Consider the following 56,350-nt stretch of genomic DNA (forward strand, 5'->3'; position numbering starts at 1 on the left):
CCTCGGCCACCATCGCGGCCACGGGCGCCGCGACGGCCGGCGCGCCACTCTTGCGGGTCTTGCGAACGGGCTTGGCGGCCTCGGCCGCCGACGCCACAGGCAACTCCGGCTGCACCGGCGCATCGCTTTCGGCGGCCTTGCGGCTGCGCGCCGTCCGGGGGCTCCTGGCTTCGACAGGTGCGGCGGCCTCCGTCGCCTTCTTGCGGCTGCTCTTGGCGGCGGGGGCGGCCACGGCCTTGTCAACGGCGGGCTCGGCCTTCTTGACGGATTTCTTGGTGGCCTTGGTGGCGGCCTTGGTGGCGGTCGTCGCGACAGTCTTCGCGGCGACCTTCTCCGGCACGTTCTCCAGCGCCTTCTCCGCCGGCCTCCTCGCAGGCTTCGCAGCGGTCTTCTTCACGGCAGCCGTCTTGCCGGCTGCGGCAGGGGTCTTGTCGGCCGTCGCTTTGAGTGCGGGCTTGGTCGTCGGCTTTGCGGCGGCCTTTGCCGTGGTTTTGGCAGCCGATGTTTTGGCCGCCGTCTTCCCGGCCGCCGCCTTCTTCACCGCAGGCGCCTTGGCCGCGGCCGCCGCCTTGGCTGCGGGGCGCTTGACGGCCACGGGCTTCGTGGCCTTCTCCGTCTTCACGGTCTTCACGGTCTTGGCCGCCGGCTTCTTCTTGTCCACCGCCGGTTCAGCGGAGGTTTCGGTGGCGGCCTTGCGCCGCGGGGTCTTGCTAGTTGCCATGGGATGGGGACGGGACAGGCTTTAGGGCCGCCCCGATGGATTCAGGGTTCGGAAATCAGCACGGCGGGGCACCAACCCCGCAGGCTGTTGAAAAAGGCCAGGCCCTGGGCACGCGCCAGGTCCGACTTGAGCAGCCTTGCTTCCTGCAGCTGCCCGCGAGCCAGCATGGCTTCGCGCAGCACGCCGGGCAGCAGCCCGGCGGCCAGGCGCGGCGTCAGCCAGCGGCCCTCGATCTGGAGTGCGATATTGCCGAAGCTGCACTCCGTCAGTTCCTCATCTTCGTTCCACAGCAGCACATCGAAGGCTGCTGCCGTCTTGTCTTGTGCGAAGGCCTCGTAGTGGGCGCGTCGCGTGGTCTTGTGCTGCAGGTACTCGGCCAGCGCGCCCTGCGTGGGCAGGGCGCGGTGGGCCAGCTCCAGTGGCACCGGGGTTGGAGTATCGCCCAAGGGCTGCAGGGCCAGTTGCAAGCGTCCGTCACGGGGCAGCGTCAGCCGCACACGCCAGCGTCCTTGGGGATGCTGCTGCGCCAGCGCGGCCAGGGCCTGGCGAACCTCGACCGCACGGTGGCGCAGGCCGAAGTGATGCGCCGTGCGCTGCAGTCGCGCGAGGTGCAGCTCCAGGTGTGTGAAGGCGCCCGCTTCCAGGCGCAGGGTCTCCAGGGCCTCGATGGGCGCCTCGGCGCGCAGCAAGAAGCGGGTCTTGGCCCGCCATTCGGCCAGCTCGGCAGCGGGCTCGGAGTCCAGAGTGATGCCGCTGCCGATGCCGCACTGAAGGCCCGCCGGCCCTTGCTCGACGGTGCGGATGGGCACGTTGAAGGTCGCCACGCCGCCCGGCTGGATCAGGCCCAGGGCACCGCAGTACCAGCCGCGCGCCTCGGGCTCCAGCGAGCGAATGATCTGCATGGCACGGATCTTGGGGGCGCCGGTGACCGAGCCGCAGGGGAACAGGGCCCGGAAGACGTCCAGCAGGCGCACGCTGGCCCGGGTGACGGCACTGACGCTGGACACCATCTGCCACACCGTGGGCAAGGCGATCAGCTCGAAGAGCCGCGGCACGCGCACGCTGCCGACCTGAGCCACGCGGCTGATGTCGTTGCGCAGCAGGTCCACGATCATCAGGTTCTCGGCCCGTTCCTTGGGGCTGGTGCGCAGGTGAGCCTGGGCCGCCTCGTCGTCCACCACGTCGCGGCCGCGCGGCGCCGTGCCCTTCATAGGCTGGGCCGCGAGCAGCCAACTGCGCGTGCCGTCCGGCGCCTCGGGCACGGGGCGCCAGTCGAAGAAGAGCTCGGGCGAGACGCTGGCCACGCCCGCCTCGCGAAGGAAAAGCGCGAAGCCGCCCGGCTGGGCGGCGTGCAGGGCCAGGAAGAGCTGGGCCAGGTCCGGCGCGGTGGCCTGCGGGCGCAGGCGGGTGGTGAGATTGACCTGGTAGCAGTCCCCCGCGCGTATCCATTCGCGGATGCGCTCGATCTGCATCGCCTCGTCCGCGGCGGGCTGGCTGTCAGACCAGTCCAGCGCGCCGCTGAAGCAGCGCAGCGCAGGCCAGGGCTCGGGGGCCTGCTCGTAGACGGCGAACTCGGCCAACGCCCCCTCGGCGGCATGGTGGGCCAGCCGGGGCTCCAGCGCCGACGCAGCCTCGTAGCGCAGCCCGCCCAGCACCCAGGCGCCCTCGCGCGCGGCCTGCTCGGCGGCATCGATCACGCCGGGCAGCTCCTGTGCCGTGCGGGCCCGCAGCCAGCGTGCGGGCGCCGTGGTCCAGACCCCGCGCAGCCGCTCCCCGTCTTCCCGGGCCAGCGGGTGGCGTGGGAAGTCAAAGGCGGCCTGGATCTGCTCCGGGCGCGGCGGGACCGTCATGGAGGACAAGGCGTTCGGGCCTGCAAAGCGCCTGGACTCAGATGTTCAGCAGGTGCGTGCGGTAGTAGGCCAGCTCGTCGATGGACTCGTGGATGTCGGCCAGGGCGGTGTGGGCCTGGGCCTTCTTGAAGCCCTCGATGATGCCGGGCTTCCAGCGGCGGGCCAGCTCCTTGAGCGTGGACACGTCCAGGTTGCGGTAGTGGAAGAAGTCTTCCAGCGTAGGCATGTAGTTGGCAAGGAAGCGGCGGTCCTGGCAGATGCTGTTGCCGCACATGGGCGATTTGCCGGCGGGGACGTACTGCTTCAGGAAGGCGATGGTTTGGGCAGCGGCCTCGTCCTCCGAGATGGTGGAGGCCTTGACGCGATCAATCAGTCCGCTCTTGCCGTGCGTGCCCTTGTTCCAGGCGTCCATCTTGTCGAGCGTCTCGTCGCTCTGATGAATGGCGAAGACGGGGCCCTCGACGCGCACGGTCAGGTGCGGGTCCGTGACCACCACGGCGACCTCGATGATGCGGTCGCGGTCCGGGTAGAGGCCGGTCATCTCGAGGTCGATCCAGATCAGGTTCTGGTCGCTGATGGCAAGTTGGGGGGCGGTGGTGTCGCCGGTGGTGTCGCTCATGATGATTCGGGAGTTGAGGCAGCGCCGAAAAGGGCAAGCAGGCATTGTCGCAGGCCTACACTTGGCGCCATGCAAACTGCCTCCCTGACCTCGCCGCTGCAGGCTTGGCTGCCGCCTCTGCCGGCGCCACTGATGAGCACCCTGCTGGCCGCCGCCCTGGCCCTGAGTCTGCTGCTCAAGCTCTGGCTGGCCAACCGCCAGGTGCGCCATGTGCGCCAGCACCGCGGCGCCGTCCCCCCCGCCTTTGCTGACAGCGTGCCCCTGGCCGCCCACCAGAAGGCCGCCGACTACACCGCAGCCAACACGGCCTTCGGCATGCTGGGCCTGGCCACCTCCAGCGCGCTGCTGATCGGCTGGACGCTCATGGGCGGGCTCAATGCCCTCAATGAATGGGTGCAGGACCACACCCTGCAGCGCTTCGGCCCCATGGCCTACCAGTTGACGCTGCTCGTGGCCTTCAGCCTCATCGGCGGCCTGCTGGACCTGCCGCTGTCGCTGTACCACACCTTCCGGCTGGAGCAGCGTTTCGGTTTCAACCGTACGACCCTGCCCCTGTTCTTCGCCGACATGGCCAAGGGCCTGCTGGTGGGCGCGCTGATCGGCCTGCCCATCGCGGCGCTGATCCTGTGGCTCATGGGCACGGCCGGCCCGATGTGGTGGCTGTGGGCCTGGAGCGCCTGGGTGGGTTTCAACCTGCTGGTCATGGTGCTCTACCCCACGGTGATCGCACCAATGTTCAACAAGTTCGAGCCCCTGCAGGACGAGCTGCTCAAGGGCCGTGTCGAGGCCCTGATGAAGCGCTGCGGCTTTGCGGCCAAGGGCCTCTTCGTGATGGACGGCAGCCGGCGCTCGGCGCATGGCAATGCCTACTTCACCGGCATCGGCGCGGCCAAACGGGTGGTCTTCTTCGACACCCTGCTGCAGCGCCTGCACCCCGGCGAGGTGGAGGCAGTGCTGGCGCACGAGCTGGGCCACTTCAAGCACCGCCATGTGCTCAAGCGCATGATCAGCCTCTTCGGCCTGAGCCTCGTGGGCTTCGCGCTGCTGGGCTGGCTGGGCACGCAGGTGGGCTTCTACCTGGGCCTGGGCGTGCAACCGAACATGGCCGCCCCCAACGACGCCCTGGCCCTGCTGCTCTTTCTGCTGGTGCTGCCGGTGTTCAGCTTCTTCTTCACGCCGCTGGCGGCCCAGCTCTCGCGCCGCGACGAATTCCAGGCCGATGCCTACGCCTGCGCCCAGTCCAATGGCCAGGACCTCGGCAATGCGCTGCTCAAGCTGCACGAGGACAATGCCGGCACCCTGACCCCGGATCCGGTCTACGCCCGCTTCTACTATTCACACCCCCCGGCCAGCGAACGCTTGGCCGCCATCGAACGCCTCAGCCCCCGCCACGCATGAACCTGCTGCTCGCCCAATGTGCCCCCCAGTCCACTGCCCTGCCCGAGGCTGAACTCGGCGACTGGCTGGCCCAGATCCCCGGCTGGCTGCCTGACGCGACCCACAAGGCCATCGCCCGTCGTTTCGTCTTCGACAACTACTACCAGGTCATGGCCTTCGCCAACGCGGTAGCCGAGATCGCCCATGCCCAGGACCACCACCCCGACATGGTGCTCAGCTACAACGTGGCCACGGTCAGCTACAGCACGCACTCGGTGCAGGGGCTCAGCGTGAACGACTTCATCTGCGCCGCGCAGGTCAACGCCCTGCCCGAGGCACAGCCGTGAGCGGTGGGCGATTCAAGGGCGGAGCCGCGCCGGACAAGCGAGGGGCCGGGCTGGACCTGGGCCTGGTGGTGCGCGGCCATGGCCGGCACTACATCGTCGAAGACGGCGAAGGCCGCCGCCGCGTCTGCCATCCACGTGGCAAGAAGAGCGACTGCGTGGTGGGCGACCAGGTCCGCTGGGCCGAGGCCAGCAGCGACGAGGGTGTGATCGAGGCCGTGGAGCCGCGCCGCAACCTGCTGTTCCGCCAGGACGAGTGGAAGACCAAAAGCTTCGCCGCCAACCTGGACCAGCTGCTGGTGCTGGTGGCCGTGGAGCCGGTGTTCTCGGAATCGCAGCTGGCGCGCGCCCTCATCGCGGCCGAGAGCGCGGGAATCAGCGCGCGCGTGGCCCTCAACAAGACCGACCTGCCTGGCGTGGCCGCCCAGCGAGAACGCCTGCAGCCCTACCGGGACATGGGCCTGACCGTGATGGAGCTGGCCCTGCGCGAATCCCCCGAGGCATCAGCCGAGGCGCTCAGCCCATGGCTGCAGGGCAAGCGCACCTTTGTGCTGGGCCCCAGCGGCACGGGCAAGAGCACCTTGATCAACCTGCTGATCCCCGATGCCCAGGCGCAGGTGGGTGACATCTCCCAAGCCCTCAACTCGGGCCGGCACACCACCACCACGACGCAGTGGTACTGGATGGACGCTGCCCGCCAGACCGCGCTGATCGACTCCCCGGGCTTCCAGGAATTCGGCCTGCGCCAGATCGAGCCCGCGCAGCTGCCGCAGCTGATGCCGGACTTGCGAACGCATGCCGGCAGCTGCCGCTTCTACAACTGCACCCATCTGCACGAGCCCGGCTGCGGCGTGCGGGCGGCGCTGGAGGCCGGACAGATCAGCGCCTCACGCTACCGCATCTATGGCGAGATCTTTGAGGAGCTCAGCAGCAAACGCTGGTGAGCTCTGCAGCGCCGCGCCTCAGTGGCCCTGGGGCGGCAGCGCCGGCCGGCCGGCGGCCGGCGGCTCGGCGCCCTCGCCCACCATGCGGGCCTCGATATCGACCACATCAGCGGGCGGCGGGCGGCGGGTCGGCCGCGGACCGAAGCCTTGGCCGGCGCGGAAGGTCCGTGCGCGCGCAAAGCCCGAGAGATCGACCACAGGCTTGCGCCCGCGGATCAGGCTCCACAGGCCCACACCCAGCAGGGTGGCCAGGGCCAGGGCCATGAGGCCCAGCACCAGGACGACCGTTGCCACGGCGAGCACCAGGCGAAGCACCAGGGAAATCAAGGCAGAGAACAAACCACTTCCTTTCGAGGACAAGATCCAGTCAGCCGCGCCCAATGTAAGGCATGCGATTGGCCATGAGGGTCATGAAGGGCACGTTGACGGACAGCGGCATCTGCGCGAGGTGCACCAGGGTGTCGGCCACCAGCTGCACGTCCATGGTGGCCTCCACTGCGATGCTGCCATTGGCCTGACGCACGCCCTGCTGCATGGGTCTTGCCATCTCAGTGGCGGCATTGCCGATATCGATCTGGCCCACGGCGATGTCGAAGTCCCGGCCGTCCAGGCTCAGGGCCTTGGTCAGGCCGGTGATGGCGTGCTTGGTGGCCGTGTAGGGCGCCGAGTTCGGGCGCGGCACATGGGCCGCGATCGAGCCGTTGTTGATGATGCGCCCGCCGCGCGGCTGCTGGCGCTTCATCAGGCCAAAGGCGGCCTGGGCGCAGAGGAAGCTGCCGGTAAGGTTGACGTCCACCACGGACTGCCATTGCTCGACGGAGAGCTCGTCCACCGGCAGGGCCGGCGCGCTGAGCCCGGCGTTGTTGAAGAGCAGGTCCAGGCGCCCGAAGCGCTGCTCGACCTCGGCGAAGAGCGCCTTCACCGCCGAGGCGTCAGCCACATTGCAGGCGCGCACCAGGCACAGCGAGGGATCGGGAGCGGCGGCCTGCGTGTCGCGAAGGGCCTCCTCGCGGCGCCCCACCAGCACCAGGCGCCAGCCCGCCCGAAGCAGGCCCAGCGCGGCGGCGCGGCCGATGCCGGTGCCGGCACCGGTGACCAGGGCGATCCGCGGCAGGGCGGCGGGGGAGTCTGCGGGCGTACCGTTCGGGTCAAGCTGAGGCATGGTCATGAAGGGCTGGATGCGGCCGGTCCGCTTGACCGACGCGGCATCATAGTCAGCCCGCGCTCATTGCGTCAGCACAGCGGATTCGGGCTCCGAACGGGCCAGCTGCACGTCGGCGCTGTCGGCACGACGCCCGCTGACCACCACCGTGGGCAACTGCTCGACCTGCACGCGCTTGCCACTCACCTCGACGCGCGGCAGCACCTGCACCGCCGCCTTGGCCGGCAGGGCCGCCTGGCTGGGCAGGGCCATCAAAGCGCCGATCGTGAGTCCCATCAGCAGGCCGCTGCCCAGGGCCAGGCGGCGGATGGGGGCATAGCGGTCATAGCAGCGGATGGTCACGGGCTTCATGGGAACCTCCTGGGTCAAGTGCGTTCTGGTCTGCGATGGACGCACTGTGCCCAGCCGGAGCTGACCTTCCAAGCCGCGCGGGACGGGTTGCCGATCAGCCGCGATGAACTGCAGCGAGGGCCGACAAACGGGTTTACCCTAGGAACACACCCAGCTCATGCGCCACATGCAGGCGCTCGTGATCCAGGGGCACGCAGCGGTTCTGACCCGCGACCTCGCCCAGGCCCACGTCCACGCAGCGATCGCCCTGCAGGGCCACCATGCGGCCGAACTGCCCGCGCATCACCAGGCCGGCCGCCGCCACGCCGAAGCGCGTGGCCAGCACCCGATCGAAAGCCGTGGGCGAGCCCCCTCGCTGCAGATGGCCCAGCAGGGTGCAGCGAATCTCCACCTCGCTGCCCAGCTGGGCTTCGAGGTCACCCATCAGGCGCTGGCCGACGCCACCCAGGCGCAGGGGGTCCGGGCTGTCGTCAAGCTGGCGCTGGATCACCCATTCGCCCCCCAGAGCCTTGGCCCCCTCGGCCACACACAGCAGGGCGAAACCCTGCTCATGCGCACGCTGGCGGGCAAAGGCAGCCAGATGGTCCAACTGGTAGCTCTGCTCCGGGATCAGGATGGCATCGGCGCCACCGGCCAGGCCACCCTCCAGGGCGATCCAGCCAGCATAGCGGCCCATGGTCTCGACGATCATCAGACGGCCATGGCTGCGTGCCGTGGTCTGCAGGCGGCCCAGGGCTTCGCTGACCACGGTGACGGCGGAGTCGAAGCCAAAGCTGCGCTCGTTGAGCATGAGGTCGTTGTCAATGGTCTTGGGCACGCCCACCACCGGCACGCCCAAGCGTGCGAAGCGCTCGGCGATGGTCATGGTGCCGTCGCCGCCGATGACCACGAGCGCGTCGATGTTCTGCCGCCCCAGGAAATCAAGGGCATGGCCCGAGCAGTCGGTGCCGCCGGCGCCGAAGTAGTGGAAGGGATCAGCCCGGTTGTGCGTGCCCAGGATGGTGCCGCCCTCGGCGATCAAGCCGCGCACCGTGGGTGCATCCAGCGGGCGGCAGCGCCCGTCCAGCAGGCCCAGGAAGCCGCGCTCGATGCCGGTGACCGAGGCACCGCAGCGCTCGATGAGGGCCAGCGTGACCGCACGGATCACGGCATTGAGACCGGGGCAGTCCCCGCCACCTGTCAGAATCCCGATATGCATTGCTGAGACCTCGCTGCTGTGATGCTGCCGTGGCCGGCCCAGGCGACCCGCCCTGGACGGTGTCCCCGATTCCCGGGGGCCAGGTCTTGCCCTGGGTCAAGATAGTGCCATGCCAGGGCCACAATGCGAAGAAATTAATCCATGACCGCCCCAATGATGCCCGTCCCCGGCCCCGCTCCCGACGCTGCAGCGAGCGAGCAGCCCCGCCTGCTCTATGTCGAGGACAACCCCATCAACATGCTGATCGTCGAGGAACTGGTCAACAAGCGCGGGGGCATCGCCCTGTTCGGCGCCGAGACCGTGGCCGAAGGCCTGCAGCAAGCGGGACGCCTGCTGCCTCGTCTCATCCTGGTGGACATGCAGCTGCCGGATGGCAACGGCCACCAGCTGCTGCAGGCCCTGCATGCCGACCCCTCGACGGCAGGCATCCCCTGCGTGGCGCTGTCGGCAAATGCCATGCCGGAGGACGTGCGGCGGGCCAGCGCGGCAGGCTTCGTCGATTACTGGACCAAGCCCATCGACTTCAAGGTCTTCCTCGCGGGGCTGGACCGCTTCTACGGTCCGCGCTGAGCACCTCCGCCGGGCATGAAAAAGGCGCCGCACCCGCGAGGGTCGGCGCCTTATTCGTGGCAGGCTGCCCTTGCTGAGCAGCCCAAGCCGGGCAGGCTTACTTGCCGGCAGCTGCGGCCGCGGCCTGTTCCTTCTTGATGGCGATTTCATCGGCCTCGTCATAGGCCTTATTGCCGCAGGCCTTCTTCCAGCCATCGACGGCATCGAGGTGGTCCAGGCTGCGGGTCTCCAGATCCTTGCCGGTCTTGTTGAAGGCTTCGATGGCCGCATCGAAGGCCTTGGCCTTGGCCACGTATTCGTCCTTGTGCTTGTTGTGGGCCTCGATCTTGGCGTCGTTGCCCTTGGCGCGCACGTTGTAGTCCTCGATGGCCGCCTTCTGTTCGCTGCGGGTCATTTCAGGCAGCTTGACCTTGAGGGCCTCGTTGGACTTGATCAGCTCGGCCTGCTCGGCCTTGATGGCGTTGGCATTGGCGTCGATGGCCTCGCCTTCCTTGGTGAGCTGTTCCTTTTCGGCCATCAGGCGCTCGCGCTCTTTCTTGTAGTCGGCTTCGGCCGCCAGCACGGCTTTGGCCTCGGCGTCATTGCCGGCCTGCTTGTTGAGGCAGGCGCGCAGCTCGTCGCGCGTCATCAGCTTCTGCTTGGGCTTCTCCACCACCGGACGGCTGACCTTGTTGTTCTTGGGATCGACCTTGGCATTCGGGTTGACAGTCTGGGCAGAGGCCAGGGCCGGCAGGAGGGCGGCCAGGCAGACGGAGAGGAGGAATCGGTTCATGGCGGTACGGGGCTGATGCTGCAGTACAGCAGATGGCGCGCCGGCTGGCGCAAAGCCGGAATCATGCCACGAGCCGCCGCCCTGCCTGGCCGGGGATAATCCGCCCCTTTCGCCCGCGAAACCCCCAAACATGAGGCACGCGCCCGCGCCGCGGCCTCTCCCGAGACTTCCCCATGGCACTCAAGGCAACCATCTACAAGGCCCTGCTCAACATCGCCGACATGGACCGCCATGTCTACGGTGAGCACCACCTCACCATCGCCAAGCATCCCAGCGAAACCGACGAGCGCATGATGCTTCGCGTGCTGGCCTATGCCCTGAACGTGCCGGCAGACGACATGCGCGGGCGACTGGAGTTCACCCGGGGCCTGTCCGAGGTCGATGACCCCGACCTGTGGCAGTTGGACCTGACCGGCGAGGTGGTGCACTGGATCGACCTGGGCCAGCCCGACGAGCGCCGCCTCATGAAGGCCCACGGCCGAGCCGAGCGCGTCACGCTGTACTGCTATGCGGCCAGCACACCGATCTGGTGGGCCGGCATCGAGAGCAAGCTCACGCGGGCGCCCAAGCTGGCGGTCTGGCAGATCAGCGCCGAGGAGACGCAGGCCCTGGCCGCCTTCGCCGAGCGCAGCATGCAGCTGCAGGTCAGCATCCAGGACGGGCAGGTGTACATCTCTACGCCCTCGCGTCAATTGGAGATTCACCCCCATGCCCTTAAGCACCCAACGGCCTGAGGGCTAGACTCCGGCGCGACTGCCAGGAGGGCGGCCCGAACAACAATACCGGAGAAACGATGAAGACCTTGGACCTGCTGCGCCTGAAGCGCCGCCAATTGACCGCCCTGGGCGCCGCCGTAAGCCTTGCCGCCGCCCTGCTGCCGGGTGCGTTGCACGCCGCCGAGGCGGCCAGCGCTCCCGAACCCGCCGACCCCCACCAATGGCTGGAAGAGGTGTTGGGAGAGAAGCCGCTCGGCTGGGTCAAGGAGCGCAACGAGGCCAGCTTCAAGGTGCTCAAGGCCCGGCCGGAGTTCGAGCCCATCCGCCAGGACTTGCTGGGCGTGCTCAATGCGCGCGACCGCATCCCCGGCGTCAGCCGCATGGGCGGCTTCCTCTACAACCTCTGGCAGGACGAGCAGCACAAGCGCGGCCTGTGGCGCCGCACCACCCTGGCTGAGTACCAGAAGGCGGAGCCAGCCTGGGAAACCGTGCTGGACCTCGATGCCCTGGGCGCCGCCGAAGGCGAGAGCTGGGTCTTCCATGGCGCGCAGTGCCTGGGCCCCAGCTACCGCCGCTGCATGGTGAACCTCTCGCGCGGGGGCTCGGACGCCCAGGTCAGCCGCGAGTTCGACGCCGTCAGCAAGCAGTTCATCAAGGGCGGCTTCGAGCTGCCCGAGGCCAAGAGCCAACTGACCTGGCTGGACGAGAACACCCTCTTCGTGGGCTCCGACTTCGGTCCTGGCAGCCTGACGGACTCCGGCTATCCCCGCGTCATCAAGCAATGGAAGCGCGACACGCCGCTGAGCGCCGCCAAGACCGTCTTTGAAGGCGAGGCCAAGGACGTGGCCGCCAGCGTCTGGGTGGACCGCACGCCGGGCCACCAGCGCGTGCTCTTCCAGCGCGCCCTGGACTTCTACACCAGCAGCAGCTTCCTCCTGCAGGGCGGCAAGCTGGTGAAGCTGGAGATCCCGGACGACGTCGAGTCCGGCTTCTGGGGTCCCTGGATGCTGCTCAAGCCGCGCAATGACTGGACCGTCGCCGGCAGCACCTTCAAGAGCGGCTCCCTGCTGATCACGGATCTCAAGGCCTACCGGCGCGGCGAGCGCAAGTTCAAGGTGCTGTTCCAGCCCACGGCCACGCGCTCGCTGTCGGGCTACAGCCTGACCCGCAGCCGCGTGCTGCTTTCGGTCATCGACCAGGTCGCCAGCAAGCTGGAGGAGTGGGACTTCAGCAAGGCCCAGGCTCCGCAGCACCGCGAGGTCAAGGCGCCCTTCCCCGGCGCCCTGCACACCGGCGCGCTGTATGACAGCGAGCTGCCCAAGGACGAGCTGGCCGAGCGCTACTTCCTCTACTACACCGACTTCCTCACGCCTGACACCCTCTTCCTGGCCCGCACCGGCAGCGACGAGCGCCAGGTGCTGAAGTCCCGCCAGGCCCAGTTCGACGCCGCCGGCATGCGCGCCGAGCAGCGCTTCGCCACCAGCAAGGACGGCACCCGCGTGCCCTACTTCGTGATCTGGCCCAAGGGCGCCACGGCGGACGGCAGCAACCCCACCCTGCTGTACGGCTACGGCGGCTTCGAGGTCTCGCTGCAGCCGGGCTACTCCGGCGGCCGCGGCCGCGCCTGGCTGAGCCGTGGCGGCGTCTACGTGCTGGCCAATATCCGCGGCGGCGGCGAATTCGGTCCGGCCTGGCACCAGGCGGCCATCAAGGCCAACAAGCAGCGCAGCTACGAGGACTTCATCGCCGTGGCCGAGGACCTGGTCCAGGCGAGAATCACCACGCCCCGCCACCTGGGCATCATGGGCGGCAGCAATGGCGGCCTGCTGATGGGCGCCACCTTCACGCAGCGTCCGGACCTCTTCAATGCCGTGGTCTGCCAGGTGCCGCTGCTGGACATGCGCCGCTTCCACAAGCTGCTGGCCGGCGCCTCCTGGATGGCCGAGTACGGCAACCCGGACGACGCCAAGGACTGGGACGTCATCCGCCAGTACAGCCCCTATCACAACGTCAGCAAGGACAAGGCCTATCCCAAGGTCTTCTTCACGACCTCCACGCGCGATGACCGGGTCCATCCCGGCCATGCCCGCAAGATGGTCGCCCGCATGACCGAGCTGGGTCACGAGGTCTACTATTACGAGAACACCGAGGGTGGTCACGGCGGAGCCGCCGACAACGAGCAGCGCGCCACCCTGCAGGCCCTCGAGTACAGCTACCTCTGGCAGCAACTGGGCCGCTGAGGGCCCTCGCGAAAGGCCATGGACGTCCGGCATGACTGCGCAGCTCATCAGTTCTGGCTCGAACCCGAGCCCGGCCAGCGCTGCGTGCTGGACTACCAGCGCCAGGGCGACGCCGTGGTCTTCACCCACACCGGCGTGCCTGCGGTCCTGCAGGGCCGGGGGTACGCGGCAAGGCTCGTCGCGGCCGGCCTGCAATGGGCCGGCGAACAGCGCTTGCGCGTGATTCCCGCCTGCAGCTATGTGGCCAGCTATCTGCGCCGGCAGGAGCGCCGCGCCTGAGGCCGCCCCCGCCCCCTCCCCCCCCAGGAAGCCGCTGCCCGTCAGTGGCTTTCGTTTTCCCGGGCCTGCAGCACCCGCCACATCACCTTGCCCGCCCCGGACCTGGGCAGGGCCTCCACGAACTCCACGCTTCGCGGCACCTTGTAGGCCGCCATGTGCTCGCGCGCCCAGGCGATGAGGGCCTCCTCCGTCAGCGTCCCCCGGGCCTCGGCGCGGGGAACCACGACGGCCTTGACGGACTCGCCGCGGTAGGCGTCGCGGGCGGCGATCACGCAGGCCTCCTGCACGCCGGGATGCTGGAACAGCAGCAGTTCCACCTCCGAGGGCCAGACCTTGAAACCGCTGGCATTGATCATGCGCTTCAGGCGGTCGGTGAGAAAGAAGTAGCCCTCCTCGTCCATGCGGCCGAGGTCCCCGGTGCGGAAAAAACGGCGGCCGTCGATCTCGACGAAGGCCGCCGCCGTGGCCTCAGGCTGCCTCCAATAGCCCTTGAAGAGCATGGGGCCGGTGCTGACGATCTCGCCCACCTCGCCGGGTGGCAGCTCCTGCAGGGTATCCGGGTCCACCACGCGCGAGTCCACGCCGAAAATGGGGATGCCCAGGCACTGCAGCTTGGCGCGCTCCGGTGGGTTGGCATGCGTGGGCGCGGCGGTCTCGGTGAGGCCGTAGCCCTCGGCGAACTGCAGGCCGAATTCATCCAGCAGGCGCTGCGCCACGGCCTGCGGCATGGCCGTGCCGCCGCCGCTGAGGTAGCGCAGGCTGCCGAGCTGGAAGCTGCGGCAATTGGGACTGGCGAAAAGATCGATGATCATGGTGGGCACGCAGGTCCAGTGCGTGACGCCGTGGCGCGAAATCGCCCGGCCGGCGAGTTCGCGGTCCCAGCGCGGCAGCAGCACCAGGGTCGAGCCGCAGTAGACCGGCGAGAGCACGCCGTAGAGCAGGCCGGTGATGTGAAACATGGGCACCACGGCCAGGCTGACGGCCTCGGGCGAGGCCGATCCCCACAATGCGCCGCCGCAACAGTTGGCCATGAGGCTGCGATGAGTGTGCATGCAGCCCTTGGGCATGCCCGTCGTACCCGAGGTGTAGGGCAGCAGGGCCAGGTCGCCCGGGCCGTTCACGGCGGCCTGCGCGGGCGGCGAGGCGCGCAGGGCTTGCGTCCAGTGCGTCACGCCCGGAAACAGGGGTGGCCGGGCCATGAGCCACTCGCACAAGGCAGGGGTGAGCCCATCATCCTCTGGCGGACCGCCCTCCGGCAGCGCGTCGGCATAATGAAAACCCAGCAGTACCGGCGCCTGCGCCAGGTGTGCCAGCCCCTGTTGGACGACCGGTGAGAGATCCGCGGCGAACACCAGGCCGCGCGCACCGGAGTCGCTCAGCAGGTGAGCCAGCTCCTCGGCCCTGTTCATCGGATTGATGGGGACGATCACAGCGTCGGCCCGCATTGCGGCATAGAAGGCCACCAGGAACTGCGGGCAGTTTTGCATGAAGAGTCCGATGCGGTCCCCTCGCTGGAGTCCCTGCGCCTGCCACCAGCCTGCCAGCGCTTCGGCCTGCGCATGCAGCTGCGCATAAGTCAGCGAGGCACCGCCGTACAGCGTGGCTGCTTTGCCCGGGAAGCGCCGGGCGGCGACCTCCAGGTTGAACCACAGGGAGGTTTCCGGCAGCACCAGTTGCCGGGGCAGGCGCGGCGGCCAGTAGCGCTTGACCTGCTGTGTCGAGACCTCATCCGCCACGCTCATGCCTGCTCCATCGGGCATCGGCCCGCGTTCTTCATCTTGCCGGGGCCGCCCCTCAAACCTTGTCGCGGCGGCGACAAAGGCTGGCCCGCGCGCGAATGCTGCATCTGCCAAGCGTCAAGCAATTGGCCGGCGGGGTGACTGATTTCACCCTCGATTTCGCAGAGAATAAACGCTGCAGACAAGTCCAGAGGCTCCCTACCGTGCGCCGGGAGCGCAGCATCCGCGCACCTCCCATCCAGAAGCTCCCATGTCCACGATTCTTCAGCAGATCCCCGCCGGCCAAAAGGTCGGCATCGCGTTCTCCGGCGGCCTCGACACCAGCGCCGCGCTGCACTGGATGCGCCAGAAGGGTGCGATTCCCTACGCCTACACCGCCAACCTCGGCCAGCCCGACGAGCCCGATTACGACGAGATCCCGCGCAAGGCCATGGCCTACGGCGCCGAGCTGGCCCGCCTGATCGACTGCCGCGCCCAACTGGTCCATGAAGGCATCGCCGCGCTGCAGAGCGGCGCCTTCCACATCCACACTGGCGGCCTGATCTACTTCAACACCACGCCCATCGGCCGCGCCGTGACCGGCACCATGCTGGTGGCCGCCATGAAGGAAGACGAGGTCAACATCTGGGGCGACGGCTCCACCTTCAAGGGCAATGACATCGAGCGCTTCTACCGCTACGGTCTGCTCACCAACCCCTCGCTGAAGATCTACAAGCCCTGGCTGGACCAGACCTTCATCGACGAGCTGGGTGGGCGCGCCGAGATGTCGGCCTTCATGCAGAAGTCGGGCTTCGCCTACAAGATGTCGGCCGAGAAGGCCTACTCCACCGACTCCAACCTGCTGGGCGCCACCCACGAGGCCAAGGACCTGGAGCACCTGGATTCCGGCATCAAGATCGTCAACCCCATCATGGGCGTCGCCTTCTGGCGCGAGGACGTTCAGATCAAGCCCGAGACCGTCACCGTGCGCTTTGAGGAAGGCATGCCGGTGGCCCTCAATGGCCAGGAATTCTCCGACCCCGTCGCCCTGCTGCTGGAAGCCAACCGCATCGGCGGCCGGCACGGCCTGGGCATGAGCGACCAGATCGAGAACCGCATCATCGAGGCCAAGAGCCGCGGCATCTACGAGGCCCCGGGCATGGCCCTGCTGCACATCGCCTACGAGCGTCTGGTGACCGGCATCCACAACGAGGACACCATCGAGCAGTACCGCATCAACGGCATGAAGCTGGGCCGCCTCCTCTACCAGGGCCGCTGGTTCGACCCGCAGGCCATCATGCTTCGCGAATCGGCCCAGCGCTGGGTCGCCCGCGCCGTGACCGGCGAGGTGGCCCTGGAGCTGCGCCGCGGCAACGACTACTCGCTGCTGGACACCAAGAGCGCCAACCTGACCTACAAGCCCGAGCGCCTGTCCATGGAAAAGGTCGAGGACGCGCCCTTCTCGCCGGCCGACCGCATCGGTCAGCTGACCATGCGCAACCTCGACATCATCGACACCCGCGACAAGCTCATGACCTACAGCCAGGTCGGCCTGCTGACGCCGGGTTCGGGCGTCGCCCTGCCCCAGTTGAAGAACGAGGGCTGAGCATGCCGGGGCCGCGCCGCCAGCCTGAGCAGCCCGGCCTGCGCAGAGGCCTCCTGGCGCTGGCCGCCGGCAGCCTGCTGCTGCCCGGGCTGGGCCTGGGCGGGCCTGCTCTGGCACTGGACAGCCCCAAGGGCCGGGTGATCCTTACCATCAGCGGATCGGGCCTCAAGACCAACCAGGACGGCCGGGTGGCCCTGGACATGGACATGCTGGCCGCCCTGCCCCAGCGCAGCATCAAGGTCAACACGCCCTGGTATCCGGAGGCCCGCAAGTTCACGGGCCCGCTGCTGCGCGATGTGCTGGCGCTCGCCGGCGCCCGCGGGAGCAGCATCGAGGCCTATGCGCTGAACGACTACCGGGTCAGCATCCCCATGGAAGACGTGCTGCAGCACTCGGTGATCCTCGCCCGGCTGATGGACGACCAGCCCATGCCCGTGCGGGACAAGGGCCCGCTGTTCATCATTTACCCCTTCGACGAGGACCGTCGCCTGCGCACCAGCATCTACTACAGCCGCTGCGCCTGGCAGCTGAAGGCCCTGGAGATCCGCTGAGCGCATGGAGCCCGCACAACGCACGTACCGCCGCTGGCTCAACCTGCCGATGGCCATGGTGTTGGTGCTGCTTATGGCACTGGGCGGCATGGGCTGGCTTCAGATCCGGCAGTACCAGCTGCTGGACGCCACCGAGCGCTACCAGGACGACTACCTCGTCTGGAGCCTATTCCAGTTCGAGGCCGAGGCCCTGCGCCTGCGCCTGGTCGTCGAGCAGATGCTGGGCTCCAGCCCCGCTGTCGATGCCGACCAGGTCGTGCAGCGCTACGAGATCTTCGTCAGCCGATTGAGCCTGATCGAAAGCGAGCACGCCACCCTGATCCTGCGCAAGCACCCGGACTACAAGCTCACCCTTGAGCGCACGCGCGCCTTCATCCGCTGGGCCGACGGCCTGCCGCTCAATGCCCACCTGGTGTCCGAGCAGCCCGAGCGCCTGCGCGAGGTCCTGGATCGCCTGGAGTCTCTGGCGGACCCGATCCGCGAGCTCTCGCTGACCGCCTCGCATTTCGTGGCAGCCCAGGTTTCGGAGCGCAATGCCGTGGTGCGGGACCACAACCGCACCGGCCTGCTGCTCAATGCCTTCCAGGTGGGCCTGGTGCTGCTGCTCTCTGCGCTGGTGCTGCGCCAGTTCGGCCGGCTGCGCACCTATGCGCGCGCCCAGGGCGCCCAGGCCCGGCATCTGGCCCAGGCTCAGGAACAGGCCGAGGCGGGCAGCAGGGCCAAGAGTGTCTTCCTGGCCAATATGAGCCACGAGCTGCGCACGCCCATGCATGGCCTGCTGGGCATGCTGGCCCTGCTGCAGGACAGCAAGCTGGACACCCGCCAGCGCCAGCAGCTGCAAGCGGCTGGCGACTCCGCCCGCCACCTGCTGGCTGTACTCAACGACATCCTCGACGTCTCCCGCATGGAGGCTGGCGGCGTGGACATCCGCCCCGAGCCCACCGAGCTGCCCGCCATGCTGCGGGAGCTGGAGGACGTCTGCTGGCCCCAGGCCCACGCCAAGGACCTGGCCCTGGACCTGCAGCTGCTGCCCGATGCCCCCCGCTGGGTGATGGCCGACCCGACGCGCCTGCGCCAGATCCTGCTAAACCTGCTGGGCAATGCCATCAAGTTCACCGAGCATGGCCGCGTCAGCTTGCTGGTGAGCCGTCAGAGCGACGCGCTGGGCAACACCCTGCTGCGCTTCGAGGTGCGGGACACCGGCATCGGCATGGACTCGGCCACGCAGGCCCTGCTCTTCCAGCGCTTCAGCCGCGGCGACGCCAGCAGCTCGCGGCGATTCGGCGGCACGGGCCTGGGCCTGGAGATCTCCCGCACTCTGGCCCGCGCCATGGGCGGCGACATCCAGGTGCAGTCGGCACTGGGCCAGGGCTCGATCTTCACGGTGGAGCTCAAGCTCAATGAGTGCGAACCCGACCGTGCGGCAATGCCGCAGCCCAGGCCTGATGCCGTGCCCCTCGCTGCCCTGCGCCAGCTGCGCATCCTGGTCTCCGAGGACAACGCCACCAACCGCCAGTTCCTCGAGGCGGTGCTGGAGCGCCTGGGCCACAAGGCCGTGTTCTGCGACAACGGCCAGCAGGCCGTCGAGCGCCTTCGCCTGGAAGAGTTCGACATCGTCCTCATGGACCTTCACACCCCGGTGATGGACGGCCTGGAGGCCTGTCGGCAGATCCGCGCCATGGCGCCGCCCAAGGGACAGACCCGCATCATCGCGTTGTCGGCCGACGCCTTCGACAGCACACGGCACCAGGCCCGCGAGGCCGGCATGGACGAGTTCCTGGCCAAACCCCTGGGTATCCACGAGCTCACCGTGGCGCTGAACCGCCAGCCCTGGGAGCAGGTCGATGCACCGGCCGCCAGCAGCGCCACCTCGTCCAAGGCAGGCTCGCACCCCCCTGTGGACGCGGGCGAGGACGAGCTGGATGCGCTGGTCATCGCCGAGCTGGGCCGCCACCTCAGCGGCCGGGCGGTGGCTCAGCTCTACGATCGTTTCATCGCCGGCCTGCCCGAAATCGAGCAGCGCCTGGATGACGGCCTGGCCGGCCCGCACCACACCCAGCTGCGCGAGCTGGCCCACGAGCTCAAGGGCGCAGCGGCCAATCTGGGCCTGCGCCTGCTCAGCCAGCCCGCCGCCGAGCTTGAGGCTGCGGCCGGTGCCGAGCGGCATGTCGATGTGCTGCAGGCCATCGCACGGCGCATCCGCCAGGCCATCGCGCGCTGCCGCGAGCTGTGCTCTCAACCCCTGATCAAGTCCTGATCAGACGATGACAGGCTCGGGCTCCAGGCGGATGCCGAAGCGGCCATAGACGCTCTCCTGGATCGCTCGCGCCAGGGTCACGACCTCAGCCCCGCGGGCCTCGCCGCGGTTGACCAGCACCAGGGCCTGACGTTCATAGACCGCCGCGCCGCCCACGCTCTTGCCCTTCCAGCCGCAGGCGTCGATCAGCCAGCCGGCGGCCAGCTTCACGGTGCCGTCAGGCATGGGGTAATGCACGATGCCGGGGTCCCGGCCGATGATGTCCCGGCACTGCTCCTCGCTGACGACCGGATTCTTGAAGAAGCTGCCGGCATTGCCGATCTGACGCGGGTCGGGCAGCTTGGCCTGGCGGATCTGGCAGACCCAGTCGAAGATCTGGCGTGCCGAGGGCACGGTGATGCCGGTCTCTAGCATCTTGCGCTCCAGATCCAGGTAGCCCAGCTGAGGGATCCAGGGCTTGGGGCAGCGCAGCAGCACGCGGGTGATCACGCTCTTGCCGGCCAGGCCGCCGAAGCCGGTCTGCTTGAAGACGCTGTCCCGGTAGCCGAAGGCCAGCACGCTGGCCGGCAGTCGCACGAGCCGGCCGGTGATGAGGTCGATGACCTCCACCGCCTCGATGCGGTCCTTGGCCTCCACCCCGTAGGCCCCGATGTTCTGCACCGGCGCTGCGCCGGCCGTGCCCGGGATCAGGGCCAGGTTCTCGAGGCCTGGGCAGCCCTGTTCCAGGCTCCAGCGCACCACCTCGTGCCAGGTCTCGCCGGCACCGACCTCGAGGATCCATGCGTCCTCGCGCTCCTCGACCACGCGCTTGCCCATGATCTCCATCTTCAGGACCAGGGCCTCGACGTCGCGCGTGAGCACGATATTGCTGCCTCCGCCCAGCACGAACTTGGGCGCGCGGCCCAGCTCGGGGTGGTCGATCACACGGCGCAGGTCCGACTCCTGGCGGATGCGCACCAGGCGCTGGGCGGTGGCGGGCAGGCCGAAGCTGTTGTAGGGCCGCAGGTTGACGCCCTCCTCGACCACGAGGGTCGAGTTCGTCTGAATGGGGCGCTGACCCTCGTCCTGGGTGTTCGGCATCTCTTGTTGCATGGCAGAATTTTCCCAGATTCCCCCGCCGCTTCCGGCGAGGGCCCTTCCCTCAAGGATTCAAGAGATGCCTAGCTTCGACACCAAGCTGGAGCCCGACATGGTCAAGATCGGCCATGGCGTGGACAACAGCAAGAAGGAAATCGACACCCGCTTCGACTTCAAGGGCACCAGTGCCCAGGTCGAACTCAAGACCAAGGAAAAAGAGATCCACGCCACCGGCGACAGCGATTTCCAGCTGGAGCAGATCGAGGCCGTGCTCTACAGCAAGCTGACCAAGCAGGGCGTTGTCATCAGCTTCCTGGACAAGAACGACAAGATCGAGAAGCTGGGCGGTGACAAGGTCCGCCAGGTCTACAAAATCCGCTCCGGCATCGACGCCGAGAACGCCAAGAAGATCAGCAACGCCATCAAGGCCAGCAAGCTCAAGGTCCAGAGCTCCATCCAGGGCGATGTCGTGCGCATCACCGGCAAGAACCGTGACGACCTCCAGCTTGCCATCGCGCAGCTGAAAAAGGACATGGCCGAGCTGCCCCTGAGCTACGACAACTTCCGGGACTGATCCCCACTCCCGTCTGCCGGGACCGCTGCGGCGGTCCCTTTGCTTCGCTGGCCGCGCGCCGCCCCCCCGCATTGGATCGCCCATGAATCGCCTGCCCTCCCGCCTGCTTCTCGCCCTGCTGCTCGGCGCCTGTCTCCAGGCCCAGGGGGCCGGCGATGCGGCCAGCAAGTTCTATGACGACGCCCAGCAGCGCCTGGAGAAGAAGGACATCGACGGCGCACTGATCCAGCTGCGCAACTCCCTGCAGGCGGACCCGCACATGCTGTCCGCCCACCTTCTGCTGGCCCGCACCCTGCTGAAGAAGGGCGACCTCCCCTCTGCCGAGGCCGCCTTCGAGGAGGCGCTGAAGCAGGGCGTGGCCCGCAGCGAGGTGATGGTGGACCTGGGTCAGCTCTACATCGCCCTGGGCGAGTACAAGAAGCTGCTGGACCGCATCAACACCAACGGCGTGCCCGCGGGCAGCCATGCCGAAATCCTCACCCAGCGCGGCACCGCCTTCGCGACCCTGGGTCAGAAGGACGCCGCCACCAAGGCCTTTGCCGAGGCCCGCGCGCTGGCGCCGCGCTCGCCCCTGCCCCTGTTGGCCGAGGCCACCATGCTGGCGCGCCAGGGCGAGCTGGAGAAGGCCCGCAGCCAGATCAGCAAGGCGCTGGAGTTCGAGCCTGCCAACAGCGCTGCCTGGTACGCGCTGGGCACCATCCAGCAGAAGCTCAAGGACAGCGCGGGCGCCCAGGCCTCTTTCGGCAAGGCCCTGCAGCAGAACCCGCTCAACGTGGACGCGCGAGTGGCGCGCGCCGGCCTGCTGGTCACGGCCGGCCAGCTCAAGGAAGCCGAACAGGACCTCGACGCCCTGGAGACGGCCAGCCTGGCTGATCCGCGAGCCGCCTATTTGCGCGGCGTCATCGAGTCCCGCAAGGGCAATGCCGCCAAGGCGCGCGACGCCTATGTCCAGACCACAGAGCTGCTGGGCCTGCAGCCCGCCGGCGTGATCAACAGCGACGAGAGCCTGAACTTCGCCGCCGCCATGGCCTACAAGGCCCTGGGCGACAACGAGAAGGCCCGCGAGCACCTGAAGAACCTGCTGGCCCTCAATGCCAACCACTACGCCGGCCAGCTGATGGCCGCCAGCATCGCGCTGGAGCAGCGCGACACGACCCAGGCCCAGCAGATCGTCAGCAATCTCCAGCGCCTACGCCCCAACGATCCCCAGGTGCTCTACCTGCAGGGCAGCATCCACCTCGCCCGCAAGCGCTACGACCAGGCCGCCGAAGCCTTCGACAAGGCCGCCGCCCAGCAGCCCACGCCCGACACCATCCGCGAGCTGGCGTTGAGCCAGCTGTCCCTGGGCCAGGGGGAGGCCGGCATCAGCAATCTGGAGAAGGTGCTGGCCGTCAACCCCGGCGACGCCCGCGCCGCCATCCAGCTGATCACCGCCTACGCCAGCATGGGCAAGGGCCAGCGGGCACTTCAGCTGGCCGAAAACCTGCTCAAGAGCGACCCGCAGAACCCCATGCTCACGAACTACCTGGGCAATATCAAGGGGCGACTGGGCGACAAGGGCGGCGCGCGAGCCGCCTTCCAGCAGGCCCTGGCCAAGAACCCGGGCTTCAAGCCGGCGCTGATCAACCTGGGCTGGCTGGACATCGAGGAAAAGCAGTTCGACACCGCTCGTCAGCGCCTGAACGGTCTGCTCAAGAAGGAGGCCGAGGACCCGCAGCTGCTCTACCAACTGGGCATCCTGGAGTTCCGCGCGCGCCGCTTCAACGAAGCCGTCGAGGCCCTGGAGAAGGCCGCCAACCTCTCGCGCAACGATCCGCGTCCCGGACTGACCCTGATGGAGCTGTACACCAGCCAGCGCAAACTGGACCAGGCCGTGCAGCTCGGCAAGGCGCTCAACGGCAAGTACCAGGGCAACCTCGAAGTGGCGCTGACCCTGGGCCGAACCTATGCCATGCAGGGTGACCTCGCCAACGCCAAGGTCCTGTTCCAGGAAGGCACCCGCATCGCCGGCTACGATGCCGAGGCGCAGGTGGTGGTGGGCCGCCAGCAGCTGGCCATCGGCAATCTGGACGGGGCCAGCTACAACCTGCAGAAGGCCCAGCAGAACGGCGCCGAGGCCCTCAACGTGCTGGTGCTGGGCATCGAGGTGGCCAACCGCAAGAAGGACAACGCCCGCGCCGACGCCCTGCTCAAGACCCTGCTGGCCAAGTACCCCACGGCCCTCCCCGCCCTGCTGACTGCCGGCCACCTGGCCTATGCGCGCGGGCAGTACGCCGAGGCGGGCAAGCGCTACCAGCAGGTGCTGGACCAGGAACCCAGCGCCGCCAACGCCCTGCTGCTGGCGCGCGCCCAGACCAGCGGTGGCGATCCGCAGAAGGGCCTGGCCACGCTGGAGGCCTGGGCCCAGAAGGCGCCGCAGGACCTGGGGCTGCTGCGCATCCTGGCCGAGGCCCAGGCCGAGTTGGGAAAGAACGAGGCAGCCAAGCGCAGCTTCTCGACCCTGATCGCCCGCGATCCGCAGGACGTCTCGGCCATGGCCACCTACGCCCTGCTGCTGCAGCGCCTGGGCGATGCCGGCGCCCTGGCCATGGCCGAGCGTGCGCGCAAGCTGGCGCCGGAAAGCCCGGAGACCCTGGATGCACAGGGCTGGATCCACGTACTGCGCGGCGAGGTCGAGGCCGGCCTGCGCATGCTGCGCGATGCCCGCCTGCGAGATCCCAACCAGGGCCAGCTGCGCTTCCACCTCGCCTACGCACTGGCCAAGTCCGGCCGCAAGCAGGACGCCCGCGAAGAATTGCGGGCGGCCCTGGGCATGCCCGGCCGCTTCCGTGACAGCGCCGAGTTCAAGGCATTGAAGGCCGAGTTGGGCCTCTGAGCCCGCGAGCCCAGCGGGCCAATGCCCCTTCTGTCGGCCCACCTTACATTTACGTTTAGCAACAGCATGAAGCGCTTGACTCAATGTTTCAAATCAATCACTTAGCAGTGCTGGCCCTGAATTTGCTATCCACCCTGTCAGACGTGACAGTTCCCTTGCCCCGTGCATCGGCCCCTCGTTCACGGGATGAACAAGTTCTGATTCGCTGGTAGCCTTCCGTCCATCGCCGGGCGGACTCTGCCGGCAAGCAACCAAGCGACAAGACTATGAGCACTGCAGCATTGACCAAGACCTTTGCCACTTTGGGCGCCAGCCTCGGGTTTGCGGTGCTGAGCATGGGTTCGGCTCTGGCCTACAACACCAGCCTGTCGAACACCGGTACCAACCGCTACAGCCAGGCGGACCTGCAGATCGGCGCTTACACCAAGGGCAACCAGACCATGGGTGCCTCGCTGATCAACGATTCCACGGCCGGCAAGCAGTTCTGGGTCTACTGCGTCGATCCGCTGACCACCAGCAAGCTCACCAGCACCTACGCCACCGCCACGCTGGACTCCTTCATGGGCGTCACGCTCAACAGCGGCGGCGTGGCCACCGGCGGCAATGGCGCAGCCTCCGCCTACAAGACGCTCTTCACCAGCGCCCCCTACTCCACGGTCGATAACTACGAGTACCAGTCCGGCACCGTCAGCCTGTACAACAACCTGGTCGAGCTCTACAGCTATGCCTACAAGGACAGCATGACGAGCAACACCAAGTCGGCTGCATTCCAGTACGTGCTGTGGGAGCTGCTGGGCGACGCAGGCAGCGGCGTGGCTGACCCGACCAAGAGCGGCGGCGCCTACTTCAGCAACACCAATTTCGAGTCGGTGCGCACCCAGGCTGAGAAGTACCTGGACGCCCTGAACAACGCCAATGAGTCCTTCTGGACCAGCTCGCTGGGCCTGACCAAGTCGGCCTACAACTACACGGTGTACAAGAGCACCTCCAGCCCCAGCTCGCAAGCCTTCCTGGCTGTCTCTGACAAGCCCAGCAAGGTGCCCGAACCCGGCTCCATCGCCCTCGCATTCGCGGCCTTCGGCGCCGTGGCCTACACCCGCCGCCGCAAGCAGTAAGTGTTCCAAGCCTCATGCAAAAGCAGCCCGCGGGCTGCTTTTTTCATGGCTGTGGGCCGCTTCGGGTTCCCCGCCCCTGGCATCAGCGGAAGATCCGTGCCTGAGCCGCTTCTCCCAAGCGGACCCAGCCGCGGTACATGCCCTCGGTGTTGAAGGGCAGGCACAGCTCGCCCTTGTGCGAGACCGCGATCAGCCCGCCCTGCCCGCCCACCGCAGGCAAGCGCTCGCCCACCACGTCCTCACAGGCAGCTTCCAGGCTGCGACCCAGGTAGCGCATCTGGGCCGAGACCTCATGGGCCGCCACGCTGCGCATGAAGGCCTCACCGGTGCCGGTGCAGGAGATGGCCACGGTGTCGTCGGCATAGCAACCCGCGCCCAGGATGGGCGAATCGCCGACCCTCCCCGGCTTCTTGTTGGTCATGCCGCCAGTGGAGGTGGCCGCGGCGAGCCGGCCGTGTGCGTCCAGGGCCACGGCACCCACGGTGCCAAATTTCTGGCGTTCGTCCAGAGGCGCCGGGCACTGGGCGCCGTCATGATCCAGGATGGCCGCCCCGCCTTCACCCTGCACCCGCCGCAGCTGCGCCAGCCGCTGGGGCGTGCCGAACCAGTCTGGCGCCACCTGCTCCAGGCCCTGCGCCATGGCAAAGGCATCGGCCGCCGGGCCGATCAGCATCACGTGGCCACTGAACTCCATCACCGCGCGGGCCGCCCGCACGGGGTTTCGCGTTGTACGCAGCCCTGCCACCGCACCCGCGCGCCGGGTATGGCCTTCCATGATGCTGGCGTCAAGCTCGTGGGTGGCTGCTGCGGTGTAGACAGCACCACGACCGGCGTTGAAGCGCTCGTTCTCCTCGAGCAGGCAGACGCAGGCCTGCACCACGTCCAGCGCCGTGGCACCCTGGGCCAACAAGACCTCGCCGGCCCGCAGGATGTCCCGCAAGGCCTGCAGATAGGCCTGCTCAGTCTCCAGCGAGGTGGTCTGGCGAAGAATGGTGCCGGCACCCCCGTGGATGGCCAGCATGGCAGGCTTGGTGTTCATGCCCTGCATTGTGATGGCCCCGCCTGGCCCGGACCATCACGCCCGGGCATTCCCTAGGCCGCAGCTGTCCCCCATTCGACAAAGGGAAAAAGAACGGCCGTGCTAAAAGTCGGGGCGAAACAAACTGGACGAAGCGTCGCCCGCCGGACGGCGCAAGGAGACATCAATGCAACTGGCCTTCACCGCCGAGCAGGAAGCCTTCCGCGCGGAGGTCCGCGCCTGGGTGGCCCAGAACCTGCCCCAGGACATCAGCGACAAGGTGCACCGCGCCCAGCGCCTGCACAAGGATGACCTGCAGCGCTGGGCTCGCATCCTGGGCAGGAAGGGCTGGCATGGCTGGGCCTGGCCGCGGCGCTTCGGCGGCCCGGGCTGGAACGCCATCCAGCGCCATCTCTTCGAAGAAGAATGCGCGCTGGCCGGCGCGCCGCGCGTCGTGCCCTTCGGCCCAGTGATGGTGGCGCCGGTGATCATGGCCTTTGGCAGCCCGGAGCAGCAGCAGCGCTTCCTGCCCGGCATCATGAGCGGGGATGTCTGGTGGAGCCAGGGCTACAGCGAACCCGGCTCCGGCTCAGACCTGGCCTCGGTCAAGACACGAGCCGAGCGCCAGGGCGACCATTACCTGGTCAACGGCCAGAAGACGTGGACCACCCTGGGCCAGTACGGCGACTGGATCTTCTGCCTTGTGCGCACCGACACCCAGGTCAAGCCGCAGGCCGGCATCTCCTTTCTGCTGATCGACATGAAGTCTCCCGGCGTCACCGTGCGCCCCATCCTCATGCTGGACGGCGAGCACGAGGTGAACGAGGTCTTCTTCGACAATGTCCGCGTGCCCGTGGAAAACCTGATCGGCGAGGAGAACAAGGGCTGGACCTATGCCAAGTACCTGCTGGCCCACGAGCGCACCAATATCGCCGACGTGAACCGCGCCAAACGGGAGCTGGAGCGGCTCAAGCGCATCGCCCGGCAGGAAGGCGTCTACGAGGACAGCCGCTTCCGCGACCAGATCGCCCTGCTGGAGGTGGACATCGTCGCGCTGGAGATGATGGTGCTGCGCGTGCTCTCGGCCGAGAGCTCGGGCAAGCAGTCGCTGGACGTGGCCGGGCTGCTCAAGATCCGCGGCAGTGAGATCCAGCAGCGCTACACCGAGTTGATGATGCTGGCCGGCGGCCCCTTCTCGACGCCCTACATCCACGAGGCCATGGAGGCCGGCTGGCAGGGCGACCAGACCCTGGGCGGCCTCTGGCCCGGCGGCGCCGCGCACTGCGCCTCGCTGAGCAGCCACTACCTCAACCACCGCAAGACCACCATCTACGGCGGCTCCAACGAGGTGCAACGCAATATCGTCGCCCAGACCCTGCTGGGCTGAGACGCGCAGGAGACATCCATGGATTTTGATTTCAGCGAAGACCAGCAGGCCCTGCGCGACGCCGTGCAGCGCTTTGTCGAGAAGGACTACGGCTTCGAGCAGCGCCGCCGCATCGTCCGCGAGGGCGGCTTCTCCCGCGGCGCCTGGGACGGCCTGACCGGCCTGGGCCTCATGGGCCTGCAGGTGCCAGAGTCCCAGGGCGGCCTGGGCCTCGGGCCTGTGGATGCCATGGTGGTGATGGAAGAGTTGGGCCGCGGGCTGGTGCTGGAGCCCTATGCGCAGGGTGCCCTGCTGGCGCCGCTGCTGCTGTCGCAGGCGCCGCAGGCCCTTCAGGATGAATGGCTGCCGCGCATCGTCAGCGGCGAGACCCTGCTGGTGCTGGCCCACCAGGAGCGCAGCCTGCGCTACCGCCTGGGGCTGGGGCAGATGCAGGCTCGTGAGGGTCGGCTCAGCGGCGTCAAGAGCCTGGTCAGCGCGGGCGCGCAGGCGCAAGGCTTCATCGTGCCGGCCACGGACGAGCAAGGTCCGGCCTTGTTCCTGGTCGAGGCCGGGGCCCAGGGCCTGCTCACCCGCGGCTATGTCTTGCATGACGGCTCGGCCGCCGCTGAGCTGACGCTGCAGGCCACGCCCGGCCAGCGCATCGCTCAGGGCGAAGCGGCCCAGGCCTTGCTGGAGCTGGCGGCAGACACCGCACTCGCGGCGCAGGCCGCCGAGGCCGTGGGTGCCATGGACGCCCTCGTGCGCCTCACCGCCGACTACCTCAACACCCGCAAGCAGTTCGGCGTGGCCATCGCCAGCTTCCAGGCCCTGCGCCACCGCATGGCCGACATCAAGATGCAGCTGGAGCTGGCTCGCTCCATGAGCTACTACGCCACACTGAAACTGGGCGAGCCGCCCGCCCAGCGCCGCCGCGCGCTGGCGCAGGTGAAGCTGCAGCTGAGCCAGTCCATGCGCTTCGTCGGCCAGCAGTGCACGCAGCTGCACGGCGGCATCGGCGTGACGGACGAATACATCTCCAGTCATTTCTTCAAGCGCCTCACCGTGATGGAGATGCAGTGGGGCGACGGCCTGCACCACCTGGCCGAGGTCAGCGCACGCATGACGGAGCAGGCCGGGGTCTTCGCCTGAGGCAGGCGGCGGACTACACTGCCCCGCAACCCCTTCGAGGAGTCGCGATGAAGCCGATCCGCCGCCCCCGTGCCCCCAGTGCAAGGATTGCTGCCCTGGTGGGCGCCCTGCTGACCCTGCCCTTGTGCGCCGCCGCGCAGTCGGCCATGAAGCCCGGCCTTTGGGAGATGACCCAAAAGCCGCAGCTGGATCCCGCCCAGCAGGCCAAGATGGACCAGGCCCGCCAGGCCATGGCAAACATGCCGCCCGAGAAGCGCCAGATGATGGAGCAGATGATGGCCCAGCATGGCGTCCAGGTGAACATGGGCGCTGGCGGGACTGTCACGATCAAGACCTGCGTCAGCAAGGAACAGGCCGAGCGGCACGAGCCGCCGGTCGATGACAAGGGTCGCTGCAAGCAGCAGGTCACGCGCAGCGGCAACACCGTGCGCAGCCATTTCACTTGCACCGATCCGGCCTCCGAAGGCGATGGCGAATTCACCTTCGACAGCGCCGAGCACTACAGCAGCAAGCTGAGCATCCAGCGCCAGGGCCGCAGCATGACCATCACCGGCGAAGGCCGCTGGCTGGGCGCCGACTGCGGCACCATCCAGCCGCACAAGCCTCGCCCCTGAACCCATGGCAGCACCGCTGGGCGGGCATCTCTGCGACGTCGCCGGGCTGCGCCTGGGCCACTGGACGGATGGCCGGCGGCCCACCGGCTGCAGCGTGATCCTGTGCCCGCAAGGCGTGACCGCCGGCGTGGACGTGCGCGGAGCCGCCCCGGGCAGCCGCGAGACCGACCTGCTGCGCCCCGAGAACACCGTGCAGCAGGTCCATGCCCTGCTGCTCAGCGGCGGCAGCGCCTTCGGCCTGGATGCCGCCAGCGGCGTGATGCGCTGGCTGCGCGAACGCGGCCATGGCCTGGCCGTGGGCCCGGCCCGTGTGCCCATCGTGCCCGCGGCGGTGATCTTCGACCTCTGGCTGGGCGATCCGGCCCTGAGCCCTGATGCCGATGCCGGTTATGCCGCCTGCGAAGCCGCCAGCCTCACGGCAGCGCGCGGCAGCGTGGGCGCCGGAGCCGGCGCGACCGTGGGCAAGCTGCTGGGCCCGCAATGGGCCATGAAGGGCGGCTTGGGGCAGGCCTCGCTGCGCGTGGGCATGACCACGCTCAGCGCCCTGGCCGTGGTGAACGCCGTGGGCGATGTCGTCGATCCCGCCAGCGGGCGGATCCTCGCAGGCGCCCGTGGCGAGGACGGCCGCCCCCGCGGCACCGTGCAGGCCCTGCTCCAGGGTGCCGAGCCCATCCGCCCCGTGCCCGGCGCGGCCACGACGCTGGCCGTGGTCGCCACCGATGCCTTGCTGGACAAATCCCAGGCCACCAAGCTGGCGCAGATCGCCCACGACGGCCTGGCGCGCAGCATCAATCCCGTGCACCAGCCCAGTGACGGCGACATCGTCTTCAGCCTGGCCACCGGTGCCTCGGGCCCGGCGGATCTGGGACTCCTGGGCGTGATGGCCGCCGAGGCGCTGGCCGCCGCGGTGGTGGACGCCGTGCAATCCGCCCGCGGCCTGCCTGGTCTGCCCGCGGCCGGCGAGCTTGGATAATGCCGCGATGCGCTTGTCCCAGATTCTTTTTTCCCAAGGCTTCGGCAGCCGCCGCCTCTGCGCCGGTCTGATCCATCACGGCGAGGTCAAGATCCACGGCGAAGTCGTGGACGACCCCGATGCCGATTTCACCCCCCAGGGCCTCCAGTTCGAGGTCAATGGCAAGACCTGGCCCTATCATGAAAAGGCCCTGGTGATGCTGCACAAGCCGGCCGGTTACGAGTGCTCGCAGAAGCCCCGTCACCACCCCAGCGTGATGAGCCTGCTGCCCGCACCCTTGCGCGAGCGCGGCGTCCAGCCCGTCGGCAGGCTGGACGAGGACACCACCGGGCTGCTGCTGCTGACCGACGACGGCACGCTGATCCACAAGCTCACCAGCCCCAAGCACCATGTGCCCAAGGTCTACGAGGCGCACTGCAAGCATCCAGTCGATGCCGAGCAACTCGCGCGGCTGATGGCCGGCGTGGAGCTGCACGAGCACGAACTGAAGGTGCACCGCGAGCCCGAGCTGGTGAAGGCCCTCGCCGCCGAGGCCCTGGGCACGCATGGCGTGCGCCTGACGCTGGCCGAGGGCAAATACCACCAAGTCAAACGCATGATGGCTGCAGTGAGTAACCGCGTCGAGCGCCTGCACCGGCCGCAGTTCGGCGCCCTTGTGCTGCCTGCTGATCTTGCGGAGGGACAGTGGTGCTGGGTTGCGGGCCCAGAGGCCATCCTGGGAGCGCCCGGCGTTGCGTGAGATCCTTCACTGATACCGGTCCGGCCTTCGCCCACCCCCCCGCGGATAGAGGGTTCGTCCTACACGCCGCCGGCCCTGTTGGGGCTACAAATCGCTGCCCGCAATGATGCGTGTGCCGCGCTGACTTCGGAGGAGGTCGGCTGCAGGCACGGCGCGCGCTGCGCTCGGACCACGAACACCGACAAGAGCACCCCGGGGCACCGGCCGGGGCCACACGAGGGATACCGTCCTTGGATCAGGACATTGCAGCGCAAATCGAGCGCGAACGTCTCAGCTCGCTGTACGAGCTGAGCCTGCGGCCCATCCTCATCGGGGCCGCCTTCAGCTTCTGCCCAGTCCTGCTGCTGTGGGGCCACCTGCCTGCATCCCTGCTGCTGGGCTGGCTGGGGGCACGCCTGTGCGTGGCGCTGCTGCGCTCGCTGGACGTACGCAGCTACCGCCAGACCCAGCAGAACCTGGGCAGCCTACGCGCCTGGCGCCAGCGCTACTTCACCCTGCTGGCCTTGGATGCCCTGAGCTGGAGCGCCATGGGCTGGTGCTTCCACACGCCCGAGGTGCCAGGTCTTGACGGCCTGGTGCTGGCCTCCATGATCGGCCTGGCCGCAGTGTCCTTGTTCTCCATGGGCGCCGAGTTCCGCGCCAACGCCCTCTTCTCAGGCATCGTCTTCACTCCTGCGCTGGCCTACAACGCCCTGCTCGATACACGCGAGGGCTGGCTTTCAGCCGTGGGGCTGCTGATCTTCCTCTCGGTGGCCTGGACGGAGTCCATGCGTGTGCAGGCCCGCCGCCTGGAGCTGCTGCGCCTGCGCTTCGAGCATGCCAAGCTGGCCGAGGAGCGTCAGCAAGCCCTTCATTCCGCCCAGCAGTCCAGCACCAGCAAGAGCCGCTTCGTGGCGGTGATGAGCCACGAGATCCGCACACCGCTCAATGGCATCCTGGGCATGACGCAGCTGCTGGAGCGTTCCAGGCTGGATGAACGCCAGCGCGAGCAACTGGGCGTGGTGCACAGCTCCGGCCGCCACCTGCTCAACCTGGTCAACGACATCCTGGACCTGGCCCGCATTGAATCCGGCAAGCTGGTCATCGAGCCCGCGCCCATGGATCTGGCCGATGCGGTCGATGAGGTCTGCCGCCTGCTCGCCACCCCCGCCCGCGAGAAGGGCCTGCAGCTCAACGTCCGCCTGGCCGAGGGCCTGCCCAGCCACGTGCTGGCCGACGCCTCACGCATCAAGCAGGTGCTGCACAACCTGGTCGGCAACGCCATCAAGTTCACTGAGCAGGGTTCGGTGGACGTGGGCGTGGCCGTGGTGCAGGACATGCGCACCGGCCCGCTGCTGCGCTTTGCCGTGCGCGACACAGGCGACGGCATCGAGGCCGACCAGCTGGAGCGCATCTTCGCCCCCTTCGAGCAACTGGGTGGCAAGCTGCGCCAGCACCGCGACAGCACGGGCCTGGGCCTGACCATCTCCCGCGAGCTGGCCCATGCCATGGGCGGCGAGCTGCGCGCCAGCTCGCGGCGCGGCCTGGGCTCGATGTTCGAGCTGACCCTGCCCCTGCAGTCATGCGATACCCCCGCCCAGGCGCAGGTCGAGGTGCGCGACTCCCAGTTGCCCGCCCTGCAGGGCCGGGTGCTGCTGGTCGATGACAGCCCGGTGAACCTGCTGGTGGCCGCCTCCATGCTGGACCATTGCGGCGTGGACGTCGTGCAAGCCGAGAACGGCCGTCAGGCGCTGGAGCTGCTCCGCCAGGGGCCCTTCGAGCTGGTGCTGATGGATTGCCTGATGCCCGAACTCGACGGCTACGAGGCCACGGCCGCCTGGCGCGCGGAGGAAGGCCGCCTGGGCCGCACGCGCACGCCCATCGTCGCCCTGACGGCCAGCACCGCACCTCAGGACCTCGAGCGCTGCATTGCCGCCGGAATGGACGGCTATTTGCAAAAGCCCTTCGACATGCAGCAGCTGCTGGAGCTGGTGGTGCGTCATGCCGGGCGGGCGGACCAGACCGACCCGGCGGCCGATGTGCGGACCGAGGACAAAGTCCCGGCCTGAGTGCCCTCCCCAGCGGAACCGGCGGCCGCGCACGGATAATGCCCGCCATGCAGGTATTCCGCGGCTTCCATCACCCGGGCATCGCCCCGGCTTGTGCCCTCACCATCGGCAACTTCGACGGCGTCCATCGCGGCCACCAGGCCATGTTGGCCCTGCTGCGCTCGGAGGCCCAGCACCGCGGCCTGCCCTCCTGCGTGCTGAACTTCGAGCCCCATCCTCGCGACTTCTTCGCCCGCAGGCTGGGCAAACCGGAGCTGGCTCCCAGCCGCATCGCTACTCTGCGCGACAAGCTCCAGGAGCTGGAACGCTGCGGCATCGACCAGGTCGTGGTGCTGCGCTTCGACGAGCGCCTGGCCTCCCTGCCCGCGCAGGACTTCATCCAACAGGTGTTGGTGCAGGGCCTGGGCGCGCGCTATGTGCTGGTAGGTGACGACTTCCGCTTCGGAGCCAAGCGCCAGGGCGACTACGCCACCCTGGACGCCGCCGGCCAACGCCTGGGCTTCGATGTCGCTCGCATGATGAGCTACGAGGTGCACGGCCTGCGCGTCAGCAGCTCGGCCGTGCGCGAGGCCCTGGCCGAAGGCCGCATGGAGGACGCCGAGCGCCTGCTGGGCCGGCCCTACGCCATCTCCGGCCATGTGATCCATGGCCAGAAGCTGGGCCGCCAGTTGGGTGAATCCCGGACCGGCGCGGCCGATGGCTTCCGCACCCTGAACCTGCGCTTCTCGCACGCCAAGCCGGCCGCGATGGGCATCTACGCCGTGCGCACCCATGGCCTGACCAAGGAGCCGCTGGACGGCGTGGCCAGCCTGGGCGTGCGCCCCACGGTGGAGGACGCCGGCCGCGTGCTGCTGGAGGTCCACTGCTTGGACTGGCCCGCGACGCTGGGGCCCGACGGGGCCTACGGTAAACTCGTGCGCGTGGAACTGCTGCACAAACTGCGTGACGAAGCCCGATTCGACGGGCTGGACGCCCTGACCCAGGCCATCGCCCGCGATGTCGAGCAGGCTCGCGCCTTCCTGGCCACCCACGCCTCGATGCGCCGCCAGACCACCCGCGATCGAATTTGACGCGGGCCCGCACTCAGGGATCCCTGCCCTGACGCCCCACGCGCCGCGCCCCGGCGCTCCCACTGCCCGCCGACTGCTCCCCTGACCAGCGGCCCCGCCCGATTGCTGCCATGACCGACACCGCCAAGCCTGACGCCGCCGCACCCGACTACCGTTCCACCCTGAACCTGCCCGACACTCCCTTCCCCATGCGCGGCGACCTGCCCAAGCGCGAGCCGGGCTGGGTGAAGAACTGGGAAGAGCAAGGCATCTACAAAAAGCTGCGTGACGCCCGCTGCGGCAAACCCAAGTTCGTGCTGCACGACGGCCCGCCCTATGCCAACGGCCAGATCCACATGGGTCACGCCGTCAACAAGATCCTCAAGGACATGATCGTCAAGGCCCGCCAGTTGGAAGGCTTCGACGCGACCTACATCCCCGGCTGGGACTGCCACGGCCTGCCCATCGAGAACCAGATCGAGAAGACCTACGGCCGCGGCCTGCCGCGCGACGAGGTGCAGGCCAAGAGCCGCGCCTATGCCGCCGAGCAGATCGACCAGCAACGCGCCGACTTCAAGCGCCTGGGCGTTCTGGGCGACTGGGACCATCCCTACCGCACCATGGAATTCCTGAACGAGGCCGGCGAGATCCGCGTGCTCAAGCGCCTGTTCGAGCGCGGCTTCGTCTACCGCGGCCTCAAGCCCGTCTATTGGTGCTTCGACTGCGGCTCCTCGCTGGCCGAGTTCGAGATCGAGTACGCCGACAAGCAGTCCCCCGCCGTGGACGTGGCCTTCCTGTGCGCCGAGCCGGCTCGGCTGGCAGCCGCCTTCGGCCTGCCCGCGCTGGACCGCGACGCCTTCACGGTGATCTGGACCACCACGCCCTGGACCATCCCCGCCAACCAGGCCCTCAACCTCAACCCCGGACTGCCCTACGCCCTCGTCAAGACCGAGCGCGGCTTCTTCGTCGTGGCCGAGGCCCTGGTCGAGAAGTGCCTGGCCCGCTGGCAGTTGGAGGGCGAGACCGTCGCCGTCACGCAAGGCCGCCAGTTGGAGCTGCTGAAGTTCAAGCATCCCCTGGCCCATGTGGACCCGGGCTTTGACCGCGAGAGCCCGGTCTACCTGGCCGACTACGCCACCGCCGAGGACGGCACCGGCGTCGTTCACTCGGCCCCGGCCTACGGCCTGGATGACTTCCAGAGCTGCATCGCCCATGGCCTGGCCTTCAAGGACATCCTGAACCCGGTGCAGGGCAACGGCGTCTATGCCGCCGAGCTGCCCCTGTTCGCCGGCCAGCACATCTGGAAGGCCAACGCCGTGATCGCCACGGCCCTGCAGAATGCCGGCCGCCTGATGGCGCACAGCAAGCTGACGCACAGCTACCCGCACTGCTGGCGCCACAAGTCGCCGGTGATCTACCGTGCGGCCGCGCAGTGGTTCGTGCGCATGGACGAGGGCGACGGCGTGTTCACCGTGGACAAGGCCGAGAAAACCCTGCGTCAGACCGCGCTGGAGGCCATCGAGCAGACCAGCTTCTACCCCGAGAACGGCAAGACCCGCCTGCACGACATGATCGCCGGCCGGCCCGACTGGTGCATCTCGCGCCAGCGCAGCTGGGGTGTTCCCCTGCCCATCTTCCTGCACAAGGACAGCGGCCAGCCGCACCCGCAGACCCTGCAGTTCATCGAGCGCGCCGCCCAACTGGTCGAGGCCGGCGGCATCGAGGCCTGGGCCAAGCTGGACCCCGCAGAATGGCTGGGAGCCGAGGCTGAGCACTACAGCAAGGGCAGCGACATCCTGGACGTGTGGTTCGACTCCGGCTCCACCTTCCAGCACGTGCTCAAGGGCAGCCATGCCGGTGCCGCGCACGAGAGCGGCCCCGAGGCCGACCTCTACCTGGAAGGCCATGACCAGCATCGCGGCTGGTTCCACTCCTCGCTGCTCATCAGCTGCGCCCTCAACGGCCGCGCCCCGTACAAGGGCCTGCTGACCCACGGCTTCACCGTGGACAGCAAGGGCCACAAGATGAGCAAGTCCAAGGGCAACGGCGTCGATCCGCAGGACACCAGCAAGAAGCTGGGCGCCGAGATCATCCGCCTGTGGGTGGCCGCCTCTGACTACTCCGGCGACATCGCCGGCGACGACAAGATCCTCGCCCGCGTGGTCGATGGCTACCGCCGCATCCGCAACACCCTGCGCTTCCTGCTGGCCAATGTGTCGGACTTCGACGCCGCGACCGAGGCCCTGCCGCAGGACCAGTTGCTGGAGATCGACCGCTACGCCCTGGCCCGTGCCGCCGAATTCCAGGCCGAGATCCTGGCGCACTACCAGCGCTACGAATTCCATCCGGTCGTGGCCAAGCTGCAGGTCTACTGCTCCGAGGACCTGGGCGCCTTCTACCTGGACGTGCTCAAGGACCGCCTCTACACCACGGCCCCCAAGAGCGTGGCCCGCCGCTCCGCCCAGACCGCGCTGTGGCACATCACGAACGCCATGCTGCGCTGGATGGCACCCTTCCTGAGCTTCACGGCCGAGGAAGCCTGGCAGGTCTTCAACGGCGGCGAAACCATCTTCACCGAGACCTACTGGACCTTCGAGACCCCGGACGCCGGCCTGCTGGCCAAGTGGAACCGCATCCGCGAGATCCGCGAGCTGACCAACAAAGCCATCGAGGACGTGCGCGGCCAGGGCCTGGTGGGCGCCTCGCTGCAGGCCGAAGTCGTGATCGGCGCCGCCGAGCAAGACCTGACCCTGCTGCAGTCTCTGGGCGATGACCTGAAATTCGTGCTGATCACCTCGGCGGCCCGCATCGAGGCCGCGCCCGAGCTGAGCGTCACCGTGACGCCGACCGCCCATGCCAAGTGCGAGCGCTGCTGGCACTACCGCGAGGACGTGGGCAGCATCGCCGAGCACCCTGGCCTGTGCGGCCGCTGCCACAGCAATCTGCATGGCAGCGGTGAGCTGCGCCACATCGCCTGACCAAGAAGCGACCCCGCCGGGCGCCGCTCGCAAGCAAACGCCCCGGTCGATCCGGGGCGCTTTTCGTTGGGCGGCTGGCGCACGCTGCTCGCGGGGTCGGGGCCGATGGGTCGTCGAGCCCTGCTCAGAATCAGCGGACTCTTGGCCGGGGATCCAGCAAGAAAGGCCGCCCTCGTGAGCAAGGAAATGCACCAGCTGCTGCTGGTCCCTCTGTGGGTCTTCCTCCTGCCCGTAGCGGGCTTCTGGCTGGCCTTGGGCAAGCCGGAGCCCCTGGAACCAGGCGCCGAGCAGGCCCTGGACGAAGCCGTGCAGCTGCTGCGCGACGAAGCTCTGCTCACGCCGGCCCGGGACTGGGAAGCCCTGCGCCGGGCCGCTCACCAGCGGCTGGCGCGCGCACCCAGCATGAGTCAGCTTGACGAGGAGCTGGCGAGTCTGGTGCAGGCCCTGGGCGATCCTCACACCAGCTACCAGCCGCCGGAGCAGGCGCGGCGGCTCATGTCCGCCAAGGGTGCCGCTGCCAACGCGGGACCGCGTCCGGAACCGGTGCCGATACGTGTCGCGCAGGAGGGTCGCTGGCCGGTGCTGATCCTCGACGCTTTCGGGGCCTTGGACACCGAGCGCAGCCGGGCGGCCGCACTGGCCATCCGCGCGGCCACGGTGGCAGCCATGGCACGCTCACCCTGCGGCCTGATGCTGGACCTGCGCAAGAACCAGGGCGGCAATATGTATCCGATGCTCATGGGCGTGGCGCCCTTGCTGGAACCTTCGCCGCAACAGGCGCTGCTGGGCTTCCGGTCCCGGCGGGGGCCCGACCAGCCCGTGACGCTGGAGGATGTCAGCGCCCTACTGGGCCAACGCTGGCCCCATGAGCAGGGCCTGGACTACCGCCCCTACACGGGCCGCGTCGCGGTGCTGATCGGCCCGATGACGGCGAGCTCGGGCGAGATGGTGGCCGTCGCCGCCCAGGGCCGGAGCCGCTGGCGCAGCTTCGGCAAGGCCACGGCTGGCTACACGACGGGCAATATCGTCGCGCCCCTGTCCAATGGCGGCCTGCTGGCCCTGACCACCAGCCGGGTGCTCACGCGCAGCGGAGTGCCCATCCAGGGGTCGCTGCAGCCCGATGTACCCGGCGAAGAACAGGCCCCCGTGGCCGCCAGCCGATGGTTGGCGCAGGGCTGCGACAAAGACTGAGGCCTCGCCATCGCGAGGCCCGTCCTTGTCGGCACGCCGCGCTCAGCAGGTCCCCTCAGGGAAACACGGGCACATTGGGCTCGTGCCCCTGGAAACTGGCTTCGGGGTGAGCGGCGTCCAGCAAGGCCTCGATCTCCGCCACGCGGCCGCGCGGCACGTCCACCATCAGCAGGTATTGACCGGCTGCCAGTCCCTGCTCGAAACGGCGCAGTCGCCGGCTGGGCGTGGAACTGCCGATCATGCTGCAGAACCAGGTTCCCAGCACCGCGCCCAGGGCGGCCAAGGCCACCACCAGGCCGGCCGGCACGGCAGCCTCCAGGCTGTAGGCCGCCACCACGCCCGCGGCCGCGCCCAGGCCAGCGCCCACCAGCAGGCCGGTCTCGGCCGACTCGACCAGGTCCGAGGTCTGCAGCAGACTGGCAGCCTGCAATCCACCCATCTCGGCGCCTTCCCGGGCCATGAAGTGGATCTGCGGCGCCGCGATGCGGGCCAGCAACAGGTCGTTCATGCAGCGGCGGGCGCAGTCCAGGTCGGGCAGCATCCAGTAGATCCTCTTGCGCATGTGGCGCTCCTTGTCGGGACGCCCCGGCCCGGCGGGCTGGCGGACTGCCCCCTGATCACCAATCTAGTCCGGGCCCCGGGGCCTGACAAACCTCAAGCCGGCAGCCCGCGTGCCCGGTGCGGGTGACCTGCCGGACCGGCTACAGTAGCGCCCTGCTCCCGAACCGCACATGCCCATGGCCACCTCCTCCGCTTCCCCGCGCCTGATCCAATGGCTGGCGATCGCCCTGCTGGTGATCCTGGCCGACCAGTTCACCAAGGTGCTGATCCTGGGCAGCTTCCAGCTCGGCGACAGCCGCCCCGTCACCTCCTTCTTCAACATCGTGCGCTGGCACAACACCGGCGCGGCCTTCAGCTTCCTGGCCTGGGCGGGTGGCTGGCAGCGCTGGTTCTTCGTGGGCCTGGGCGCCGTGGCCACGGGCTTCATCCTGTGGCTGCTGCGCAGGCACGGGCACCAGACGCTGTTCGCCACGGCACTGTCGCTGATCCTGGGCGGGGCCGTCGGCAACGTCATCGACCGCCTGCTGCACGGCTATGTGGTGGACTTCATCTCCATCCACTACCAGAACCAGTGGACCTTCCCGGCCTTCAACGTGGCTGACAGCGCCATCTCCGTGGGCGCCGCGCTGCTGATCCTGGACGAGTTGCGCCGGGTGCGGCGCGGCTGAGCAGCGCGTACGCAGGCTTGATGCAGATCAGGCGACGCTCCTAGGGAAAGGCCCGCTGACGCGCCCCGCGCCTCCCTCTAGCCTTGGCGGCAGAAGGAGACAGCCATGAGCCACCCCCTGGCGCAGGAGCCGGCGCCCGAATCGCGCCCGCCAGCCCGCACGCCTGATCCGGATCAAGCCGCACCCGCCACCGAGGCCGTGGCGGTCTCACCCTTCCACCTGCAGCTCAACACCCTGAGCTGGAGCCAGCCCCTGCACTGGCTGCGCCTGGGTTGGAAGGACTTCTGCCGCCACCCCGGCATCGGTCTCTTCTACGGCCTGTGCTTCGTGCTGATGGGCTGGGGCCTGCTCAAGGTCTACCAGAACGCCCCGGCCTACACCCTGGCGCTCTCGGCCGGATTCCTGCTCATGGGCCCGTTCCTGTGCATGGGCCTGTACCAGGTCTCCATGCGCCTGGAGCGCGGCGAGAAGCCCGACCTGGGCGACTCCCTCACAGCCTGGGACAGCCACATGGGCCAGATGGCCATCTTCGGCGGCGTGCTGCTGATCCTGGAGATGCTGTGGGGCCGGGCCTCGCTGGTGATCTTCGCGGTCAGCTTCGACGGCATGCCCGATTTCGCCGGTTCGCTCTCCAAGCTGCTGGAGCCCGAGAACTTCGGCTTCATCGCCACCTACCTTACCGTGGGGGCCCTATTCGCGGGCCTGATCTACGCCGTCAGTGTCATCTCCATCCCCATGATGCTGGACCAGCAGGTGGACGCCGTCACCGCCGGCCTGACCAGCCTACGCCTGGTGCTCACCCAGACCGGCGTGATGCTCTGGTGGGGCGCCCTGGTGGTCGTGCTGGTGGTGCTGGCGCTGCTGCCGGGCTTCCTGGGCCTGCTGGTGGTGGGGCCGGTGCTGGGTCATGCCAGCTGGCACGCCTACCGTGCTGCCGTAGCAGACTCCTGAGCGACACGCAAGGCCGTGAATTGCAGGGTGTGCGCGCCACGAGTCGGGTCACAAGTCAGGTCAAAATGCGCCGCAAGCCCCCCTCACCCGACATGCTCGACTTTGCCTGCCTGCCCCACTTTGACTGGCTCGACGTCCCCATGTGGGTCTTCGACCAGCAGGGCCAGCGCAATCTCTGGGCCAACGCCGCCGCGCTGAGCTTCTGGCAGGCCGAGAGTGCCGAGGAGTTCCTGGCCCGCGACCATGCCGACAGCTCCGAAGCCGTGCGCACACGCTTGGCCATCACCGCCACAGACCATGCCCTGGGCAAGATCGTGCGGGAGCAGTGGACGCTCTATCCCAAGGGCCAGCCGGTGACGGTGCTTCTGGCCTCGCGCGGCATCCGCGCACCGGACGGGCGCCAAGTGATGCTCTTCGCCGTGGACTCCCTCTCCAGCGCCTCCGACAAATCCGTGCTGCGCGGCGTGGAGGCCCTGCAGCACACCTCGGTGCGCATCGCCATGGTGTCCCTGCGCGACGGCAATTTCCTGATGCGCAACCCGGCTGCCGCCGCCTGCTTCACCGGCCTGCCCAAGGACCGGGGCCAGAGCAGCTTCAGCAGCCTCTTCCCCGACGCCGAGGTCGGCCGCCGCATCCTGGCCCAGGTCCAGCGCGGCCAGACCTTCGCGGCGGACCTGGAGCTCAATACCGCCGGTGGCAGGCGCTGGCACAGCCTGGACGCCCGGCCCATGCGCGATCCGGTGACAGGCGACCTGGTCATGCAGCTCAACGCCCGCGACATCGGCGACCTCAAGGCCACGCAGGCCGCGCTGGAAGCTGCCCGCCAGGCCGCCGAGGCAGCCAGCCAGGCCAAGAGTGCCTTCCTGGCCAATATGAGCCACGAGATCCGCACGCCCATGAACGGCGTGCTGGGCCTGACCGAGCTCGTGCTGCAGACGGCCCTGGACGATCGCCAGCGCCGCTTCATCGAGTTGGCCCACAGCTCGGCCAAGGGCCTGCTGGTCATCATCAACGACCTGCTGGACGTGGCCAAGATCGAGGCCGGCCGCGTGCAGATCGAGCATCGGCCCTTTGCCCTGCACGACTGCCTCAAGGAATCCCTTCACCCCCTGCTGCTGCAGGCCCACGAGAAGGGCATACGCCTGCACGCCCTGGTGCAGCCCGGCGTGCCCGCGGCTCTGGTGGGCGATGCCCTGAGGCTGCGCCAGGTGCTGGTCAACCTCGTGGGCAATGCGCTGAAGTTCACCGAGCGCGGGGAGGTGCGACTGGAGGTGATCCAGCTGCCCGAGGAGGAGAACGGGCACCCCCCGGATCCGGCCGCGCAAGGCGTGCGGCTGCGCTTTTCGGTGCATGACACCGGCATCGGCATGACGGCGGACCAGATCCGCCACATCTTCGCGCCCTTCAGTCAGGCGGACAGTAGCATCACCCGGCGCTACGGCGGCACGGGCCTGGGCCTGACCATCGTGCAGCGCCTGGTGGGGCTGATGGACGGGCAGGTCCAGGTGGAGAGCCAGCCCGGCACGGGTTCCTGCTTCAGCTTCGAGATCCGGCTGCCGGTGGCCCGCGAGACCGGGACCGAGCCCCGGGCAGAAGCCGCCAGCGCCTGAAGCACCGGCCGGCCCTGGGGCCTGGCTTCGATCAGATCACCAGCAGGCCCGAGCCCGCGGTCGTGCGGGCCTCCAGCTCGCGGTGAGCCCGCTGCACCTCCGCCAGGGCGTAGCGCTGCCCGATGGGGATGCGCACCACGCCCTTGCCGACCACATCGAAAAGGTCGTCGGCCATGGCCTGGGTACCCTCGCGGGTCGCCAGGTGGGCGAAGAGCACGGGGCGTGTCAGGTACAGGGAGTTGGCCGAGAGGCTGGCCAGGTTCACAGGCGGCACCACGCCCGAGGCATTGCCGAAGCTGACCATCAGGCCGAAGGTGCTCAGGCAGGCCAGGGAGCCGGCCCAAGTGTCGGCGCCCACGGAGTCGTAGACGACCTTGACGCCGCGGCCCTCGGTGAGCTCCTTGACACGGGCCGCGAAGTCTTCGCAGCGGTAGTTGATGACATGGGCCGCGCCGTGTTGACGGGCGAGCTCGCATTTTTCGTCGCTGCCGGCCGTGCCGATCAGCTTCAGTCCCAGGTGGCGAGCCCACTGGCAGGCGATCAGGCCCACGCCACCGGCCGCCGCATGGAAGAGCACGGTGTCGCCAGCCTGCAGGCCGCCCTGGGGCAGGGTCTTGCGCAGTAGGTATTGCACGGTGAGGCCCTTGAGCATCATGGCCGCGCCGGTGTCCAGGTCAATGCCATCAGGCAGGCGGACCACGCAGCGCGCCGGCATCACGCGCGCCGTGGCATAGGCGCCCACGGGCTGGCTGGCATAGGCCACGCGGTCGCCCTCGGCCAGGTGGCGCACGCCCTCGCCCACCGCCTCCACGACGCCCGAGCCCTCCATGCCCAGACCGGAGGGCATGGGCAGGGGGTAGACGCCGCTGCGGTGGTAGATGTCGATGTAGTTAAGCCCGCAGAAGGCGTGACGGACCCGCACTTCGCCGGGGCCGGGCGCGCCGACCTCCATACGCTCCAGCTGCATCACTTCGGCCCCGCCCGGCTGGGCAATGCGAACGACCTGTTCCTGGGACATCGGTTTCTCCTTCATGCGGTGGCAGGAATGCCGCGCCGGCTGACCTTGGCCTTGTCAGCGCGGCGACAAGTTGCTTCCGCTATCGTGCCAGCCTTTGCACCCTTGTGCCGCATGCCGGACCGTGACCTCCCATGAAGCTCAGCCCCAAGCTCGCCCTGATGCTGACCCTGCCGCCCCTGATGTGGGCCGGCAATGCGGTGGTGGGCCGCTGGGCGGCCGGGGCCATTGCGCCGCTGACCCTGAATTTCCTGCGCTGGCTGCTGGCCTTCCTCGTCCTGCTGCCCCTGGCCCGGCCGCTGTGGGCCGAGCGTGCTGCCCTGCGCCAGCGCTGGCGCTACTTCGCCCTCACGGGCTTTCTGGGCATGGGCTGCTACAACGCCCTGCAGTACCAGGCCCTGCATAGCTCCACGCCGCTCAACGTCACCCTGATCGCGGCCAGCCTGCCGCTGTGGATGCTGGGGGTGGGCATGCTGCTGCACGGCGTGCGGCCGGGCCACCGGCAGTTGCTGGGCGCCCTGCTGTCCCTGCTGGGCGTGGCCCTGGTGCTCAGCCGCGGCAGCCTTCAAACGTTGCGCGAGGTGCATTTCGTCGATGGCGACCTGCTGATGCTGCTGGCCGTTTTCAGCTGGGCGGTTTACAGCTGGCTGCTGGCGCGGCCGCCGGCCCACATGCAAGGTGAGCAGCGGCCCCACTGGGACTGGGCTTCCCTGCTGATGGCACAGCTGGTCTTCGGGCTGGGATTCGCGGGGGTGTCGGCCGGCGCGGAGCAGCTGCTGTCGACACAGCCCGTGGCGTGGGGGTCAGGTCTTGCCCTGGCCCTGCTCTACGTGGCGCTGGGGCCCTCGCTGCTGGCCTACAGATGCTGGGGACTGGGGGTGACGCAGGCCGGGCCGGCCGTGGCCGCCTTCTTCGGCAATCTCACGCCGGTGTTCGCGGCGCTGATGTCGGCTGCACTGCTGGGGGAATGGCCCCAGTGGTTCCATGGGGCGGCCTTCGCGCTGATCGCGGCGGGCATCGTGGTGTCCGCGCGCCGCTGAGCGGACTTCCAGCGCCTGCAGCTGCCAGCCTGCCCAGCGCCATGTCGCTGTCATGTTCTGGCGCCGCTGAGCCGGGCGCCGGGCAAGGGTAGAGCGGGGCTACCGCTTACTGGCGCTGGCCGCCGAAGCTGCCAGAGGGCGTCGAGCGGTGGGCGTAATGCCAGGTGCCGCTGAGGGCGCCGGTGTTGCCGTCCAGGAAACCCTGATAGACGGCCGAGCCAGCCGAGCCGGAGGCCGTCATGTTCATGCGACCGCTGGCAGCCACGGTGCCGCTGACGCTGAAGGCACCCGTCTGGTTGGAGACGCCGCCACCGCTGACCACGCCCATGCCGCCGGCACCGGGCGTGACCACCACATTGAAGGTGCCCTGCTCGGGCCCCGCGAAGGAGCCAGCGAAGGAACCGAAGATGCCCGTGGCCGCGGGCGGCGTGCTGTTGACCGGCAGGGGCGCGGCAGAGACATGGCCGCCGCAGGCGCCCACCAGAGTACGCTGAACCCAGCCGCTGAAGTTGGCGGCGTCCACATAGACGAAGCCGTTCTTGACCTCGCCCGACGCGATCAGTTCCTCACCCTTGGGAATGGAGGCCACGACCTTGGCGTCCCTGGCCGCGTTGGCATAGGCCTTGACGTTGCCGATCTTGGGGCAGAGGGTCTGGCCGGCCGGCTGCGGTGCCTCGGCCTTGGTCGAGGCTGCCGCGTTGGCGTCACCGGCGGCACTGCTGGTGCGAATCAGATTGGGCTGGTCGCGGATGGTCTTGACGATGGTGTTGTAGTTGTCCAGGAAGCTGGCTGCCACCATCTTGCCCTCGGGCGTGCTGGTGTAACCACCCAGGCCCACCAGGGCCCCGCCATAGCCCCAGCCGCCAATGCCGAAGTCGGTCTTGGTGGCCTTGCCCTCAGCGGCGGCCACCTGGATGCTGGAACGCACATCGGCGATCAGCAGACTGGTGGAGGCCTCGCGGAACTTGAGGTTGCCGGCGATGGCGCCGAACACACCGCCCACGCGGCCCAGCAGCGCGCCACCGATGCCCCCCGTGGTCGAGGCACCGACCTGCACATTGGGCGTCATCACGAAGTCCGCCGCCTGCATCTGGCCCTTGCCCACATTGGATTCCTGGCGCAGGTCACCGCCCTGGGCCAGGGCGCGCTCCTGCTGCAGGTTCTGCATGGCCACCCCGCGTTCGACCACGTCGAAGCAGCCCGACTGCTGGACCATCATGCGCAGCAGCGCAGAAGGCGAACCCAGGCCGTACTGCGACAGGTGGCTCCAGCCCGCCTGCGGCTCCGCCACGGCCATCACGCCCAGCTTCTGGTTGCACTTCTCGACCTGCGAGCTGGTTTCTTCGGCAAATGCAGGCGCCAGGTGCAGGCCTGCCAGGAGGCCCGTCAGGGCCAGGGCGATCTTCGATTTCATGGGAATCCCATACCTCCGCAATTGGTGCCCGGATCGCTGAAGGATCAAGGGCGGCGCATTGTCGCCAAGCCATGCCGGCTTGCGCGAAGCGGTCATTGTGAAGGCGTTACCGGCGGTAACGATCTCCCCAATCCGTGGGGCCAGTGGACCCCGTGGGCTCAGCACGCACCGACTCAGAAGGTCCCTGGATAGGCGCCACCGTCCAGCAGGATGTTCTGGCCAGTCAGGTAGCCCGCCTGCGCGCTGCAGAGCATGGCGCAGATCGCGCCGAACTCCGCCGCCGTGCCGAAGCGCCGGGCCGGGATGCCCTGGGCTCGCTGCTGGCGCACCTGATCCAGCGCCTGCCCGCTGCGTTCGGCGCTGGCCGCCATGGTCTTGCCCAGGCGTTCGGTGTCGAAGGCGCCGGGCAGCAGGTTGTTGATCGTCACGTTGGCGCCGGCCAGGCGCGGCTGGCGGGCCAGGCCCGCCACGAAGCCGGTCAGGCCCGAGCGCGCCCCGTTGGACAGGCCCAGCACGTCAATAGGCGCCTTGACCGCCCCCGAGGTGATGTTGACCACCCGGCCGAAGCCGCGTGCCGCCATGCCGTCCACCACCGCCTTGATCAGGGCGATGGGCGTCAGCATATTGGCCTCCAGGGCGGCCAGCCAGTGCTCGCGCTCCCAGTCCCGGAAATCGCCGGGTGGCGGGCCGCCGGCATTGTTGACCAGGATGTCGAGCTGCGGCGCGGCCGCCAGTGCGGCGGCCTGGACCGCAGGCAGGCTGATGTCACCCACCACGCAGCGGATCTCCTGCCCCGGATGCGCCTGCCGCAGCGCCGCAGCGGTGGCCTCCAGCGCCTCGGCGCCGCGCGCATTGAGCACCAGGTTCACGCCCTCGGCAGCCAGGGCCTCGGCGCAGCCGCGCCCCAGGCCCTTGCTCGAGGCACATACCAGAGCCCAGCGGCCCTTCAGTCCCAGATCCATATCATCACCTCCATCGATTCAGCAGCAGGATGCCACCCAGCACCAGCACGGTCCCGCCCAGCACGCCAGTCGTCAAGGGCTCGTCCAGCAGCCAGGCGCCCAGGGCGATCGTCGCCATGGGCCCCAGCATGCCCGTCTGTGCGGCCACCGCAGCGCCCAGACGCTCGATGGCCAGCATCACCAGCAGCACCGGCGCAAAGGTGCTCAGCACCGCGTTGAGCACCGACAGCTGCAGCACCGCCGCCGGCACCTGCGCAATGGCCCCGGGACCGCGCAGCAGCAGGTACTGGCCCACGCACAGCAGGCAGGCCACCGAGGTCGCCAGCCCGGTCAGGCGCATGGCGCCCAGGCGGTGGACCTCCTCGCCACTGAAGAGCAGGTACAGGGCATAGCTGATCGCCGAGCCCAGCACCAGCAGCGCGCCCAGCCAGACATGCTCGCCCTGCCAGTGCAACTCCTGCGCGAAGACCCACAGCACGCCCGCATAGCTGATGGCCAGGGCCGCCCCCTGGCGGGCGCCCACGCGGCGTCCCAGGAGCAGCCAGCCCAGCAGCAGGACCAGGGTGGGGTTAAGGTAGAGAATGAGGCGCTCGAAGCTGGCACTGATGTAGGCCAGGCCGGCGAAGTCAAGGAAGCTGGCGAGGTAGTAGCCGCTGAAGCCCAGGCCGATCACGGCCCACCAGTCCCGACGGGTCAGGGCCGCCCTGCCCCGCCCGGCCCACCAGGCCAGCCCCAGGAACAGGGGCAGCGCGAAGAGCATGCGCAGACCCAGCAGGGTGATGGCGTCGGCCCCGTGACGGTAGCCGAGCTTGACGATGATGGCCTTGCCCGAGAAGCCCAGGGCCCCGAGGCTGGCCATCAGCAGGCCGATCCAGGCGCGTCGAGGGGGCGCCGGATGCGGCGTTGAAGACTGCATTGGGCCATTCTAGGAAAGGCCCGGCAAAGGCGTCTGCGCAGGGGCTTCGCGAGTGGCCGAGGCTGCGGCCGGCCACGGCGAAGCGCTCAGGCAACGCTCAGGCGGCAGGCCGCGCGGCCGGGCCCGAGGCCAGCAGGCGCTCCATCAGCTCGCGCACGCTCTTGATCTGGTCGCCAAAGGGCAGCGAGCCGGCACCGCGGAAGAACAGACCCTTCTTGATGTCGCCACGCAGGGCGGCGGCCAACTGGTTGTCGATGCAGAACTGGCCCCAGTCCTTGAAGCCGTCGCGCAGGCCGCACTGGGCCAGGCAGTCGAAGGCCTTGGTGCAGCGGCTCTTCACGTGGGCCACGGCCTGCAGCTTGTGCTCGATCTTGAGGTAGGCCTTGAGCCATGGCGTGCCCACCGCACGCGCCGGCAGGCCGGCGACGCTGGTGAACTCGACCATGTCCTCGTCGCGGGCCTCGGCGAGCACGCGCTTGAATTCGTCGGAGGCATCGCCTTCCTGAGTCACCGCGAAGGGTGTGCCCAGCTGCACGGCGGCCGCACCCAGGCCCTGCAGGCGCTGGATGTCTTCATGGGTGCGAATGCCGCCGGCAGCGATCAGCGGGATCTCGCGCTCGATGCCGGCCTTGCGGAAGAAGTCCAGGCATTCAGGGATGACGCGGTCGAAGTCGAAGCGCTTGTCGTTGAGGTCGCTGATGCGGGCGGCGCCCAGGTGGCCGCCGGCCAGACGCGGATGCTCGATCACGATGGCATCGGGCAAGCGCTTCTTGCGCTCCCATTTCTTGACGATCAGCTGCACGCCGCGCGAGTCGCTGAGGATGGGGATCAGCAGCGCCTTGGGATGGTCCTGGGCCAGGTCTGGCAGGTCCAGGGGCAGGCCGGCGCCCACCACCACGGCGTCAATGCCGGCTTCCAGAGCGCGCTTGACCGAGGTGGCGTACTCGCTGACGGCACGCATCACGTTGAGCGCCACCAGCCCGCGGCCCTGCGAGCGCTCGCGGGCGCCGGCGATCTCGCGGTCCAGTGCCTCGAGGTTGGCTTCATTGATCTGTCGCTTGGCTTCCTCGCCGGCATTGAGGCCCTCGGTGCGGGCCATGAGGTCGGCGTGATGGCGACGCAGGTCCACCGAACTGAGCGTGCCCACGCCGCCCAGGGCCGCGACGGTGCCGGCCAGCTTCTGGGCGCTGACGCCCACGCCCATGCCGCCCTGCACAATCGGCAGCAGCTCGCGTCCGCCAAGCGTCAAGGGCTTGAGGCCACTGGTTTGCAGGGCCGGGATCAGTTGGGCGTCGATGTGGGCAGAACTCATGATGTCTCGCTTTGGACTTGGGCGGCCCGGGTCCGTCCGGGCGGACGAACCTGGGACACGGGCTGGTGCAGCGTAGGCCCTGCCCCCTGGCCTCGCCTTGATACGCATCATGTTTCCCCCGCATTTCCGCACCGCCCCGCGCCACCCAGACGCCGACGGATAGGGGTTTCCCCGTGGGCCGCGAACCTTTCGGCCGGGCAGGCCGGCATCGCGTGCGGCCACGCAAGACCTGGCCCCCGGCGCCCTGGGCAGCCTGTCACGCTGGCGCCGCAAAGCTGGAGACAGCCCCGGTCAATCGGGCACATAATCCGCCCAGCATGGCGAGGGCAAGGGCCCCGCCATGCGGGCCGTCCCGGCTAGGGGCGCTGTCGTTGGACACAGGGGGAGAGCCTGTCCTTGAGACTGTTCCAGAGCTCCTTGCGCAATGCGGTCATCCTCGCACTCGGGGTTGGTCTGCTCGTGCCCACCAGCCTCGTGCTGATGTATGACTGGCAGGCCTCGCGGCACACCGCGATGGAGGACCTGCGGCGTGACCTGGGCCGCACGGTCGAGGTGCTGGCGCTGTCACTGTCCGAACCCATCTGGCAGGTGTCGGCCGAGCTGGCTCAGCCCATGATCGACGCCCAGACCAGCGACCCCCGCTTCGTGCGCGTGCTGGTGATCGAGCCCAACAACGCCCAGCCCTTCATCCAGATGCAGCGCCCGGACCCTGATCCGGACCTGACCCTCACCCTCACCCGCCCCGTCACCCGCGACGGCCGCGAGATCGCCCAGCTGACGGTGGCCATGAGCGCCGCGCCGCTGCTGGAGGCCAAGCAGAACGAGGCCTGGCGGGCTCTGGCGCGCTCGGTGGGCATCCTGACGCTGTCCCTGGTGCTCATCCTGGGCGTGATGCAACGCCGCGTCCTGCACCCCATGGACAAGCTCAGCCGCGCCGCCGAGGAGCTGGCAGCCGGTCGGCTGGACCAGCCCCTGGAGCTGCTGGGCGAGGACGAGATCGCTCGCGTGGGCATCGCGATGGAGCGCATGCGCCAGGCCCTGCTGCGCGCCTTCGAGGACCTGCGCGGCCATGCATCGACCCTGGAGGATCAGGTGGCCCAGCGCACCGCCGAGCTGACCTCCGCCAACAACGAGCTCACCATGGCCCTGGCCAACCTCAAGACTGCGCAGCGCGAGCTGGTGGAGTCCGAGAAGCTGGCTTCCCTGGGCCGCCTGGTGGCTGGCGTGGCCCACGAGCTGAACACGCCGCTGGGCAATGCCATGACCGTGGTCTCGGCCCTGGGCGACCGCTGGACCAAGCTGGACCAGATGCTGGCCGACAACACCCCCATGCGCCGCAGCCAATTGGAGGAGCTGGTCAAGGACACCCGGCGCGGCCAGGACATCCTTCAGCGCAATGTGCAGAAGGCTGCCGACCTGGTCCGCGACTTCAAGCAGGTCGCCATCGACCAGACCACCGACTCCCGCCGCGACTTCGATCTCTCCCAGGTGATCGAGGACGTGCTGGTGATGGTCGAGCCCAGCTTCAAGCACACGCCCTTCAAGATCGTCACCGACCTCGCCCGCGAACTGGAGATGAGCAGTTACCCCGGCGCCCTGGGCCAGGTGCTCACCAACCTGCTGATGAACGCCCTCGTGCACGGCTTCGAGGGTCGGGACGAAGGCATAGTGCGCGTGTCCTGCCGGCCTCACGGCGACGATCAGGTCGAGCTGGTCGTGGAGGACGATGGTCGCGGCATGGACGCCTCCATCGTGCGCAAGATCTTCGATCCCTTCTTCACCACCAAGCTGGGCAAGGGCGGATCGGGCCTGGGCATGCACATCGTGCACAACATCGTCACCAACGTGCTGGGCGGGCAGATCGAGGTCCAGTCCACGCCCGGCCAGGGTTCGCGCATGACCATGTTGATGCCGCGCTCGGCACCGCTGCGCTCCAGCGCCGAGGACCTGATCACCCCCTGAGCCGGCCCAGCGCTGCCGCAGCACCCACGCTCGCACCGGCATGCATTGCGGGACCTGTCGAGGCCCCTGCGAGGGCCTCAGTGGCCCTCGTTGCCCGCTTCCTGCTTCTCGGACTTCCTGCTGTCGTCTGAACCGGTGACGCGCTTGAACAGATCGCCCAGCTTCACCGTGGTGCGCGTCTTGCCGCCGGCCGCAGGCTCCCCCCCGATCGGCGCTGCCGCGCGATTCGCCATGCGGAAGTTGAGGTAGCTCTCCGGCAGGGGCTCGCGCCAGAAGGCGTTGCTGGCGCCCTCGGACAGCTGAGCGGACAGCTCCGCCGCGTCAGTGGCTGAGGTGTAGATCTGGCCGTTGCCCAGCAGCATGCGCGGGTAGGAGCGGCGCTTGAAGTCTGGGCCCAGTGTGGCGATGAGCGTCTCGATGTCGCGGGTGGACTGGTTGCCGAGATCGCAGCTGCCGGCAGGCAGGTTGCCATAGCTCAGGGTGGCCCGGGTCAGGGTGCTGCGCCACACGGAGGCATTGTCCTTGGCACACCAGATGTTGGCGACGGTCGACAGGTTGACGTTCTTGCTGTTGTCCAGCGTGGTCGGCAGCACGTAGATGTCGGCGTCGATGCGGCTGTTCGGCGAGGCCAGCAGGCGCTCCAGCTTGATGCAGAAAGGGCAGTCAAACGCCGAGAGCAGCAGCACCTTGGTCCCACCCTTGCCTTGCTGCAGATGGATCAGGCGCTCGAAGCGGATGTTCTTGATCATGTCGCTGACCAGCACGCGCCGCTCGGCGTCGGACACAGGCTTGGCGCCCGCACCGGTCTCGACGAAATCGGTGATGTCACGGCTGTTGGTGGGCATCACCAGCGAGGCGGCCTCGTTGATGTAGGCATGGCCCACGCCAGGCGCGCCCTCGCAGCGGTAGAGGCCGCGCACCACGGTCTCATTGATGGCCCCGGTGCAGACAGGCGGGCTGAACTGCTTCACATAGGGCGCGAAGTTCTTGCGCACCTCGGCCACGCCGGCCTGCGCAGGCCGCGCCACCAGCGTCATGCACAGCAGGCCCAGCAGGAGTGCGGGCCAGGCCAGGCCGGGGTGAAGATGTCGGGGATGCGGGAGGTTCATGCCAGCTCCATCAAACAGGAAGACGAACGCCCCGGACAACCCCGGGGCAAGGGATGTGCGACCAGGATCAGAGCGAGGGCTTGCCGGCGCGCCTGCCCTCGGCTTCCAGTGCCTTGTCGGACGCGGTGCTCAGCACCTTGTACCAGTCCAGGAAGGCGCCGACATCGACGGCGGCGATCACGTAGTCGTCCACCAGGCCATCCTGCTTGCGGGAGTTGGCGGTGATGCTGTAGGTGCGCGAACAGGCGGTCGTCGGGGCCAGCGGGTACTGCAGGCCGATGTAGAAGTCCGACACCGAGTAGCTCTTCAGTTCTTCGAAGCAGTTGCCGTTGCGGGGTTTGTCATAGACGTTGACCCATTCGATCTCCTTGCCGCCCTTCTCGTACATCCACTGCTGTTTGTACTGCTGCGGCCGGATGGCCTTGGGGTCGATGGGCCCGAACTTGCCCGCTGCCTCGCTGACCGCCTTGAGCGTCGGGCGGTTGTCCTTGATCTGCTCCGTCTTGGTAATGGACCACACCTTGTTGGTCAGCGGCGAGACCCCGAAGGCGACGATGGTGCCGCCGGTGGTGTACTGGCCACCATACACGTGGTTGTCGAAGCTGCCCTTCATGCGGTCGATCGTCAGGTTCAGCGTCATCTTGACGTTACGGACGAAGACCTTGTTCTGCTTGCCCGCCTCCAGGATCTTCAGGGCTTCATCTGCCGGCATGCCTAGGCGGAGACCGCCAATGTCGGGTCCTTCAGCAGCCTGGGCGGTGGCTGAAAAGGTCAAGGCCGCGATCACTGCAACAGTGCCGCGCAGGGCCATCGGGGTGGGCATGAAAGTTCCTCGTTCTCGGGAGGCGCATCGTCGTCGATGCTGGGTAGGGTCGCCGGTGCGGCGCCAGCAAGGCAGCGAACCGGGAGGGCGGATCCATTGACCACTGCCAAACGGCTGGAGTGGTGGCCTTTGCTGCGGCCAGCGCGGATTTCACGCGCTCCAGATTGCGCCAGGTATCCCCCGAAGAGGGGCTATTTGTATCGAGCTGCAAGCACAAACGCTGCGACCCGCGCCTGGCTCAGCCCCATGGGTTGACAGGCGCACGAACGGGCGAGTTTCGCCCATGCAGGCACCGGCCAGAACCCCATCACGCACGCATCCAGCCAAGCCAAGGCGGCCGCGCCGCGGTGCCCGTCACGGGCAGGGACTCAGCGCTTGGGCGCCCAGGCGTCGTCGATCTCATTGAAGAGGGCTCCGGCGTCGCGCTCGGCATCGCGCAGGTCGCGATAGGGGCCGGTACCGCTGTGCTCGGCCATGGAGGCCGGCACGAAGCGACCCTGCTGCACGTCGAAGACATGCACCTCGCCGTCCTCGATCACATAGTGCCAGCCGTGCAGGGACAGCTTGCCCTGCTCCACGCGGCTGCGCACCATGGGGTAGTCCATCAGGCGCTCCAACTGCAGGACAACGGAGCGTTCCTCGGTGCGCCGCAGGGCCTCTGGAGTGGGTTGCACGGGCAGTGCGGCCTCACGGCCCATGTCCAGCCAGGCCTTGAGGTTGCGGGCCTCGGCCGGCACGTCGCCGTACAGAGCGCGGATGCCGCCGCAATGGCTGTGGCCGCAGACGATGATGTGCTTCACCTCCAGCGCCAGCACCGCGTACTCGATGGCCGCGGCCGTGCCGTGGTGGCCCACCCATTGCCGGTCCCCTCCCCCCGCTTCCAGGTGCTGGCAGGCGCGATGCTCGGCCCGGTGCTCGGCGTCATCGCAGCTGCGGTCCTCCAGCGTGCCGTCATAGGGCGGCACGAAGGCTGCCACGTTGCGCACCAGGAAGAGCTCGCCCGGACCGGCTCCCGTGAGCATGTAGGGCACGATGCGGGAGTCCGAGCAGCCGATGAACAGCGTGCTCGGGTGCTGGCCCTGCTCGACGAGGTCGCGGAAGCGCGCCTCGTACTGCGGGAAGTAGTCCTTGTTGAAGCGCCGCAGGCGGGCGAGCAGTTCGTCCGGCATGGCTGGGGTCCGCTGCTTACTGCACCAGGGGCGTATCGGCCTGGTTCAGGGAGACGCCCTGCAGCTGGGCCTGGCCGGCCAGCAGGTCCAGGTACTGGCGCATGGCGGTCACGCTCAGCTGGTGGCGCAGGAGCGCCGCCACGGAGCCGCGCACCTGATCGAAGGACGGCACCTCGCCAGCCTCGCGCTCGTCCACGCGCAGGATGTGGAAGCCATGCCGGCTACTCAGCAGGCGAGGCAGCACGCCCATGTGGCGATTGGCCTCGTCCTGGGCGAAGAGCACGCTGGCCACCTCCGGCAGGCAGTCCTCGCGCGTCAACCAGCCCAGGCCGCCCCCCTGCTCGCCGCTGGGGCAGTTGGAGTTCTCGGCCGCGGCCTTGGCAAAGGAGGCCTCGTCCTCGCAGCGCAGGCGCACCAGCAGGCCTTCGGCATGGGCGCGCAGGGCCGCCACGTCCACGCCAGGCGTCACCGCCAGCAGGATGTGGGCGGCGCGCACGCGCTCGCCGCGGGCGAAGCGCTGCGGGTGCGCCTCGTAGTAGCGCTTGCAGGCCGCATCATCCGGCTCGGGCAATTGGATCTCGCGCGCCAGCAGGGCCTCGATGGCCTCGCTGGCAGCCTCGCTGTGCACGCCGTCGATGGGGCCGGGATCGCTGGCCGCCAGCAGGCCGGCACGCTGCGCCGCCTGGCGCAGCAGCTCGCCATAGGCACGCTGGCGCAGCTCTTCCTCGCCCAGCACCTCGCCCGCGCCATGCAGGGCCACATCATTCACGCGGGCCACCGCGATGGGCGCCAGCGTCTCAACGCCGCCGACTTCAGCTTCGGCATTGGACTTGCCACCACCGCAGCCGCAGCTGCCACCACCACATCCACTCATGGCTATCTCCTTGGGGTTTCAGCGTTGATGGTTCAGCGTTGCTGCGGCGTGGTGTGACCGGCCGGCAGGCTGATGCGACGGCTGCGCACCAGCTGGTAGGGACGGAACACATAGGCCAGGGTGCCGAAGCCGCTCCACACATGCACAAGGCGGGTGAAGGGGAAGACCACAAACACCGTCATCCCCAGGAACATGTGCAGCTTGAAGATCCAGGAGGCACTGGCCAGCAGCTCCACGGCGCCGCCGCGGAAGGTGACGATGCGCTGGGCCCACTCGGCCAGCAGCATCATCATGCCGCCGTCCAGGTGCTGAGCCGACAGCGGGATGGTGGCCAGGCCCAGGGCCAGTTGGATCCAGAGCAGCACGAGCAGCAGGATGTCGCTGGTCTTGCTGTTGATGCGGATGCGCTCGTCCGACAGGCGGCGGTGCAACAGGATGCTCACGCCCGCGAAGCCGAGCAGCCCAGCGATGCCGCCGCTGATCATGGCCATCAGCTGCTTGTTGCCGGCGCTGATGAAGTGCTCGTAGAGGAAGTGCGGCGTCAGCATGCCCACGGTGTGGCCGAAGAAGAGGAAGAGCACACCCACGTGAAAGAGGTTGCTGCCCCAGCGCAGGCTGCCGGCGCGCAGCAGCTGCGAGGAGTCGCTCTTCCAGCTGTACTGGTCGCGGTCGAAACGCAGCAGGCTGCCGAGCAGGAACACGGTCAGGGCGATGTAGGGATAGACGCCGAAGAGGGCGAAATCCAGCGGTGAACTGGACAGGCTGGAAGCGGGGCTCATGCGCGCACTCCTTGCTTTTGGGTTTCTTGACGACGGACGATGTGCACAGGCTGCGGTGAGCCAGGCTTGCTCTGGCCGCGCGAGCTGCAGCCATCGAAGGCGGCGGGCTCGACCCAGGCCTCGTCCAGGGGTTCATCGACGGTGATCTGCACGGCCTGCGGCGTCTCGCCCGCCAGCTCCAGCACGGCGCCGATGGCGGCCGCCCAGGGCTTGACGCCGCGCTTGATCAGCGCGCTGTGGATGGCGTTGAGGATGTGGGCCATCTCCGCCAGGAAGCCGGCCGCCAGCGCCGGGGGCTGCGTGGAGGCGAACTCCAGCACCACGGGCAGGTAGTCGGGCAATTCCTTGGCATCGAAGAAGACACCGGCGGACTCGTAGGTCTTGGCCAGATCGACCAGTGCCGGGCCGCGCTCACGCGAATCGCCGTGCACATGCTCGAACAGGTGCAGGCTGCTGGCGCGGCCGCGGTCGAAGGTCTCCACGTATTCGGACTGCAGGGCGAAGCGGTCACGGGTCGCCATCCAGGCGATCAGGGACTCCAGCTCGCGCAGACGCTCAGCGCTCAAGGCGCTCTCCTCGCGCAGCGCGGACTGCAGCTCGGGCAGGGCCGCCAGCATCTCGTCGCTGGGGTAGTCCAGCAGCCGGGCCAGGACCCGGCAGCTGAGGCTCATGCCGCGCGACGCCATCTCAGATTTCGTTCGTTTCATCATCGTCTCCTTGCTGCGCTTCCGCTGCGCCAGTCAGCGTTCGGCCGAGTGGGGCCTGAGGATCCGGCTCTGCCGGGCCTGCAGGCCCGCCCCCTCGAGGGGGCGCGCGCAGCGCGTAGGGGGTGGGTGTTCAGACCGTCGTTTTGATCGGGATGGTGCGCTTCTTGTCACCGCCGAAGAGACTCGTTTCGGTCTGGCCATCGGAGCAGCCGTTGCCAAAGCTGAAGCCGCAGCCGCCGCGCAGGTCATACGCATTCTCGGCGTACTCGCGGTGCGTGGTCGGGATGACGAAGCGGTCCTCGTAGTTGGCGATGGCCATGACCTGGTACATGTCCTCGACCTCATTCTTCAGCAGGCCGACCTGATCCAGCACGGCCTTGTCCTCCACGCCGTCCACATGCTTGCCGCGCTGGTAGGCGCGCATGGCCAGCATGCGC

The 56,350-nt window shown here is 68.5% G+C and carries 50 protein-coding genes and 1 pseudogene (1 of these 51 cut by a window edge); 27 read left to right on the top strand and 24 right to left on the bottom strand.

What is annotated here, in order from left to right; translation table 11 throughout:
* From H5407_RS16575 to orn, 3 genes and pseudogenes are all read right to left on the bottom strand, one after another.
* Positions 1-661 (bottom strand): annotated as a pseudogene (locus H5407_RS16575) (transcriptional regulator); the annotation flags it as partial.
* Between the two features lie 101 nt (positions 662-762).
* Positions 763-2,571 (bottom strand): chorismate-binding protein, encoded by a 1,809-nt coding sequence (locus H5407_RS16580; RefSeq protein ID WP_183105588.1) that lies wholly within the window; start codon positions 2,569-2,571, stop codon positions 763-765.
* A 37-nt stretch (positions 2,572-2,608) separates the two neighbouring features.
* On the bottom strand, positions 2,609-3,190 hold the full coding sequence (gene orn, locus H5407_RS16585; RefSeq protein ID WP_183105589.1) for an oligoribonuclease: 582 nt from the start codon (positions 3,188-3,190) through the stop codon (positions 2,609-2,611).
* A 69-nt stretch (positions 3,191-3,259) separates the two neighbouring features.
* Between orn and H5407_RS16590 the strand changes: the two genes are divergently transcribed.
* Genes H5407_RS16590 through rsgA form a run of 3 tightly spaced genes read left to right on the top strand, consistent with a single transcriptional unit; the run spans position 3,260 to position 5,855 of the window.
* Entirely contained in the window at positions 3,260-4,588 is a 1,329-nt protein-coding gene (locus H5407_RS16590; protein ID WP_183105590.1) for a M48 family metallopeptidase, read from the top strand.
* Complete coding sequence (locus H5407_RS16595) at positions 4,585-4,914, top strand: 4a-hydroxytetrahydrobiopterin dehydratase (protein ID WP_183105591.1); 330 nt, start codon at positions 4,585-4,587, stop codon at positions 4,912-4,914. Before H5407_RS16590 ends, H5407_RS16595 begins: the two co-directional genes overlap by 4 nt.
* Entirely contained in the window at positions 4,911-5,855 is a 945-nt protein-coding gene (rsgA, locus tag H5407_RS16600; RefSeq protein ID WP_404935638.1) for a ribosome small subunit-dependent GTPase A, read from the top strand. The genes H5407_RS16595 and rsgA overlap by 4 nt, the downstream gene beginning before the upstream one ends.
* A gap of 18 nt (positions 5,856-5,873) precedes the next feature.
* Here the strand turns inward: rsgA and H5407_RS16605 are convergent, their stop codons facing one another.
* The 4 genes from H5407_RS16605 to H5407_RS16620 form a co-directional block, all read right to left on the bottom strand.
* On the bottom strand, positions 5,874-6,194 hold the full coding sequence (locus tag H5407_RS16605; RefSeq protein WP_183105592.1) for a hypothetical protein: 321 nt from the start codon (positions 6,192-6,194) through the stop codon (positions 5,874-5,876).
* A gap of 28 nt (positions 6,195-6,222) precedes the next feature.
* A complete protein-coding gene (locus H5407_RS16610; RefSeq protein WP_183105668.1) occupies positions 6,223-7,017 on the bottom strand; it encodes an SDR family oxidoreductase in 795 nt (264 codons plus the stop codon).
* Between the two features lie 63 nt (positions 7,018-7,080).
* Positions 7,081-7,368, bottom strand: a complete 288-nt coding sequence (locus H5407_RS16615; RefSeq protein ID WP_183105593.1) for a hypothetical protein — start codon at positions 7,366-7,368, stop codon at positions 7,081-7,083.
* 133 nt (positions 7,369-7,501) lie between these two features.
* Complete coding sequence (locus H5407_RS16620; protein WP_183105594.1) at positions 7,502-8,566, bottom strand: 6-phosphofructokinase; 1,065 nt, start codon at positions 8,564-8,566, stop codon at positions 7,502-7,504.
* A 141-nt stretch (positions 8,567-8,707) separates the two neighbouring features.
* Here H5407_RS16620 and H5407_RS16625 point away from each other — a divergent pair, with 141 nt between their 5' ends.
* Positions 8,708-9,136 (top strand): response regulator, encoded by a 429-nt coding sequence (locus H5407_RS16625; protein WP_183105595.1) that lies wholly within the window; start codon positions 8,708-8,710, stop codon positions 9,134-9,136.
* 97 nt (positions 9,137-9,233) lie between these two features.
* Here the strand turns inward: H5407_RS16625 and H5407_RS16630 are convergent, their stop codons facing one another.
* Complete coding sequence (locus H5407_RS16630) at positions 9,234-9,908, bottom strand: hypothetical protein (protein WP_183105596.1); 675 nt, start codon at positions 9,906-9,908, stop codon at positions 9,234-9,236.
* A gap of 173 nt (positions 9,909-10,081) precedes the next feature.
* On the opposite strand from H5407_RS16630, the gene H5407_RS16635 reads away from it, so the two are divergent.
* The 3 genes from H5407_RS16635 to H5407_RS16645 are packed head-to-tail and all read left to right on the top strand — an operon-like array spanning position 10,082 to position 13,143.
* Positions 10,082-10,642, top strand: a complete 561-nt coding sequence (locus H5407_RS16635) for a YaeQ family protein (RefSeq protein ID WP_183105597.1) — start codon at positions 10,082-10,084, stop codon at positions 10,640-10,642.
* A 59-nt stretch (positions 10,643-10,701) separates the two neighbouring features.
* A complete protein-coding gene (locus tag H5407_RS16640) occupies positions 10,702-12,864 on the top strand; it encodes a prolyl oligopeptidase family protein (protein ID WP_183105598.1) in 2,163 nt (720 codons plus the stop codon).
* An 18-nt stretch (positions 12,865-12,882) separates the two neighbouring features.
* Entirely contained in the window at positions 12,883-13,143 is a 261-nt protein-coding gene (locus tag H5407_RS16645) for a GNAT family N-acetyltransferase (protein WP_183105599.1), read from the top strand.
* Between the two features lie 41 nt (positions 13,144-13,184).
* On the opposite strand, the gene H5407_RS16650 is transcribed toward H5407_RS16645, so the two are convergent.
* On the bottom strand, positions 13,185-14,885 hold the full coding sequence (locus H5407_RS16650) for a long-chain fatty acid--CoA ligase (RefSeq protein ID WP_183105600.1): 1,701 nt from the start codon (positions 14,883-14,885) through the stop codon (positions 13,185-13,187).
* A gap of 247 nt (positions 14,886-15,132) precedes the next feature.
* On the opposite strand from H5407_RS16650, the gene argG reads away from it, so the two are divergent.
* From argG to H5407_RS16665, 3 genes are read left to right on the top strand one after another with little or no spacing between them, the layout of a single operon-like run.
* On the top strand, positions 15,133-16,467 hold the full coding sequence (argG, locus tag H5407_RS16655; protein ID WP_183105601.1) for an argininosuccinate synthase: 1,335 nt from the start codon (positions 15,133-15,135) through the stop codon (positions 16,465-16,467).
* A gap of 2 nt (positions 16,468-16,469) precedes the next feature.
* Positions 16,470-17,018: a molybdopterin-dependent oxidoreductase gene (locus H5407_RS16660; protein ID WP_183105602.1), complete on the top strand. Its 549-nt coding sequence runs from the start codon at positions 16,470-16,472 to the stop codon at positions 17,016-17,018.
* 4 nt (positions 17,019-17,022) lie between these two features.
* Entirely contained in the window at positions 17,023-19,275 is a 2,253-nt protein-coding gene (locus H5407_RS16665) for an ATP-binding protein (RefSeq protein ID WP_183105603.1), read from the top strand.
* Here H5407_RS16665 and murB read toward each other — a convergent pair whose 3' ends face one another.
* On the bottom strand, positions 19,276-20,355 hold the full coding sequence (gene murB, locus H5407_RS16670; protein ID WP_183105669.1) for a UDP-N-acetylmuramate dehydrogenase: 1,080 nt from the start codon (positions 20,353-20,355) through the stop codon (positions 19,276-19,278).
* A gap of 76 nt (positions 20,356-20,431) precedes the next feature.
* Between murB and H5407_RS16675 the strand changes: the two genes are divergently transcribed.
* From H5407_RS16675 to H5407_RS16685, 3 genes are all read left to right on the top strand, one after another.
* Entirely contained in the window at positions 20,432-20,926 is a 495-nt protein-coding gene (locus H5407_RS16675) for a YajQ family cyclic di-GMP-binding protein (RefSeq protein WP_183105604.1), read from the top strand.
* Between the two features lie 82 nt (positions 20,927-21,008).
* A complete protein-coding gene (gene prsT, locus H5407_RS16680) occupies positions 21,009-23,801 on the top strand; it encodes an XrtA/PEP-CTERM system TPR-repeat protein PrsT (protein WP_183105605.1) in 2,793 nt (930 codons plus the stop codon).
* Between the two features lie 266 nt (positions 23,802-24,067).
* Positions 24,068-24,916, top strand: a complete 849-nt coding sequence (locus tag H5407_RS16685; RefSeq protein ID WP_183105606.1) for a PEP-CTERM sorting domain-containing protein — start codon at positions 24,068-24,070, stop codon at positions 24,914-24,916.
* Between the two features lie 82 nt (positions 24,917-24,998).
* On the opposite strand, the gene H5407_RS16690 is transcribed toward H5407_RS16685, so the two are convergent.
* Entirely contained in the window at positions 24,999-25,955 is a 957-nt protein-coding gene (locus H5407_RS16690) for an isoaspartyl peptidase/L-asparaginase family protein (RefSeq protein WP_183105607.1), read from the bottom strand.
* 166 nt (positions 25,956-26,121) lie between these two features.
* Between H5407_RS16690 and H5407_RS16695 the strand changes: the two genes are divergently transcribed.
* From H5407_RS16695 to H5407_RS24700, 9 genes are all read left to right on the top strand, one after another.
* On the top strand, positions 26,122-27,321 hold the full coding sequence (locus tag H5407_RS16695) for an acyl-CoA dehydrogenase family protein (RefSeq protein ID WP_183105608.1): 1,200 nt from the start codon (positions 26,122-26,124) through the stop codon (positions 27,319-27,321).
* 18 nt (positions 27,322-27,339) lie between these two features.
* Complete coding sequence (locus H5407_RS16700) at positions 27,340-28,449, top strand: acyl-CoA dehydrogenase family protein (RefSeq protein ID WP_183105609.1); 1,110 nt, start codon at positions 27,340-27,342, stop codon at positions 28,447-28,449.
* A 47-nt stretch (positions 28,450-28,496) separates the two neighbouring features.
* Complete coding sequence (locus H5407_RS16705; RefSeq protein ID WP_183105610.1) at positions 28,497-29,063, top strand: DUF3617 domain-containing protein; 567 nt, start codon at positions 28,497-28,499, stop codon at positions 29,061-29,063.
* 4 nt (positions 29,064-29,067) lie between these two features.
* Entirely contained in the window at positions 29,068-30,036 is a 969-nt protein-coding gene (locus tag H5407_RS16710) for a P1 family peptidase (RefSeq protein WP_183105611.1), read from the top strand.
* Positions 30,037-30,043: 7 nt separating this feature from the next.
* On the top strand, positions 30,044-30,775 hold the full coding sequence (locus tag H5407_RS16715; protein ID WP_183105612.1) for a pseudouridine synthase: 732 nt from the start codon (positions 30,044-30,046) through the stop codon (positions 30,773-30,775).
* A gap of 230 nt (positions 30,776-31,005) precedes the next feature.
* Positions 31,006-32,823 carry a response regulator gene (locus H5407_RS16720; protein WP_183105613.1) on the top strand — a complete coding sequence of 606 codons (1,818 nt, stop codon included), beginning with the start codon at positions 31,006-31,008 and terminating at the stop codon, positions 32,821-32,823.
* 47 nt (positions 32,824-32,870) lie between these two features.
* Positions 32,871-33,893, top strand: a complete 1,023-nt coding sequence (locus tag H5407_RS16725) for a bifunctional riboflavin kinase/FAD synthetase (protein ID WP_183105614.1) — start codon at positions 32,871-32,873, stop codon at positions 33,891-33,893.
* Positions 33,894-34,003: 110 nt separating this feature from the next.
* Positions 34,004-36,850 (top strand): isoleucine--tRNA ligase, encoded by a 2,847-nt coding sequence (ileS, locus tag H5407_RS16730; RefSeq protein ID WP_183105615.1) that lies wholly within the window; start codon positions 34,004-34,006, stop codon positions 36,848-36,850.
* A 174-nt stretch (positions 36,851-37,024) separates the two neighbouring features.
* Positions 37,025-38,041 (top strand): S41 family peptidase, encoded by a 1,017-nt coding sequence (locus tag H5407_RS24700; RefSeq protein WP_183105616.1) that lies wholly within the window; start codon positions 37,025-37,027, stop codon positions 38,039-38,041.
* 55 nt (positions 38,042-38,096) lie between these two features.
* On the opposite strand, the gene H5407_RS16740 is transcribed toward H5407_RS24700, so the two are convergent.
* Positions 38,097-38,603, bottom strand: coding sequence for a DUF1269 domain-containing protein (locus tag H5407_RS16740; protein ID WP_183105617.1), 507 nt, complete (start codon positions 38,601-38,603; stop codon positions 38,097-38,099).
* Between the two features lie 169 nt (positions 38,604-38,772).
* Between H5407_RS16740 and lspA the strand changes: the two genes are divergently transcribed.
* From lspA to H5407_RS16755, 3 genes are all read left to right on the top strand, one after another.
* A complete protein-coding gene (gene lspA, locus H5407_RS16745) occupies positions 38,773-39,270 on the top strand; it encodes a signal peptidase II (protein ID WP_183105618.1) in 498 nt (165 codons plus the stop codon).
* Positions 39,271-39,375: 105 nt separating this feature from the next.
* Positions 39,376-40,221: a DUF2189 domain-containing protein gene (locus tag H5407_RS16750; protein ID WP_183105619.1), complete on the top strand. Its 846-nt coding sequence runs from the start codon at positions 39,376-39,378 to the stop codon at positions 40,219-40,221.
* 65 nt (positions 40,222-40,286) lie between these two features.
* Positions 40,287-41,831, top strand: a complete 1,545-nt coding sequence (locus H5407_RS16755; protein WP_183105620.1) for an ATP-binding protein — start codon at positions 40,287-40,289, stop codon at positions 41,829-41,831.
* Positions 41,832-41,862: 31 nt separating this feature from the next.
* Here the strand turns inward: H5407_RS16755 and H5407_RS16760 are convergent, their stop codons facing one another.
* Positions 41,863-42,849: a quinone oxidoreductase gene (locus H5407_RS16760; RefSeq protein WP_183105621.1), complete on the bottom strand. Its 987-nt coding sequence runs from the start codon at positions 42,847-42,849 to the stop codon at positions 41,863-41,865.
* Positions 42,850-42,980: 131 nt separating this feature from the next.
* On the opposite strand from H5407_RS16760, the gene H5407_RS16765 reads away from it, so the two are divergent.
* The gene (locus H5407_RS16765) at positions 42,981-43,886 is read left to right on the top strand and encodes a DMT family transporter (protein ID WP_183105622.1); all 906 of its coding nucleotides are present in this window, start codon (positions 42,981-42,983) and stop codon (positions 43,884-43,886) included.
* Between the two features lie 106 nt (positions 43,887-43,992).
* On the opposite strand, the gene H5407_RS16770 is transcribed toward H5407_RS16765, so the two are convergent.
* The 4 genes from H5407_RS16770 to H5407_RS16785 form a co-directional block, all read right to left on the bottom strand.
* On the bottom strand, positions 43,993-45,300 hold the full coding sequence (locus H5407_RS16770) for a CsgG/HfaB family protein (protein WP_183105623.1): 1,308 nt from the start codon (positions 45,298-45,300) through the stop codon (positions 43,993-43,995).
* Positions 45,301-45,473: 173 nt separating this feature from the next.
* Positions 45,474-46,262 carry an SDR family oxidoreductase gene (locus H5407_RS16775; RefSeq protein ID WP_183105624.1) on the bottom strand — a complete coding sequence of 263 codons (789 nt, stop codon included), beginning with the start codon at positions 46,260-46,262 and terminating at the stop codon, positions 45,474-45,476.
* A gap of 4 nt (positions 46,263-46,266) precedes the next feature.
* Positions 46,267-47,178 carry a DMT family transporter gene (locus tag H5407_RS16780; RefSeq protein WP_183105625.1) on the bottom strand — a complete coding sequence of 304 codons (912 nt, stop codon included), beginning with the start codon at positions 47,176-47,178 and terminating at the stop codon, positions 46,267-46,269.
* Positions 47,179-47,275: 97 nt separating this feature from the next.
* Positions 47,276-48,490, bottom strand: a complete 1,215-nt coding sequence (locus H5407_RS16785; protein WP_183105626.1) for a nitronate monooxygenase family protein — start codon at positions 48,488-48,490, stop codon at positions 47,276-47,278.
* 396 nt (positions 48,491-48,886) lie between these two features.
* On the opposite strand from H5407_RS16785, the gene H5407_RS16790 reads away from it, so the two are divergent.
* On the top strand, positions 48,887-50,452 hold the full coding sequence (locus H5407_RS16790; protein ID WP_183105627.1) for a sensor histidine kinase: 1,566 nt from the start codon (positions 48,887-48,889) through the stop codon (positions 50,450-50,452).
* 77 nt (positions 50,453-50,529) lie between these two features.
* Here the strand turns inward: H5407_RS16790 and H5407_RS16795 are convergent, their stop codons facing one another.
* The 7 genes from H5407_RS16795 to narH form a co-directional block, all read right to left on the bottom strand.
* The gene (locus tag H5407_RS16795; RefSeq protein ID WP_183105628.1) at positions 50,530-51,561 is read right to left on the bottom strand and encodes a hypothetical protein; all 1,032 of its coding nucleotides are present in this window, start codon (positions 51,559-51,561) and stop codon (positions 50,530-50,532) included.
* A gap of 67 nt (positions 51,562-51,628) precedes the next feature.
* Positions 51,629-52,384: a hypothetical protein gene (locus tag H5407_RS16800; protein WP_183105629.1), complete on the bottom strand. Its 756-nt coding sequence runs from the start codon at positions 52,382-52,384 to the stop codon at positions 51,629-51,631.
* A gap of 368 nt (positions 52,385-52,752) precedes the next feature.
* Entirely contained in the window at positions 52,753-53,553 is an 801-nt protein-coding gene (locus H5407_RS16805) for a carbonic anhydrase (protein WP_183105630.1), read from the bottom strand.
* A 16-nt stretch (positions 53,554-53,569) separates the two neighbouring features.
* Positions 53,570-54,427, bottom strand: a complete 858-nt coding sequence (locus H5407_RS16810) for a peptidylprolyl isomerase (protein WP_183105631.1) — start codon at positions 54,425-54,427, stop codon at positions 53,570-53,572.
* Positions 54,428-54,459: 32 nt separating this feature from the next.
* Entirely contained in the window at positions 54,460-55,206 is a 747-nt protein-coding gene (gene narI / locus H5407_RS16815) for a respiratory nitrate reductase subunit gamma (RefSeq protein WP_183105632.1), read from the bottom strand.
* Positions 55,203-55,916, bottom strand: a complete 714-nt coding sequence (narJ, locus tag H5407_RS16820; RefSeq protein ID WP_404935639.1) for a nitrate reductase molybdenum cofactor assembly chaperone — start codon at positions 55,914-55,916, stop codon at positions 55,203-55,205. The genes narI and narJ overlap by 4 nt, the downstream gene beginning before the upstream one ends.
* A 127-nt stretch (positions 55,917-56,043) precedes the next feature.
* On the bottom strand, positions 56,044-56,350 hold the end of the coding sequence (gene narH, locus H5407_RS16825) for a nitrate reductase subunit beta (RefSeq protein WP_183105633.1). The gene runs 1,217 nt beyond the window's last position; the window shows 307 of its 1,524 coding nt (coding positions 1,218-1,524); its start codon lies beyond the right edge, outside the window — the gene reads right to left on this strand; the stop codon is at positions 56,044-56,046.

Origin of the sequence: Mitsuaria sp. WAJ17 (assembly GCF_014174515.1) — a bacterium.
Taxonomy (GTDB): Bacteria; Pseudomonadota; Gammaproteobacteria; order Burkholderiales; family Burkholderiaceae_C; genus Roseateles_B.

Coding starts and splice junctions, on each gene's coding strand:
- H5407_RS16580 (WP_183105588.1), bottom strand. CDS start 2,571: ATGACGGTCCCGCCGCGCCCGGAGCAGATCCAGGCCGCCTTTGACTTC.
- orn (WP_183105589.1), bottom strand. CDS start 3,190: ATGAGCGACACCACCGGCGACACCACCGCCCCCCAACTTGCCATCAGC.
- H5407_RS16590 (WP_183105590.1), top strand. CDS start 3,260: ATGCAAACTGCCTCCCTGACCTCGCCGCTGCAGGCTTGGCTGCCGCCT.
- H5407_RS16595 (WP_183105591.1), top strand. CDS start 4,585: ATGAACCTGCTGCTCGCCCAATGTGCCCCCCAGTCCACTGCCCTGCCC.
- H5407_RS16610 (WP_183105668.1), bottom strand. CDS start 7,017: ATGCCTCAGCTTGACCCGAACGGTACGCCCGCAGACTCCCCCGCCGCC.
- H5407_RS16615 (WP_183105593.1), bottom strand. CDS start 7,368: ATGAAGCCCGTGACCATCCGCTGCTATGACCGCTATGCCCCCATCCGC.
- H5407_RS16620 (WP_183105594.1), bottom strand. CDS start 8,566: ATGCATATCGGGATTCTGACAGGTGGCGGGGACTGCCCCGGTCTCAAT.
- H5407_RS16625 (WP_183105595.1), top strand. CDS start 8,708: ATGACCGCCCCAATGATGCCCGTCCCCGGCCCCGCTCCCGACGCTGCA.
- H5407_RS16630 (WP_183105596.1), bottom strand. CDS start 9,908: ATGAACCGATTCCTCCTCTCCGTCTGCCTGGCCGCCCTCCTGCCGGCC.
- H5407_RS16635 (WP_183105597.1), top strand. CDS start 10,082: ATGGCACTCAAGGCAACCATCTACAAGGCCCTGCTCAACATCGCCGAC.
- H5407_RS16640 (WP_183105598.1), top strand. CDS start 10,702: ATGAAGACCTTGGACCTGCTGCGCCTGAAGCGCCGCCAATTGACCGCC.
- H5407_RS16645 (WP_183105599.1), top strand. CDS start 12,883: ATGGACGTCCGGCATGACTGCGCAGCTCATCAGTTCTGGCTCGAACCC.
- H5407_RS16650 (WP_183105600.1), bottom strand. CDS start 14,885: ATGAGCGTGGCGGATGAGGTCTCGACACAGCAGGTCAAGCGCTACTGG.
- argG (WP_183105601.1), top strand. CDS start 15,133: ATGTCCACGATTCTTCAGCAGATCCCCGCCGGCCAAAAGGTCGGCATC.
- H5407_RS16660 (WP_183105602.1), top strand. CDS start 16,470: ATGCCGGGGCCGCGCCGCCAGCCTGAGCAGCCCGGCCTGCGCAGAGGC.
- H5407_RS16665 (WP_183105603.1), top strand. CDS start 17,023: ATGGAGCCCGCACAACGCACGTACCGCCGCTGGCTCAACCTGCCGATG.
- murB (WP_183105669.1), bottom strand. CDS start 20,355: ATGCCGAACACCCAGGACGAGGGTCAGCGCCCCATTCAGACGAACTCG.
- H5407_RS16675 (WP_183105604.1), top strand. CDS start 20,432: ATGCCTAGCTTCGACACCAAGCTGGAGCCCGACATGGTCAAGATCGGC.
- prsT (WP_183105605.1), top strand. CDS start 21,009: ATGAATCGCCTGCCCTCCCGCCTGCTTCTCGCCCTGCTGCTCGGCGCC.
- H5407_RS16685 (WP_183105606.1), top strand. CDS start 24,068: ATGAGCACTGCAGCATTGACCAAGACCTTTGCCACTTTGGGCGCCAGC.
- H5407_RS16690 (WP_183105607.1), bottom strand. CDS start 25,955: ATGAACACCAAGCCTGCCATGCTGGCCATCCACGGGGGTGCCGGCACC.
- H5407_RS16695 (WP_183105608.1), top strand. CDS start 26,122: ATGCAACTGGCCTTCACCGCCGAGCAGGAAGCCTTCCGCGCGGAGGTC.
- H5407_RS16700 (WP_183105609.1), top strand. CDS start 27,340: ATGGATTTTGATTTCAGCGAAGACCAGCAGGCCCTGCGCGACGCCGTG.
- H5407_RS16705 (WP_183105610.1), top strand. CDS start 28,497: ATGAAGCCGATCCGCCGCCCCCGTGCCCCCAGTGCAAGGATTGCTGCC.
- H5407_RS16710 (WP_183105611.1), top strand. CDS start 29,068: ATGGCAGCACCGCTGGGCGGGCATCTCTGCGACGTCGCCGGGCTGCGC.
- H5407_RS16715 (WP_183105612.1), top strand. CDS start 30,044: ATGCGCTTGTCCCAGATTCTTTTTTCCCAAGGCTTCGGCAGCCGCCGC.
- H5407_RS16725 (WP_183105614.1), top strand. CDS start 32,871: ATGCAGGTATTCCGCGGCTTCCATCACCCGGGCATCGCCCCGGCTTGT.
- ileS (WP_183105615.1), top strand. CDS start 34,004: ATGACCGACACCGCCAAGCCTGACGCCGCCGCACCCGACTACCGTTCC.
- H5407_RS16740 (WP_183105617.1), bottom strand. CDS start 38,603: ATGCGCAAGAGGATCTACTGGATGCTGCCCGACCTGGACTGCGCCCGC.
- lspA (WP_183105618.1), top strand. CDS start 38,773: ATGCCCATGGCCACCTCCTCCGCTTCCCCGCGCCTGATCCAATGGCTG.
- H5407_RS16750 (WP_183105619.1), top strand. CDS start 39,376: ATGAGCCACCCCCTGGCGCAGGAGCCGGCGCCCGAATCGCGCCCGCCA.
- H5407_RS16755 (WP_183105620.1), top strand. CDS start 40,287: ATGCGCCGCAAGCCCCCCTCACCCGACATGCTCGACTTTGCCTGCCTG.
- H5407_RS16760 (WP_183105621.1), bottom strand. CDS start 42,849: ATGTCCCAGGAACAGGTCGTTCGCATTGCCCAGCCGGGCGGGGCCGAA.
- H5407_RS16765 (WP_183105622.1), top strand. CDS start 42,981: ATGAAGCTCAGCCCCAAGCTCGCCCTGATGCTGACCCTGCCGCCCCTG.
- H5407_RS16770 (WP_183105623.1), bottom strand. CDS start 45,300: ATGAAATCGAAGATCGCCCTGGCCCTGACGGGCCTCCTGGCAGGCCTG.
- H5407_RS16775 (WP_183105624.1), bottom strand. CDS start 46,262: ATGGATCTGGGACTGAAGGGCCGCTGGGCTCTGGTATGTGCCTCGAGC.
- H5407_RS16780 (WP_183105625.1), bottom strand. CDS start 47,178: ATGCAGTCTTCAACGCCGCATCCGGCGCCCCCTCGACGCGCCTGGATC.
- H5407_RS16785 (WP_183105626.1), bottom strand. CDS start 48,490: ATGAGTTCTGCCCACATCGACGCCCAACTGATCCCGGCCCTGCAAACC.
- H5407_RS16795 (WP_183105628.1), bottom strand. CDS start 51,561: ATGAACCTCCCGCATCCCCGACATCTTCACCCCGGCCTGGCCTGGCCC.
- H5407_RS16800 (WP_183105629.1), bottom strand. CDS start 52,384: ATGCCCACCCCGATGGCCCTGCGCGGCACTGTTGCAGTGATCGCGGCC.
- H5407_RS16805 (WP_183105630.1), bottom strand. CDS start 53,553: ATGCCGGACGAACTGCTCGCCCGCCTGCGGCGCTTCAACAAGGACTAC.
- H5407_RS16810 (WP_183105631.1), bottom strand. CDS start 54,427: ATGAGTGGATGTGGTGGTGGCAGCTGCGGCTGCGGTGGTGGCAAGTCC.
- narI (WP_183105632.1), bottom strand. CDS start 55,206: ATGAGCCCCGCTTCCAGCCTGTCCAGTTCACCGCTGGATTTCGCCCTC.
- narJ (WP_404935639.1), bottom strand. CDS start 55,916: ATGATGAAACGAACGAAATCTGAGATGGCGTCGCGCGGCATGAGCCTC.